This window comes from Azotobacter armeniacus (assembly GCF_054779355.1).
This window is the reverse complement of record NZ_BAAGYK010000001.1, coordinates 1-57,671: the sequence shown is the minus strand read 5'-3', so window position 1 is coordinate 57,671 and position 57,671 is coordinate 1. Positions and strand designations below refer to the sequence as shown.

The following is a 57,671-nucleotide window of genomic DNA, read 5'->3' as shown; positions in this document are numbered from 1 at the left end:
GTCGACCAGGATGTTGGTCGAGGTGCCGATCATGGTCAGGGTGCCGCCGAGGATGGTGGCGTAGGACAGCGGAATCAGCAGCTTCGACGGCATGGTGCCGGCGCGCTTGGCCAGGGCGATGGCCACTGGGGTGAGGATGGCTACCACCGGCGTGTTGTTGAGGAAGGCGGAAATTGCCAGGGCGGTGATGGTCAGCCCGGCCAGCACCCGCGTCGGGCTGGTGCCGACCAGCTCGCCCAGCCAGTTGCCGAGGGCGTCGATGCAGCCGGTGCGCTCCAGCGCGGCGGAAATCATGAACATGCAGGCGATGGTCACCGGCGCCGAGTTGGACAGCACGCCGAGCACTTCCGCAGGCTCCAGCAGACCGCTCACCAGCAGCGCGGCCACGGCCATGGCGGCGACCACGTCCGGGCTCCATTTTTCCCGGACGAAGGCATAGAGCACCCAGAGCAACAGGGCGGCGACGAACCAGAGCGAAAGCGAGTCCGGAAGCATGGGTAACCTTGGGGGCGCGAATCTCGTGAGAGGTATCGGGCGCACGCTGGGGTGGGTAGCCCGTCGGCGGGGAACTTAGAGCGCTTTGCTTAGACAGTCAAAGATTGTTTGAGAAGGTTTATATGTCATTTTTGACTAAGTGGCCCGGCAGACAGCGGAAGGCCCGTGGCAGGCCCCCAGAATGGGGGGCTTGTTGCCGGCTTCACGACGAACAGCTGATCTCCAGGTGCTTGCCCCATTCCGGCGGGCGCTCGGCGTAGCGTTGCATGCCCGGCTGTTCGTCGAAGGGGCGGGAGAGCACGGCGTGGAGTTCGCGGACCGGGCCGTAGTCGCCCCGTTCCGCCGCTTCGATGGCCTGCTGGGCCAAGTAGTTGCGCAGGATGTATTGCGGGTTGACCGCGTGCATGCGCGTGCGCCGCGCGGCCTCGTCCGGCTCGCCTTCGCGGGCCAGGCGCGCCAGGTGATCTTCGGCCCAGGCGTCGAACTCGGCCAGGTCGACGAAATCCTCGCGCAGGCGGCGCAGGGCCGTTGGTGCCGGACTGTCGCCCAACTCGCGGAAGAAGCGGCTGTAGTCCACCGCGCTGCCCTGCATCAGCTGCAGCAGGCGCTGCACCCGCTCACGGTCGTCCGCTTCCGCCGTGGTGAAGCCGAGGCGGCGGCGCATCAGTTCCAGCCAGGCGCTGCGAAACAGCGGCAGGAAACGCTTGAGGCTGTCCAGCAGGGCATCCTTGTCGACGAACGGCGTCAGTGCCTGGCCCAGCGCGGAGAGGTTCCAGTGGGCGATGGGCACCTGGTTGTCGAAGGCGTAGCGGCCGGTGTCGTCGGAGTGGTTGCAGACGAAGCCCGGGTCGAAGTCGTCGAGGAAGGCATAGGGACCGAAGTCGAAGGTGATGCCGAGGATCGACATGTTGTCGGTGTTCATCACCCCGTGGCAGAAGCCGTAGGCCTGCCAGCGGGCAAGCAGCGATGCGGTGCGCTCTAGCACCCGGTCGAAGAAGGCGCAGTAGGGTTCGGGCTGGGCGAGGCAGTCGGCGAAGTGTTCGCCGATGACGTAGTCCAGCAGCTGGCGCAGGGCCTCGTGCTGGCGGCTGTAGTAGAAGAACTCGAAATGACCGAAGCGCACGTGGCTGGGGGCCAGGCGCAGCAGTGTGGCGGCGCGCTCCTCGGTTTCCCGCCAGACCGGAGTGTCCGAGGCGGCCACGCAGAGCGCTCGCGAGCTGGGGATGCCGAGGGCGTGCAGGTGCTCGCTGGCGAGAAATTCGCGGATCGACGAGCGCAGTACGGCGCGGCCGTCGCCCATCCGCGAGTAAGGGGTCTTGCCGGCGCCCTTCAGATGCAGGTCCCAGCGCTCGCCGGCGGCGTTGATCACCTCGCCGAGCAGCAGGCCGCGACCGTCGCCGAGCTGGGGGTTGTAGAAGCCGAACTGGTGACCGGAATAGACCATGGCGCGCGGTTCGGCACCGGGCCAGGGTTGCTGTCCGGAGCAGAGCGCGACGAGCTGCGGATCGTCGGCCGCGGCCGGATCGAGATCGAGCAGCGCCAGCGCCGCGGGACTCACCACCACCAGCTGCGGCGACGCGATGGGAAGCGGCGTCACCGCGGTGGAGAAGGTATCGCCGAGGCGGGCGAAGCGGTTGTCGAAGGTGAGCTCGCTCAGGCGTTTCACGATGTTCTTCCGGATCTACCTGGAGGAGCCCACCTTAACACGCCCGTCCGCCGCCGGGCTCAGGCCTGGCCGCCGGCTATCGGCGGGGCGTTGTTCGGCTTGAGTGCCGTGGCGCCGAGGGCGGCCTTGAGTTCGTCGCTTTTGAGCAGCTGCTCCTGGCCCTTGGCGTTCTTGACGAACACGTCGACCTGGCGAAAGGCAATGTCGATGTGGTGCTCGCGGAACAACCCGTCGATGCGCCGGTTGATCTCGTCGGTGGCGCGGCCGCGGTCGGCCAGTTCGCGCACGTGGATGATCAGGTCGTGATCCAGGGTACTCTCGCCGAAGCTCTGGAACAGCACCAGTGGCGCGGGCTCGCGCAGTACCCGCGGGTTCTCGTTGGCGGCCTGGTAGAGCAGGTCGCGGACCAGATCCAGGTTCGAGCCGTAGCCGACACCGATCTTGAGCACCAAGCGGGTGACGGTGTCGGCCAGGGTCCAGTTGATCAGCTGGCTGGTGATGAAGGTCTTGTTCGGCACCACCACCACCTTGCGGTCGAAGTCGATGATGTGGGTGGCGCGGATGCGGATGCGGCTCACCGAGCCGCTGACCCCGCCGACCGTCACCATGTCGCCGATACGCACCGGACGCTCGAAGAGAATGATCAGACCGGAGATGAAGTTGGCGATGATCTCCTGCATGCCGAAGCCGATCCCCACCGAGAGTGCAGCGACCAGCCATTGCAGCTTGTCCCAGCTGACCCCGAGGATGGACAGCGCGGTGACCAGGCCGAAGCCGTAGATGGCGTAGGAGAGCAGGGTGGTGGTGGCGTAGGAGCTGCCCTGGGCCAGTTGCAGGCGCGAGAGGATCAGCATTTCCAGCAGACCCGGCAGGTTGCGCGCCAGGAGTACGGTGACGGTGCTGATCAGCAGGGCGGCGAGCACGTCGCGCAGGCTGATCGGCACCAGGTTGGCGGTGGCGCCGGTGCCGCTGGTAAATTCATAGAGGGCGATGTTGTCCAGGTAGTCGATCACCGAGAGCAGATCGGCCCAGACCCAGTACAGGGCGGTCAGCAGCACGCCGAACAGGGCCAGGCGGATCAGCCGCAGCGATTGCTGGTTGACCTGTTCGATGTCGAGTACCGGCTCTTCTGTCGTCTCGCCGCTCTCGCCGCCTTCCGCCGCAGCGCTCTGGCGCTTGGCCAGGGCGCGCTGGTAGGCCAGGCGGCGTGCCGCAACCGACAGGCCACGTACCACTGTGGCCTCGATCAGTGCCCAGAACAGCAGCACGTAGAGTGTCTGGACCAGGCGATCGCTGAGTCTCAGGGCGGTGTAGTAGTAGCCGAGCACCAGGCCGAGGATCAGGCCGATCGGCAGCAGGGTGAACAGCAGGCCGATCATCAGGTTGACGGGCGAGGCGTTCTGACTGGCGGGGCCGCGCAGCAGGAGCTTGCCCAGCAGCCAGGCCATCAGCGCATAGCCGGAGAGCAGCACGAGGATGCCGAGCACGTCGTTGTCCAGGGCGCCCGGCTGGTTGCGGGCGAAGCCGACCACCCCGACCAGGGCCAGTACCACCATGGTGAGGCTGCGCATCTGCTTGTGCAGAAATGTGACCTGCGGCCGTGCCCAGCCGAAGTGCAGTTCGGCCACGCCGCTGGGGGCGAGAATCTTGTAGGTGCTGTAGAGCACCAGCCAGGCCAGTGCCATGTCGTTCAGCGCGGCGCCCAGATAGGGGTTCTGGCCGCGTGCATCCATCTGCAGGGTGTAGCCGCCGAGGGCGAGGAACAGGGTGCCGGGCAAGGCCAGCAGCAGGTTGAAGAGCAGTGCCTGGGGCGTGTGCCGCTGACTGTCGCGGCGATAGTGGCCGATGTCCGCGTGCAGCGCATCGAGCTTCCGGGTGATGGCGCCACGCTGCCAGACCAGCACGCCGATCAGCAGCAGCAGGGGCAGGAAAATCAGCGATCGCTGCACCAGTCCGGCGCTCAGATCCTTGAGCAGGGACGTCCAGGAAGTGCTGGCGATCTGCTCCTGGAGGCGCTGCGGCGCGGTCTTCAGCCAGGCCAGGTCGAGCGGCTTGTTGCTGGGAATCCAGAACAGCTGCTCCTCCAGGGTGGCCTCCACCTTTTTCGCGGTATCGAGCAGCTGCTTCTGGTTCAGCTGCAGGGTGATCTCTTCGTTGAGCAGGGCGTTGAGCTCGCGGTCGAGGCGCTCGATCAGGTCGCTGCGGCTGTTCACCAGCTCCAGCAGGCCGCTGCGTAGTTGCGGATCGACGTCTTCCTTCTTGACCCCCTGCTTGGCCAGCAGGCGGTCGACGTAGGCCTCGGGGGAGCTGATCTCGCTGCGCTTCTGGCCCAGCTCGAACTGGTAGAGACGGATGTCGCCGATTTCGTCGGCGAGGCGGCCGTTGATCTGCACCTGCGGCAGGGCGAGCTTCTGCTGGAAGAGGATCCTGGTCAGCAGCAAGCTGCCGCGCAAGACCTCGATCTGCTCCTCCAGGGCTTGCTCACTCTGGCTGAGGCTGTTCAGGTTTTGTTTGGTTTCCAGGTTCTCCCGGGTCCGTTCGTTGAGACGGTCGGTGTAGTGCAGCAGTTCGTCGGAAAGCTTCAGGTTGATTGCGGTTTCCTTGGCCAGCAGGCTGTCGGAGCCGGCCGCGCTGGCATTGCGGGAGAGCTCGGCGAAGGTTTCCTCGGACAGCGCCATGCGCTTTTCGTTGACCAGCGCCTGCAGGGCAGCGATTTCCTTGGCCAGGCGCTGGATGCGTTCCTGCAGCAGATCGCGCTGGCTGGCGCCAAGCTCCAGGAGCTGGCTGTTGCCGGCCAGCTCCTGGCGACGCAGCGCGGTCTTGGCTTCCAGTGCGGCCAGTTCGGCTTTCAGCAGGTTGCGGCCCTCCACGGCAAGAGGCTTGCCGTCCTGCTTGCCGCTCTTGAGGATGGCGTTGATCTCAAGGGCGCGTGCCTGGTTCGCGGCGATTTCCGTCTGCGCCCGCTCTGGGCGGGTCTGCGAGCTGACCCACAGGGTGTTGGCGTCGTTCAGAGCCTGTTGCCATTCGGTCAGTTGGCTGTTGCGGGTGGTCAGTTGGTCCATCAGCCGCGGCAGCGGGGTATTGCCGTTCGGCGGGGCCGCGGGTTTCTGCGCGGCTTCCTTGAGGCTGCCCAGTTCGCGCTGGGCGGTCTTGGTCTGCTGCGGCGCGGTGGCCAACTGGCGCTTGAGCTCGTTCATCGCCTGCTCGCTCTTCTGGAGACGGTCGAGCTGGACGAGGGTCTGCTCAAGCAACTGCTTGACGGCCGCCTGTTCGGCCTCCGGCAGCTTGCGTTCGGCCAGGCCTTCCAGGCTGGCCTGCACGGCCTGGCGGGTGGGCGGCTCGGCGGCCTGGAGGCCGGGAATATGGAGGCAAAGCGCGAGAAGAAGAACGCTGAACAGGGAACGCGAAACAGTCATGGCGTCTGGGTCTTTCGGCTGAAAAAGACGGAAGTGTAGCAAACGAAACTTTTTCCGCACGCCCGTCCGACGAGTTCGCCTCAGAGGTTGTGAAAAATTCAAGCGGCTGCTGCGCCCCCCTTCAAAACAGCCGCTAAAACGTTGCGCTACGTGAAAAGTAAGACCATTTGGCTCATAAACTCTCCCGCTTTTCACATGGCACGCCTTTTTGAAGGGGATTGGAGAGGCTCTCACGGCACTGTTCGATTTTTTCACAACCTCTCAGAGGAACAGGGCAGGTCCCGGACGGTTGCCGTCCACGGGGAACTTCAGGCCGACCTTGCGTACCTGGTCGCCCTCGGTGGCGGCCACGGTCCAGGTCAGGCCGTTCCATTCCACATGGTCGCCGACCACCGGGTGGCCGCCGATCAGCCCGGCGATGAAGTGGCCGAGCGACTGGTTGCTGTCGATGCCGTCGAGCTTCAGACCGTAGAGCGCCGCCAGGGCGGACAGCTCGGCATCGCCCTCGAGCACGAAGTCGCCGAAGAAGCGCAGGTCCTGGCCGCGCTGTGGGGGCTGGCTGAACAGCCTGCCGAGACTCGGCAGGTCCTCCTCGTGGCCGATCACGCAGAGCAGGTCGCCGACTTCCAGGCGGGTGCTACCGGACGGGTGGAGCAGCTGGCGGCCGCGGAACAGCGCGGCGATGCGCGTGCCGTCGGGCATCTTCAGATCGCGCAGGGCGGCGCCGACGCACCACTTGCTGGCGCTCAGGCGATAGATGAACAGCTCCCACTGGCTGGTGGGATGGATCTGCAGGCCGGTCCGCGAGATCGGCGTGGGCGAGGGTGGTACTTCGACCTTGGCCTTGCGCGCCGCCCAGCCGAGGGTGGTGCCCTGCAGCAGCAGCGAGACCAGCACGATGAAGAAGGCCACGTTGAAGTACAGGTGCGCGTGGGGCAGCCCGGCCATCAGCGGGAAGACCGCGAGGATCACCGGCACCGCGCCGCGCAGGCCGACCCAGGAGATGAACAGCCGCTCGCGCAGGTTGAAGTTGGCAAACGGCAGCAGGCCGAGGAACACCGACAGCGGGCGCGCGACGAGGATCATCCACAGCGACAGGGCCAGCGCCGGCAAGGCGATGGGCAGCAGCTCGCTTGGAGTGAGCAACAGGCCGAGGACCAGGAACATGCCAATCTGGCTGATCCAGGCCAGGCCGTCGAACATATGCAGGATGCCGTGGCGGTTGCGGATCGGCTGGTTGCCCATCAGCAGACCGCAGACGTAGACGGCGAGGATGCCGCTGCCGCCGATCGCCCCGGCGATGGCGTAGATCATGATGCCGCCGCTGACCGCCAGCAGCGGATAGAGGCCGTCGGCCACGGTGAGACGGTTGATCAGCTGCAACAGCAGCCAGCCGCCGGTGAGGCCCAAGGCTATGCCGATGCCGAACTGCTGCAGCAGGCTGACCAGTACGCCCCAGCCGAAGTCGGTCTGGCCGGAGGCGAGCATGTCGATCAGGGTCACGGTGAGGAACACCGCCATGGGGTCGTTGCTGCCCGACTCGATTTCCAGGGTGGCACCGACCCGCTCGTTGAGGCCCTTGCCGTTGAGCAGATTGAACACCGCTGCGGCGTCGGTGGAGCCGACGATGGCGCCGATCAGAAGACCTTGCGGCAGGCTGAGGTCGAACAGCCAGGCGGCGGCCAGCCCGGTCAGGCCGGAGGTGACCGCCACGCCCAGGGTGGCCAGCGACATCGCCGGCCAGAGCGCCACGCGGAAGGTGGCCACGCGGGTGCGCATGCCGCCGTCGAGGAGGATTATCGCCAGGGCCAGGTTGCTGATCAGGAAGGCCAGGGAATAGTCGTCGAAGACGATGCCGCCGATGCCGTCGACCCCGGCGAGCATGCCCACGCCGAGGAAGATCACCAGGATCGGGATGCCGAGCCGCGTGGACAGGGAGCTGAGCAGGATGCTGGAGCCCACCAGCAGCGCGCCGATCAGGAACAGGGTATTGATGGTGGCGGCATCCAAATCGGGGAATCTCCTGCTCGGGAAGCGGATAGGGTCCGGCATGTATGCATGGGACGTGCCAACGGATTTAAACCGCTGCTTTGCCCGGCTGTCAAAGGATATGTTCGGGCACTTCCGGGGGAGGCGTAGAGGTTTTTTTTTCAGCCGCTTGCGGACACGGGGATGGGCTATGAAAGTTGTCTGCGGCGCGGGCCGGCGACCTGCCCGGGCGGGCGGCGCCGGCTTGTGCGGGATCTGGCTGCTACTCCTGCCCCCCTTCGTTGCGCCGGCGTTCGATGACCGGAATGCCGCCGATGCCCCAGTTGTCAGTGTCCACTTCGTCGATCACCACCACGGTGGTGGCCGGGTTCTTGCCCAGCACCTCGACCAGCAGTCGGGTAGCGCCTTCGATGAGCTGGCGTTTCTGTTCGGCGGTCACACCTTCGCGGGTGATCTTGATGTTCACGTAGGGCATTGCTGGATTTCCTTGTGCAGGGAGTGGACGGGAATCAGCCAGGTCCAGACGAGCGCCCAGAGCAGGGCGCCGGCGCCGAGGGCGAAGCTCTGCGTCAGGCTGCCGCCCTGGCCGACCCAGAGCCCGGCCAGCCAGGGGCCGACGAGCTGGGCGCCGCCGTACAGGGCGATCAGCGCGGCGGACAGGCGCGGCCCCTGGTGTGGCTGCAGGCTGCGTGCCAGGCGCTGGGTCAGCAGCACGCTGCCGACAAAGGTTCCGCCCACCAGCAGGGCGCAGAGCAGCACGCCGGATGCGCCCGGCCAGAGCAGCGGGGCGGCGGCGCCGATGGCCTGCAGGGCATAGCTGGCGAGCAGCGCGCGGCGGTCGCCAAGGCGTGCGCCCAGGTGGTTCCACAGCGGGATCGACAGCAGGCAGGCCAGGGCGGCCCAGCGCCAGGCGCCTTCGAGCAGCGGATCGCCGGCCGGCAGTTGCTCGCGGGCCAGGGTAGGCAGGAAGGTCATCGGCAGGATGTAGCCGAGGCCGGCGCCGGCGTAGGCGAGAAACAGCGGCGTGCTGGCCCGGTCGAACAGCGCCGTGGCGGGTGGCGGGCCGTTTTCCGAGTCGCTCGCCGGGCGGGGCGGCAGGCGCAGGCGGGCAAGCAGCCAGGCGCTGAGCATGGCCAGCGGCACGGCCAGGGCGGCCATCGGCAGCCAGCGCTGCGCGCCGGCGAGCGCGTCGGCCGGCCAGTTGGCCAGGCCGTTGGAGAGCAGCAGGCCGGCGGCGAAGCCGAGGTAGACCAGGCCACTCAGCCCGGCGCGCTGCCGGCTGGCCAGCCATTCGAGGACCAGCGCCGGGGCGAGGACGAACACCACGCCGTTGCTGATGCCGTTGGCCAGGCGCAGGACCAGGAGCAGCGCGTAGTCGCTGGCGAAGCACTGCGCCAGGGTCAGCAGGGCGTTCAGCAGCAGTGCCAGGGGCAGGCCCAGGCGCAGCCGCGGCGGGGCGTGGAGAGCCAGGGCGAGCAGGGCGCCGAGCAGATAACCGATGTAGTTCCAGGTCGCCAGCTGCGAGCCCTGCTGCAGATCGACCAGACCGTCGGCGAGAAAGTGCGGCAGCAGCGGGGTGAAGGCGAAGCGGCCAAGTGCATGCACCACCACCAGCGCGGCGCTGCCGCCCAGCAGGGCCAGGAGGATCTGACGGGGCTGTGCAGTCATGGACGGGGTTCTTCCTTGGTTTTTTTCGCTACCTTAGCGATTGTCCAAAGGTGACTGCCAGTGAAAAATACTGAAGTAGATTTTCACTTTTGATGTTGTCGAGGTGTCCATGTCGTCCTGGGAGCGGCTCAACCCCCAGCTGCTGCGCCATTTCCTCGCGGTCAGTCGCGCCGGTTCGCTGATCGGCGCGGCCCAGCAGCTGCATTGTGTGCCATCGAACGTCTCCGCGCGGCTGCGCCAGCTGGAAGCCCAGTTGGGCGTCGCACTCTTCCAGCGTCAGGCTCAACGCCTGCGCCTGACCCCGGCGGGAATCCGCCTGCTGCCCCATGCCGAGCGGATGGAGCAGCTCTGCCGGGCGGCCTGGAGCAGTGTCCAGGAGGACCTCTGGGCCGGCGAGCTGCGCCTGGGCTCCATGGAAACCACCGCCGCCGTGCGCCTGCCCGAGGTGCTGGCGGCCTTCCACCGGGAAGCGCCGCGGCTTGAGCTGAGCCTGGTGACCGGCACCAGCGGCCATCTGCTCGGCGAGGTGCTCGCCGGACGGCTGGACGCCGCGCTGATCGGCGGTCCCTACGAGGACCCGCGGTTGCACGGCGAAGTGCTGTGGCACGAGGAGCTGGTGCTGGTGCTGCCGGAAGGACAGACTCCGGAATCCCTGGAGCAGGCGCCGGTGATCCTGCTCGGCTTTCCCAACGGCTGTCACTACCGCGAGCGCCTGGAGCGCTGGAGCGAGCGCCACCGCCTGCAGATCGGCGCGCGGCAGAGCTATGGCTCAATCGATGCGATCCTTGGCGGCGCTGCCGCCGGCATGGGCGTCGGCCTGCTGCCGCGCAGCCTGCTGGAGCTGCATCCGCGCGGGCGGCTGGTGTGCTGGCAGCCGATCGAGGCGGATCTGGCGGCGGCGCCGACGCTGTTGGTACGCCGTCGCGACGCGCCGGCGCACGGGGCGCTGGAGCACCTGCTCGAACTGCTGCGGGCGCCACCTTCACAAGCGACTGCTTGAGTCTGCCGGCAAGCGGGTAAACTGTGCGGCCCGAGGAGTCCGCCTGCCATGAACTACCGCCACGCCTTCCATGCCGGCAACCATGCCGACGTCTTGAAACACTTGACCCTGGCCCGCCTGATCGCCCTGCTGGCGCGCAAGGAGGCCCCCTTCGCCTACCTCGACAGCCACGCCGGCGTCGGTCTCTACGATCTGCGGGGTGATGCGGCCAGCCGCACCGGCGAATGGCTGGAGGGCATCGGCCGCTTATGGGACGCGGCGGATCTGCCCGCGCCGGTCGCCGACTACCTGCGTGTGGTGCGCGAGCTGAATGCGGAGGGCGCACTGCGCCACTACCCCGGCTCGCCCGAGTTGGCACGGCGCCTGAGCCGCCCGCAGGATCGCCTGCTGCTCAACGAGAAGCACCCCGAGGATGGCCGCCTGCTCAAGGAGAACATGGCCGGCGACCGCCGTGTCACGGTGCACCTGGGCGAGGGCTGGCATATCCCGCGGGCCCTGCTGCCGGTGGCGGAGAAGCGCGCCCTGCTGCTGATCGACCCGCCCTTCGAGCAGGCCGACGAGCTGGAGCGCTGTGCCCTGGCGCTGCGGGAGGCGCTCGGCCGCATGCGCCAGACGGTGGTAGCGATCTGGTACCCGATCAAGGACCTGCGCCAGCTCCGGCGCTTCTATCAGGATCTGCAGAAGAGCGGCGCGCCCAAGCTGCTGCGCGCCGAGCTCTACGTACATCCGGCCGACGAGGCGCAGCGCCTGAACGGCTCGGGTCTGGCGATCGCCAACCCGCCGTGGGGGCTGGAGGAGGAACTGCGCCAGCTGCTGCCCTGGCTGGCCGGACGCCTGGCGCAGAGCCAGGACGGCTGGCGGCTCGACTGGCTGATCGAGGAGCAGCCGGCTGCCGACAAACCCGTCACCAAATCCGCTGTTCAGGCGGTCGGGCGCAAGGGACGCAAGGGCTGATCAGGCCGGCGGTAGACATACCCCGGTGCCGCTCAGCCCGCAGTAGCCACCGGGGTTCTTCGCCAGGTACTGCTGGTGATAGGCCTCGGCGTAGTAGAACGGTGGGGCGTCGGCGATTTCCGTGGTGACCGGGCCGTATCCGGCCTTCGCCAGTTCCGCCTGGAAGCGCTCCCGGCTGGCCTCGGCGGCGGCGCGCTGGGCGGCATCGAAGCAGTAGATCGCCGAGCGGTACTGGGTGCCGATGTCGCCGCCCTGGCGCATGCCCTGGGTCGGGTCGTGGATTTCCCAGAAAGACTTCAGCAGCGCCGGGTAGTCGGTCTCCTGCGGATCGAACACCACCAGCACCACCTCCGTATGCCCGGTCAGGCCGGAGCAGACCTCTTCATAAGTCGGATTCGGCGTAAAGCCACCGGCGTAGCCCACCGCTGTGCTCCACACGCCGGGCTGCTGCCAGAAGCGCCGCTCGGCGCCCCAGAAGCAGCCTAGGCCGAACAGCGCCTGCTGCAGTCCGGCGGGGAAGGGCGGTTTCAGGAAATGGCCGTTGACGTAGTGGGCCGCCGGTACTGGCATGGCCTCGGCTCGTCCGGGCAGCGCCTGGGCGGGGTCGGGGAGGGCCAGCTTGTGGGCGAGAATCTGCGAGCGCAGCACCATGGGAGTTCTCCTTGGGGTTTGACGATACGTCGCCGGCTATCCTAGCGTGCGGAAATAAAAAAGCCCCGCCACATGGGCAGGGCTGAAGATTAAAGAGCGTGGCGGGTTCGCTCTTTAAGGGAGGTTCACAGCAGCAGTGAACGGATATCCGTCAGCAGGTCGCTGAGGCGCTTGGTGAAGCGCGCCGCGGCGGCGCCGTTGATTACCCTGTGGTCGTAGGACAGCGACAGCGGCAGCATCAGGCGCGGCTGGAAGGCCTTGCCGTCCCACACTGGCTGCATCGTGGCCTTGGAGACGCCGAGGATCGCCACTTCCGGCGCGTTGACGATCGGCGTGAAGCTGGTGCCGCCGATGTGGCCGAGGCTGGAGATGGTGAAGCAGGCGCCCTGCATGGCGTCGGCACCGAGCTTCTTGGTGCGCGCCTTCTCCGCCAGTTCGGCGGCCTCGGCGGCCAGTTGCAGCAGGCTCTTCTGGTCGACGTTGCGGATCACCGGTACCAGCAGGCCGTCCGGAGTATCCACGGCGAAGCCGATGTGCACGTACTTCTTGCGGATCACTGCCTGGCCGCCGGGGGCCAGGGAGCTGTTGAAGTCCGGCAGCTCCTTGAGCAGGTAGGCGCAGGTCTTGAGCAGCAGCGGCAGCACGGTCAGCTTGACCCCGGCCTTCTCGGCGACGGCCTTCTGCGCGACGCGGAAGGCTTCCAGCTCGGTGATGTCGGCCGAGTCGAACTGGGTCACGTGCGGCACGTTCAGCCAGCTGCGGTGCAGGTTGGCGGCGCCGACCTGCATCAGGCGGGTCATCGGCACCTCTTCCACCTCGCCGTACTTGGCGAAGTCGACCGGCGGAATCGGCGGGATGCCGGCGCCACCGGTCGTGCCGGCGGCCGGCGCCTCCTTGGCCTTCAGCATCATTGCCTTGACGTAGACCTGCACGTCCTCCTTGAGGATGCGCCCGCGCGGGCCGCTGGCGTTCACCGCCGCCAGGTCGACGCCGAACTCGCGAGCCAGCTGGCGCACTGCCGGACCCGCATGCACCTTGGCGCCGTTGCGGGTCGGCGCGCCGACCGGCGCCGGTGCTGCAGCCGGGGCCGCTGCCGGAGCGGCGGCCGGCTGAGCCGGGGCTGCCGCAGGGGCGGGCGCCGCAGCGGCTGCCGGTGCCGCTGCGGCGCCGGCGGCGCGCAGGGTGAGGATCAGATCGCCAGTGCCGACTTCGTCGTTCAGCGTGATGGCGACGCTCTCCACGAGGCCGGCGGCCGGGGAGGGAATCTCCATGCTGGCCTTGTCGGACTCCAGCACGATCAGCGACTGCTCGGCCTGGACCTCGTCGCCAGCCTTGACCAGCACCTCGATGATCTTCGCCTTGCCGGACGAGCCGATGTCGGGAACTCGGACCTCCTGGCTCACGGCCGCGGCTGGTGCGGATTCGGCAGCGGCTCCGGGAGAGGGCGCCTCGGCCTCGTCGACGGCCTGTGTCGGCGCGGCGGGCACGGCCGCCGCGGTAGCCGGTTCCGCAGCTGCGCCTGCGGCAGGCTCCAGCTCGATGATCGCGTCGCCTTCCTTGAGCTTGTCGCCCAGCTTGACGCTCACGCTCTTGACCTTCCCGGCCCTGGGGCTGGGGACTTCCATACTGGCCTTGGCGGATTCCAGCACCACCAAGCCCTGCTCGACCTCGATGAGGTCGCCGGCCTTGATCAGCAGCTCGATGACTTCCCCATCACCGCCGATATCGGGTACGCGGATGATTTCGCTCACGATAGGTCTCCTCAGCAGTCCAGGGGGTTGCGCTTGTCGGGGTTAATACCGAACTTGGCGATGGCTTCGGCCACCACCTTGGCCTCGATGTCGCCGCGATCAGCCAGCGCTTCCAGCGCGGCCAGCACCACCCAGTAGCGGTCCACCTCGAAGAAGTGGCGCAGCTTCTTGCGGCTGTCGCTGCGGCCGAAGCCGTCGGTGCCGAGCACCTTGTATTCCTTGCTCGGGACCCACTGGCGGATCTGGTCGGCGAACAGTTTCATGTAGTCGGTGGAGGCCACCACCGGACCTTTGCGGCCGTTCAGGCACTGCTCGACATAGCTCTGCTCCGGCTTCTGTTCCGGGTGCAGACGGTTGCGGCGCTCTACGGCCAGACCGTCGCGGCGCAGCTCGTTGAAGCTGGTCACGCTCCACACGTCGGCAGCGATGTTGTAATCCTCACGGAGGATCTTCGCCGCCTCGCGCACTTCGCGCAGGATGGTGCCGCTGCCGAGCAACTGGACATGGTGTGCGGCGTCGCGCTTTTCTTCCTCGAGCAGGTACATGCCCTTGACGATACCTTCCTCGACGCCTTCCGGCATGGCCGGCTGGGCATAGGCCTCGTTCATCGCGGTGAGGTAGTAGAAGACGTTCTGCTGCTCTTCGGTCATCTGGCGGATGCCTTCGCGGATGATCACCGCCATCTCGTAGGCATAGGTCGGATCATAGGTGCGGCAGTTGGGGATGGTCGAGGCCATGATGTGGCTGTGACCGTCCTCGTGCTGCAGGCCTTCGCCGTTGAGGGTGGTGCGTCCGGCAGTGCCACCGATCAGGAAGCCGCGCGCCTGGCTGTCGCCGGCCGCCCAGGCCAGGTCGCCGATGCGCTGGAAGCCGAACATCGAGTAGTACACGTAGAACGGCAGCATCGGCTGGTTGTGGTTGCTGTACGAGGTCGCCGCGGCGATCCAGCTGGACATGGCGCCGGCCTCGTTGATGCCTTCCTCGAGGATCTGGCCCTTCTTGTCCTCGCGATAGAACATCACCTGGTCCTTGTCCACCGGCTCGTAGAGCTGGCCGACCGAGGAGTAGATGCCGAGCTGGCGGAACATGCCTTCCATGCCGAAGGTGCGCGCCTCGTCGGGGATGATCGGCACGATGCGGCTACCCAGTTCCTTGTCCTTGACCAACTGCGCGAGGATCCTCACGAAGGCCATGGTGGTGGAGATTTCGCGGTCGCCGGTGCCGTCGAGGATCGCCTTGAGGCTGTCCAGCGGCGGGGTCGGGATGCTGATGCTCTTGCTGCGGCGCTGCGGCACGAAACCGCCCAGGGCCTCGCGGCGGCTGCGCAGATACTTCATTTCCGGGCTGTTCTCGTCCGGCCGGTAGAACGGCAGGGTTTCCAGCTCCTCGTCCTTCAGCGGGATGTCGAACTTGTCGCGGAACAGCTTCAGGCTCTCGACATCGACCTTCTTCACGTTATGGGCGATGTTCTTCGCCTCGCCGGCACCGGTGCCGTAGCCCTTGATGGTCTTGGCGAGGATCACGCTCGGCTGGCCCTTGTGGTTGACCGCCTGGTGATAGGCGGCATAGACCTTGTAGGGGTCGTGGCCGCCACGGTTGAGCTTCCAGATGTCCTCGTCGGACATGTCCTTGACCATCTCCTGCAGCTCGGGACGCGCGCCGAAGAAATGCTTGCGCACGAAGGCGCCGTCTTTGGCCTTGTAGTTCTGGTAGTCGCCGTCGACCACCTCGTCCATGCGCTGCTGCAGCAGGCCGGCATGGTCCTTGGCGAACAGCGGGTCCCAGAAGCGGCCCCAGACCACCTTGTTGACGTTCCAGTGGGCGCCGCGGAACACGCCTTCCAGCTCCTGGATGATCTTGCCGTTGCCGCGAACCGGGCCGTCGAGGCGCTGCAGGTTGCAGTTGATAACGAAGATCAGATTGTCCAGCTTCTCGCGGCCAGCCAGGGCGATGGCGCCGAGGGATTCCGGCTCGTCGCACTCGCCGTCACCCATGAAGCACCAGACCTTCTGCTTGCCGGGGGTGATGAAGCCGCGGTCTTCCAGGTACTTCATGAAGCGCGCCTGGTAGATCGCCTGGATCGGGCCCAGGCCCATGGAGACGGTGGGGAACTGCCAGAAGTCCGGCATCAGATGGGGATGCGGGTAGGAGGGCAGGCCGTTGCCGTCGACCTCCTGCCGGTAGTTCTGCATCTGATCTTCGCTGAGGCGGCCTTCGAGGAAGGCACGGGCGTAGATGCCGGGGGAGGCATGGCCCTGGAAGTAGATCAGATCGCCGCCGTGTTCCGCTGTGGGCGCCTGGAAGAAATAGTTGAAACCGATATCGTAGAGGGTGGCGCTGGAGGCGAAGCTGGAGATGTGGCCACCCAGGTCCGGATCCTTCTTGTTCGCCCGCATGACCGTGGCCAGCGCGTTCCAACGCACCAGGGAGCGGATGCGGCGTTCCATGAACAGGTCGCCGGGCATTTGCGCTTCGTGGGTCACCGGAATGGTGTTGCGGTAGGGCGTTGTGATCGCGTAGGGCAGTTGGGTGCCCGTGCGGGTGGCCAGCTCACCCATCCGGGTCAGCAGATATTGGGCGCGGTCTTCGCCTTCGTGATCGAGGACGGATTCGAGGGCGTCCAACCACTCCTGGGTTTCGATGGGGTCAAGGTCTTGCATGTCTTGCTCCATAGCGGAAAGCTTCCCTGAGTCGGGAGCCTGGATACGCAACCGGCCTTATGGGCGGTTGCGGGATTGTTTTTAGTGGGTCGGCGGGTGATCCAACCGTCTTGTAGTTTTACTACAAAACAATGGCGCTTTCAGCCCCCCTCCCAAGGATTTTTGTAAAATCCTTCCGATGGCTGTGCTTCGAGCCGCTTGCGGACGGGCCTGGCCGAAACAGGACATAAAGCATGAGCCTACCTAGGCTGGTCGCCCTGCCCGCCTCGCTGGAAGCCTTGGCCAGCCGTGCCCTGGAGGCGTTCGAGCGGGTCGTCGGCACCCTTGGCGGCGACCCGGTGACACCTTTTTCCGGCTGGCCCGAGGCGCGCCGCGCGGCCTTCGCGCGAGTCTGCGCGAATAGCGAGTTCGTCGCCGAGCAGGCACTGCGCGATCCCGCGATGCTCCTGCAGCTGGCCGACAGCGGCGCCCTGGAAAGCTCCCTGGCGGCGGGCGAGCTATACGGACAGCTCGCCGCGCTGCTCGCCAACTGCGGGGACGAGGAGGAGCTGGGCCGATGCCTGCGGCGCTTTCGCAGCCGCCAGCAGCTGCGTATCGTCTGGCGCGACATCAGCCGCCAGGCGGACCTGGGCGAGACCTGCCGCGACCTCTCCGAACTCGCCGACGCCTGCATCGAGCTGGCCTGCTGCTGGCTGCACGAGCGGCTCTGCACACAGTTCGGCACGCCGCTCGGGCGCCGCTCCGGGCAGCCACAGCAGCTGGTGGTGCTCGGCATGGGCAAGCTGGGCGCCGGCGAGCTGAACCTGTCCTCGGACATCGACCTGATCTTCGCCTACCCGGAAGGCGGCGAGACCGATGAGGGGCGGCGCTCCCTGGACAACCAGGAGTTCTTCGTCCGTCTCGGTCAGAAGCTGATCCGCGCGTTGGATGCCATCACTGTGGACGGCCAGGTCTTCCGCGTCGACATGCGCCTGCGCCCCTATGGCGCCAGCGGGCCCTTAGTCTACAGCTTCAGCGCCATGGAGCAGTACTACCAGGACCAAGGGCGTGACTGGGAGCGCTATGCGATGATCAAGGCGCGGGTGGTCGGCGGCGACCGCGAGGCCGGGCGCCAGCTGCTGGAGATGCTGCAGCCGTTCGTCTACCGGCGCTACCTGGACTTCTCCGCCATCGAGGCGCTGCGCGATATGAAGCAGCTGATCCGCCAGGAGGTGCGCCGCAAGGGCATGGCGGACAACGTCAAGCTGGGCGCTGGCGGCATCCGTGAGGTGGAGTTCGTCGCTCAGGTGTTCCAACTGATCCATGGCGGCCGCGACCGGAGCCTGCAACAGCGGCCGCTGCTGCAGGTGCTGGCCACCCTCGAAGAGCAGGGCTACCTGCCGCCGGCAGTGGTGGCCGAGCTGCGCGAGGGCTATGAGTTCCTGCGTTACACGGAGCATGCCCTGCAGGCCATCGCCGACCGCCAGACGCAGATGCTCCCGGACGGCGAGCTCGACCGGGCGCGGGTCGCCTGCATGCTCGGCTGCGCCGACTGGGATGAGTTCCTCGGCCGGCTGGCGCACTGGCGCGAGCGGGTCGACTGGCACTTCCGCCAGGTGATCGCCGCTCCCGGCGAGGACGAGGCAGCCGACGAGCGGCCGGTCGATGCTCAGTGGCTGCCGCTGTGGGAGAGTGCTGGCGACGAGGCGTCGATCTGCCGGCAGCTTGCCGAGGCCGGCTTCGCCGATCCGCAGTTGCTCTGCCAACGCCTCGCGGCGCTGCGCGGCGGCAGCCAGGTGCGCAGCATGCAGCGTCTCGGCCGCGAACGGTTGGATGCCTTCATTCCGCAACTGCTGGCCTTGGCGGTGGGGCAGGACAACCCCGATCTGGTGCTGGAGCGGGTGCTGCCGCTGGTCGAGGCGGTGGCGCGGCGCTCCGCCTACCTGGTGCTGCTCACGGAAAACCCCGGCGCCCTACAGCGCCTGCTTGTCCTCTGCGCAGCCAGTCCGTGGGTCGCCGAGCAGATCGCCCGCTTTCCCCTGTTGCTCGATCAGCTGCTCAACGAGGAGCGCCTGTACAGCCCGCCACAGGAGGCGGAGCTGGCTGCCGAGCTGAGCGAGCTGCTGCTGCGCATCCCCGAGGACGACCTGGAGCAGCAGATGGAGGCGCTGCGCCACTTCAAGCTGGCCCACCGGCTGCGCGTCGCCGCCTCGGAAATCGCCGGCACCCTGCCGCTGATGAAGGTCAGCGACTACCTGACCTGGCTGGCCGAGGCGATCCTCGACCAGGTGCTGAAGCTCGCCTGGCGGCAGATGGTCGCCCGCCATGGCAGCCCCAGACGCAGCGACGGCAGCCCCTGCGACCCGGATTTCGTCATCGTCGGCTACGGCAAGGTCGGCGGCATCGAGCTGGGGCATGGCTCGGACCTGGATCTGGTGTTCATCCACGACGGCGATCCGCAGGCCGAGACCGACGGTGCTAAGCCGATCGACGGTGCGCAGTTCTTCACCCGCCTGGGCCAGCGCATCATCCATCTGCTCACCGCGCAGACCCCCTCCGGGCAGCTCTACGAGGTGGACATGCGCCTGCGCCCGAGCGGCAACGCGGGACTGCTGGTCAGCTCGCTCGGCGCCTTCCAGCGCTACCAGGAGCGCGAGGCCTGGACTTGGGAGCATCAGGCGCTGGTGCGTGCCCGGGTGCTGGTCGGCTGCCCGCGGCTGGCCGCCGCCTTCGAGCAGGTGCGCGTGCAGGTGCTGGCCCGTCCGCGCGAGCTGGATAGCCTACGCCGCGCGGTCGGCGAAATGCGCGCGAAGATGCGCGATAACCTCGGCACCTCGGTCACGGCCGCCGGCACGGCGGAAAACGCCTTCGAGGCGGCGTTCCCCTTCAATCTCAAGCAGGATGCCGGCGGTATCGTCGATATCGAATTTATGGTGCAATATGCGGCCCTCGCCTGGTCGCACCAGCATCCCGCGCTGTTGCGCTACACCGACAACATCCGGATTCTGGACGGCCTCGCGCAGGCCGGCCTGCTACCGTGCGACGAGGTTCGCCTGCTGCAGGAGGCGTACAAGGCCTATCGCGCCGCGGCTCACCGCCTGGCCCTGCAGAAGCAGCCGGGGGTGGTGGGCGGCGATCAGTTCCGGGACGAACGTCGTGCGGTGATGCGAATCTGGCGGGAGCTGGGGTTGAGCTGAGCGGGGCGCCTGAGGGGGCCTGCCGAAGGGGTGGCGCAGGGGCGCTGCCCGATCTGGGTGTGTATTACGTATCGAATTCTTGAGGAGCAGGCTAATTATGTCGATGGCCGACCGTGATGGTGTGATCTGGTACGACGGCGAACTGGTGCAGTGGCGCGAGGCGACCACCCATGTGCTGACCCACAGCCTGCACTACGGGATGGGCGTGTTCGAGGGCGTGCGTGCCTACAACACTCCGCAGGGCACGGCGATCTTCCGTCTGCAGGCGCACACTGATCGCCTGTTCGACTCGGCGCACATCATGGGCATGAAGATCCCCTTCACCAAGGACGAGATCAACGAGGCGACCCGCGCCGCGGTGCGCGAGAACAAGCTGGACAGCGCCTACATCCGCCCGCTGGCTTTCTACGGCTCGGAAGGCATGGGCCTGCGCGCCAGCGGCCTGAAGGTCCGCGTCATCGTCGCTGCCTGGCACTGGGGCGCTTACATGGGCGAGGACGCGCTGGAGCAGGGCATCCGCATCCGCACCAGTTCCTTCACCCGCCATCATGTGAACATCACCATGACCCGCGCCAAGTCCAGCGGCGCCTACGTCAACTCGATGCTGGCCCTGCAGGAGGCGATCTCCGGCGGCGCCGACGAGGCCCTGCTGCTCGATCCTGAAGGCTACGTGGCCGAGGGTTCGGGAGAGAACATCTTCATCGTCAAGGACGGCGTGATCTATACCCCGGAAGTCACCGCCTGTCTGAACGGCATCACCCGCAGCACCGTGCTGACCCTGGCCCGCGAGATGGGCATCGAGATCGTCGAGAAGCGCATCACCCGCGACGAGGTGTACATCGCCGACGAGGCCTTCTTCACCGGCACCGCCGCCGAGGTCACGCCGATCCGCGAAGTGGACGGCCGGCAGATCGGTATCGGCCGCCGCGGCCCGGTCAGCGAGAAGCTGCAACGTGCTTATTTCGACCTGGTCACCGGCAAGACCGACGCCCATCCCGAGTGGCGTACCCTGGTCAAGTAACAGGCGGCAGGCTGCAAGGCGTAGGGTGGGTTAGGTCGAAGACCGTAACCCACCATCCGGCCCAAGGGGCCGGCCAATGAGAATTTCTGCGGACATCGACGGTGGGTTACGCCGCTGTCGCGGCTAACCCACCCTACGGATCTTTCCGCTTCTGGCTTCCAGTTTATGAATATCCTGATCATCGGTCCCAGCTGGGTCGGCGACATGGTGATGGCGCAGACCTTGTTCGTCTGCCTGAAGCAGTGCCTGCCTGGTTGCGCGATCGACGTGCTGGCGCCCGAGTGGAGCCGGCCGATCCTTGAGCGCATGCCCGAAGTGCGCCGCGCACTGAGCTTTCCGCTCGGCCACGGCGTGCTCGAGCTGGCCACCCGCTGGCGGGTCGCCCGGGGCCTGCGCGGCCAGTACGACCAGGCGATCCTGTTGCCCAACTCGTTGAAGTCGGCGCTGGTGCCGTTCTTCGCCGGCATTCCGAAACGCACCGGCTGGCGCGGCGAGATGCGCTTTGGGCTGCTCAACGACATCCGCCGGCTGGACAAGGAGCGCTACCCGCTGATGATCGAGCGCTTCATGGCGCTCGCCTACGCGTCCGGCGCCGAGTTGCCGCAGCCCTATCCCCGTCCGCAGCTGGCGATCGATCCGGTCAGCCGCGCGGCGGCGCTGGAAAAATTCGGCCTGAAGCTCGACCGGCCGCTGCTGGCGCTCTGTCCCGGCGCCGAGTTCGGCGAGGCCAAGCGCTGGCCGGCCGAACACTATGCCGCCGTGGCCGAGGCGAAGCTGCGCGCCGGCTGGCAGGTCTGGCTGTTCGGCTCGAAGAACGACCACCCGGTCGGCGAGGCGATCCGCGCGGCACTGGCGCCCGAGCTGCGCGGGGCGACGGCCAACCTGGCCGGGGAAACCAGCCTGGCCGAGGCGCTCGACCTTTTGTCCTGCGCCGACTCGGTGGTTTCCAACGATTCCGGGCTGATGCACGTGGCCGCGGCGCTGGGCCGCCCGCTGGTGGCGGTGTACGGCTCCACCTCGCCGCAGTTCACCCCGCCGCTGGCCGAGCGGGTGGAGATCGTCCGCCTGGGCCTGGAGTGCAGCCCCTGCTTCGAGCGTACCTGCCGCTTCGGCCATTACAACTGTCTGCGCGAGCTGTCGCCGCAGGCGGTGCTGGACGCCCTGCAGCGACTCGCCGGCGATCCCTTGCCCGACCCGCAGCTGCAGGAGCCCTGAGTGCGCATACTGCTGATCAAGACCTCCTCGCTCGGCGATGTCATCCATACCCTGCCGGCGCTGACCGACGCAGCGCAGGCGCTGCCCGGCATCCGCTTCGACTGGGTGGTGGAGGAGGGCTTCGCCGAGATTCCTGCCTGGCACCCGGCGGTGGAGCGGGTGATCCCGGTAGCCATCCGCCGTTGGCGCCGGAATTTCTGGCAGGCTGCGACCCGCGACGAGTGGCGGCGTTTCCGGCAAGGCCTCGGGGACAACCGCTATGACCTGGTGATCGACGCCCAGGGCCTCTTGAAGAGCGCCTGGCTGACCCGCCTCGGCGGAGCGCCGGTGGCCGGACTGGATCGCCGCTCGGCGCGTGAGCCGCTGGCCTGTTTCTTCTATAAGCGTCGCTATCCCGTGCCCTGGGGCCAGCACGCGGTGGAGCGGGTGCGCCAGCTGTTCGCTCAGGCGCTGGGCTACCCCCTGCCGGCGACGGTTGGCGACTACGGCCTGGACCGCCGCCGCCTGGCCGGGCCGGCCAGCACGCCCTACCTGCTGTTTCTCCACGGCACCACCTGGGACAGCAAGCACTGGCCGGAAAGCTACTGGCGCGAGCTGGCCGAGCGCATGAGCGAACAGGGCTGGGCGGTGCGCCTGCCCTGGGGCAATGCTGCAGAACAGGCCCGCGCCGGGCGCATCGCCGAGGGGCTGGCGGCGGTCGAGGTGCTGCCCAGGACCAACCTCGCCGGCGTGGCCGGAATCCTCGCCAGCGCCAGCGCCTGCGTGGCGGTGGACACCGGCCTCGGTCACCTGGCTGCAGCGCTGGACGTGCCGACCGTTTCCCTCTACGGCCCGACCGATCCGCGTCTCACCGGCGCCTACGGCCGCCGCCAGCGCCATCTGACCAGCGACTACCCGGCCTGCGTGCCCTGCTTGCAGAAGACCTGCGGCTACCAGCCGACCGAGGAGGACCGCCGCCGGCTGGATCTGACCCGCGAGCAGCCGGTGTGCTTCAGCCGCCTCGACCCGCAGCGGGTCGCCGGCGAACTGCAGGCGTTGCTGAGCGAGGCGGCGGGCTGATGCGGACCGGGCTGGCCATTTCGCCCCTCGCGCCTGCGCGCCCGGCGCCGATCCATGCTTTTGCCGACAGGACTTCCTGATGCAACTGGCCTTCATCCTCTACAAGTATTTCCCCTTCGGCGGGCTGCAGCGCGACTTCTTGCGCATCGCCCTAGAGTGTCAGCGACGCGGGCATGCCATCCGTGTCTACAGCATGTTCTGGGAAGGTGAGATTCCGGCAGGTTTCGAGGTCTTGATCGTCCCGGTCAAAGCGCTGTTCAATCATACCCGCAACGAGCGCTTCACCGCCTGGGTGCAGGCTGATCTGGCGCGCCGTCCAGTCGAGCGGGTGATCGGCTTCAACAAGATGCCGGGGCTGGATGTCTATTACGCGGCCGACCCCTGCTACGAGGACAAGGCGCAGACCCTGCGTAACCCGCTCTACCGCCTGTGGGAGCGCTACCGGCATTTCGCCGACTACGAGCGCGCGGTGTTCGCGCCGGCGTCGAAGACCCGCATCCTGATGATCTCCGAGGTGCAGCAGCCACTGTTCGTCAAGCACTACGGCACCCCGGCAGAACGCTTCCATTTGCTGCCGCCGGGGATTTCCGCCGACCGCCGCGCGCCGGCCAATGCCGGCGAGATCCGCGCCGGGTTCCGTCGCGAATTCGGCCTGGCCGGCGACGACCTCTTGCTGGTGCAGATCGGCTCCGGTTTCAAGACCAAGGGGCTGGATCGCAGCCTCAAGGCGCTCGCCGCGCTGCCCGGCGCACTGAAGAGACGTACCCGGCTGATCGCCATCGGCCAGGACGACCCCCGGTCCTTCCAACTGCAAGTCAAGGCACTCGGCCTGTCCGGGCGGGTCGAGATCCTCAAGGGGCGCAGCGACATCCCGCGCTTTCTGCTCGGTGCCGATTTGCTGATCCACCCGGCCTACAACGAGAACACTGGCACCGTGCTGCTCGAGGCGCTGGTCTCCGGGCTGCCGGTGCTGGTCACCGACGTCTGTGGTTATGCTCACTACATAGCCGAGGCCGGCTGCGGACAGGTGCTGCCCAGCCCCTTCGACCAGGAGCGTTTCAACCGGATGCTCGCCGACATGCTCGCCGCCGACGACCGGCGCGCCCTCTGCCAGCGCAACGGCCTGGCCTACGCCGAAACCGCCGACCTCTATTCCATGCCGCAGCGGGCTGCCGACCTGATCCTGGCGGAGCAGGGCGCGTGAGACGTTTGCCTGGCGTAGGCGCCGGTCTGCCGACGACGTCCGGATTCGATGCCTATCAGCAGCACGCTGGCTTCTACTGGGATGTATACCGATGCGACTAATCCTCTCCGAACCCTTCAAGTCCCTCTGGGCCGGGCGCGATGCCTTCGCCGAGGTCGAGCGCCTGCAGGGCCGGGTCTATCGCGAGCTGGAGGCCCGCCGGACCCTGCGCATCGAGGTGGCCGGGCGCGGCTACTTCGTCAAGATCCACCGCGGCATTGGCTGGGGCGAGATTCTCAAGAACCTGCTGACCGCCAAGGTGCCGGTGCTTGGCGCCGCCCAGGAGTGGACGGCGCTCAAGCGCCTCGCCGAGGCGGGGGTGCCGACCATGCAGCCCGTGGCCTTCGGCGAGCGCGGCAGCAATCCGGCGCGCCAGCATTCCTTCCTGATCACCGAGGAGCTGGCGCCGACCATCAGCCTGGAGGACTTCTGCCTCGACTGGCCGAACCGGCCGCCGGCGCCGCGCCTGAAGTACGCGCTGATCGCCGAGCTGGCGCGGCTGACCGCCAGCATGCACCGCGCCGGGGTGAATCACCGCGACTGCTATATCTGTCACTTCCTGCTGCACACCGACCGGCCGATCGAGGCCGACAGCCTGAGGCTGTCGCTGATCGACCTGCACCGTGCGCAGACCCGCGCACGGACGCCGCGGCGCTGGCGCGACAAGGATCTGGCCGCGCTGTATTTCTCGGCGCTGGACATTGGCCTGACCCGCCGCGACAAGCTGCGCTTTCTGCGCGGCTATTTCCGTCAGCCGCTGCGCCAGATATTGCGCGAGGAGGCGCGGCTGATCGCCCGCCTGGAAGCCCAGGCCGGGCGCCTGCTGGCGCGCTTCCAGCGCAAGGCGGCGGAGGGCAATCCATTATGAGCAGCTGGCGACTGGCCCCCGGTCTGGAGCCTGTGGCGGCGCAGGCTTTCGCCAGCCTGGATGCGGTCTTCGCCCTGGAGGGCGAGCGGGTTTCCCGGGATCCATTGTCCGACGTGATCCGCGTCGAGCTCGCTGGCATGCGCTACTACGTCAAGCGTTACCGCTCGGCGGGCAAGGGCCTGCGCCGCTACCTGGGGCGGCCGAGGGTCAAGGCCGAATGGCAGAACCTCAAGCGTTTCGCCAAGTGGGGCATCGCCACCGCCCCCCTGGCCGCCTGGGGGCTGGAGCGCAGCGGCGGAGCCTTCCAGCGTGGCGCCCTGATCACCTGCGAGCTGCCCGATACCGGGGATCTGGCGCAGCTGGCCAAGGAGGGCGATCCGCGCCTGGCCGATCGGCGCTGGGTGGACGGCGTCAGCCGCCAGCTGGCCCGGGCGACCCGGATCATGCACGACCACCACTTCGTTCACAACGACCTGAAGTGGCGCAACCTGCTGGTCGACGGGGAGGGACGGCTGTTCTTCATCGACTGCCCGGTGGGCGGCTTCTGGTGGGGGCACTGGCTGCGCTGGCGGATCGTCAAGGATCTCGCCTGCCTGGACAAGGTGGCCAAGTACAGGCTGTCGCGCACCCAGCGCCTGCGTTTCTACCTGCAGTACCGCCGGCGCAGCCGGCTGAACTCCAGCGACAAGATGCGTATCCGGCAGATCCTGAAGTATTTCGAGGGGCGCGAATGAACGACTTCATCGCCATGGAAGACCGGCTGCTGCTGGAGCGGTATGGACTGGCCAATTTCGATGCCCTCTGGGCGCTGCAGCTGCCGGCCATCGACGAACCGAATCTCGAGCGGGGCGGCTGGAGCAGCGTCTGCCGCCTGGCGTTGGGCGAAACGTCCTATTTCCTCAAGCGGCAGACCAATCACCTCACCCACACCCTGGCACACCCCTTCGGCGAGCCGACCTTCGCCCATGAGTTTCGCAACATCCGTCGTTATCGGACGCTGGGCATCCCGGCCCTGCAGGCCGCCTTCTTCGGCATGCGCCGGCAGGCCGGCAAGCGGCGGGCGATCCTGCTGACCCGGGCGCTGGACGGCTGGCGCGACCTGCAGAGCCATCTGGACGATTGGCCGGCGCTCGATCCGTCGCGGCGCCGAGCCATGCTTCAGGCTGTCGGCGCCCTGGTGCGGCGGCTGCACGGCGCCGGGCGGATGCATCGCTGCCTCTACCCTAACCACATCTTTCTGCGCGAGGCAGACGGCGCCTGCGAAGCCTGCCTGATCGACCTGGAGAAGACCCGGCCCCTGCTGCTCGGCCGTCGCGACCGCATCCGGGATCTGGACCCCCTGCTGCGCCGGGCCTCGGTCTGGGAGGCGCAAGAGTTGCGCCAGTTGCTCGAAACCTATCTGGGCGGGACAGCCCGGCTGGATAGCTGGTTTGAATGGCTGTCGAAGCGGCAGCGCAAGAAGGAGCTCGTCGGATGAAGCTGTGTCAGCTGAAAAAGGCCGGCCGCCAGCCGGACCTGCCGCTGCTCGTCGAGCTGGCCGATGCCGCCGGGCCGGCCACCTTGCGTCTGGACAACCTGCTGCGCGTGCTGCCGGGGCAGCGCTACGTCGGCCGCGGCGAATGGCGCGGACAGCGGGTGCTGGCCAAGCTGCTGGTCGGCGACAAGGCGGCGCGGCACTTCCAGCGCGAGCTGAAGGGCGTGCACCTGCTCGCCGGCCAGCAGCAGACCACCCCGCGGCTGCTCGCCGAAGGGCTGCTCGAGGGCGAGGGCGGATGGCTGCTGTTCGACTACCTCGATGGTGCCCACGGCCTGAACGAGGCCTGGCAGGCGGTAGAGGGCGAGCCTCTGCTGTCGGACGGCCAGCAGGCGGTGCTCGGCGAGGCTCTGACAGCCATCGCCGGGCTGCACGCCAAGGGACTGTGGCAGGCCGACATGCATCTGGACAACCTGCTGCGCCATGACGGCCGGCTGTATCTGGTCGACGGCGGCGCGGTGCACGCAGAAGAGCCCGGCAGGCCGCTGTCCCGCGAGCGGGTGCTGGAGAACCTCGGGGCCTTCTTCGCCCAGTTTCCGGTCGAGTTGGAGCCCTTCATCGAGGAACTGCTGGTGCACTACCTGCTGGCCAACGGCGAGCACGCCCTGCCGCTGGAGGCGCTGCTCAAGGAGGTGGCCCGGGTACGCCGCTGGCGGCTGCGCGACTTCCTCGCCAAGGTCGGCCGCGACTGCACGCTGTTCAGCGTGCGGCACGGGCCCATGGGGCTGCGCGCGCAGCGACGCGACAGCGAGGCGTTGTTGCGCCCGCTTCTGGCCGCCCCCGATGCGCTCATCGATCAGGGGCATATCTACAAGACCGGCGGGGCCGCCACCGTGGCACGGGTCGAGCTGTGCGGCCGGACCCTGGTCGTCAAGCGCTACAACATCAAGGGTTTCGCCCACTGGCTCAAGCGCTTCTGGCGCCCCAGTCGCGGCTGGCACAGCTGGGTCGCAGGCAATCGCCTGGCCTTTCTCGGCATTCCCACGCCGCGCCCGCTGGCGGTGCTGGAGCGGCGCTTCTGCGGCCTGCGCGGGCGCGCCTACCTGATTACCGAATACTGCGACGGGCAGGATATACTCGCGCGCTTTCGGCCGTATCTGGACGGCACGCCGCCGGAAGAGGAACTGCTGGCGCTGGAGCGGCTGTTCACCGCCCTGCTGCGCGAGCGCATCAGCCATGGCGACCTGAAGGGTAACAACCTGCTCTGGCAGGACGGCCACTGGCTGCTGATCGACCTCGATGCGCTGGAGCAGCATCACGGCGCCGCCCGCTTCGCGCGCGCCTTCGCCGAGGACCGCGCGCGCTTTTTGCGCAACTGGCCGGCCGACTCGGCGCTGCACCGGCTGCTCGACCAACGCTTACCGCGGGCAGCGGATGCCCGCACCACCGAAGAGTAAAGAGGCTAGACCCTGTGGCACTGACGATTCTCGGCCTTTCCGGCGCCCTCAGTCACGATCCTTCCGCCGCCCTGTACATCGACGGCAAGCTGGTCGCGGCCGCCGAAGAAGAGCGCTTCGTGCGCGACAAGCACGCGAAGAACCGCATGCCCTACGAATCGGCCAAGTTCTGCCTGGAGCACGCCGGGATCAAGCCGGCCGACGTCGACGTGGTGGCCATCCCCTTCGCACCGATCAGCCTGTTCGACAAGGCCCGCTGGCACTACGCCAAGCGCTACTGGTATGCCCCGGACCGCGCCCTTGACGCCATCCTGATGGGCAATCGCCGTTACAAGCGCTACCGCACGCGCATCCAGTGGTGCCTGCAGCAGCTCGGCTTCGACCTGAAGAAGGTCCGGATCGAGGCGGTCGAGCACCACCTGGCCCATGCATCCAGCGCCTACCACTGCGCGGGCTTCCAGGAAAAGACGGCGATCCTCGGCATCGATGGCAAGGGCGAGTACGCCACCACCTTCTTCGGCTGGGGCGAGAACGGCCAGATCCACAAGATCAAGGAATTCTACGACCCGGATTCGCTTGGCGGCCTGTACGGCGCCATCACCGAGTACCTCGGCTTCGAGATGCTCGACGGCGAATTCAAGGTGATGGGCATGGCGCCCTACGGCGATGCCGCCCGCTACGACTTCTCGCGGCTGGCCAAATTCGAGAACGGCGAGCTGACCATCAATACCGACTACGCCAACGTCATCGGTTTCCGCCGCTACAAGGACAAGGGCAAGGGCTACTACTTCTCGCCCAAACTGATCGAGTGGCTGGGGCCCAGGCGCGAGGGCGACGTCGCCGACGAGCCCTACATCCACTACGCCGCCAGCATGCAGGCGCTGTTCGAGCAGTTGGCGCTGCAGATGATGGACTACTACCTCGGCGACATCATCCGCGAGACCGGCAAGATCGTCTTCTCCGGCGGCTGCGCGCTGAACGTCAAGCTGAACCAGAAGATCATCGCCCGCCCGGATGTGAAGGAGCTGTTCGTCCAGCCGGCCTCGGGCGACGCCGGCACCGCGGTCGGCGCCGCGGCCTATGTCTCGCACCAGCGCGGTGTGCCGGTGGAGAAGATGGAGCACGTCTACCTCGGCCCGTCCTACAGCAATGAGGACGTCATCGCCGCCTGCGCCAGGCACCCGCAGAAGCCCGTCTGGAAACAGATCGACAACGTCGAGCAACGTATCGCGAAAATCATGGTCGACGGCCATCCGGTGGCCTGGTTCCAGGGCCGCATGGAGTTCGGCCCGCGCGCCCTTGGCGGGCGCTCGATCATCGGCTGCCCGAGCATGCCGGGCGTCGCCGACCGGATCAACGAGCAGATCAAGTTCCGCGAGCGCTGGCGGCCGTTCTGCCCGTCGATGCTGGATACCGTCGCCCCGCAGATGCTCAAGGTCGACCACCCGTCGCCATACATGACCTTCACCTTCGAGGTCCACGAGGACTGGAAGAGCCGCGTGCCGGAAGTGGTCCACGAGGACGGCACCTCCCGCGCCCAGGTGCTCGAGCGGCGCTTCAACCCGCGCTGGTACGATCTGATGAAGGAGCTGGAAAACCTCACCGGCAACGGTGTGTCGCTGAACACCTCGCTGAACCGCCGCGGCGAGCCGATGATCTGCTCGCCGACCGACGCCCTGAACATGTTCTACGGCTCGGACCTGCGCTACCTGATCATGCAGGATATCCTGGTGGTCAAGGAGGGGATGGACTGGTATGACGCCGTCTGAAGGGCCGCGGGTCCTGCAGTTCTGCCACGGCTACGACGGGCCTTTCCTCGACTGCGCCCGGCAGTACGCGTCCCTGTTCGCCGGCACGCCATACAAGGTCACCACCGTCTACCTGACCGGCGAACCCTGCGCCGAGGCGGAGCAGGGCAGCGCCTCCGACGAGGTGATCTTCCTCGGCTATGCAAGCCAGGAGGTGCGCGGTCTCAAGCTCGGCGCCATGCGCAAGCTGAAGCGCATCCTGCACGGGCGCGATTTCCGCCTGTGCATCGCCCACCGCTTCAAGCCGGCCTACGTCGCCTTGCTGGCCAGCGACCTGCCGATCATTGGCGTGCACCATGCTTTCGGCGACTACCAGCGGCTGTCGCGCCGTCTGGTCGCCCATTTCTTCCGCCAGCGCCTGAGCCTGCTCGGGGTGTCCGACGCGGTACGCGACGACATTCGCGCCTGTCTTTCGTCCTGGCCGGCCGAGCGTATCGAGACCCTCTACAACCGCATCGATGTGGAAACCCTCAAGGCCACTCAGGTGGATCGCCAGGCGGCCCGCCAGGCGCTCGGGCTGCCGGCGGAGGCCTGGATCGTCGGCAATGTCGGCCGTCTGCACCCGGACAAGGATCAGGCCACCCTGCTGCGCGGCTTCGCCGAGGCGCTGCCGCAGCTGCCCGTAGGCAGCCTGCTGGCGATCCTCGGCAGCGGCCGGCTCGAGGCCGATCTGAAGGCCCTGGCCGGCAGCCTGGGCATCGCCGGGCAGGTGCGCTTTCTCGGCCAGATTCCCGAGGCCCGGCGCTACTTCCGGGCCTTCGACGTCTTCGCCCTGAGCTCCGACCACGAGCCGTTCGGCATGGTGCTGCTGGAGGCGATGGTCGCCGGCGTGCCGCTGATCGCCAGCGACTGCGGCGGCGGTCGGGAGGTGGTCGAGGGCGTCGGCGCGCTCTTTCCCCTGGGCGACGCCGCGGCGCTGGCAGCGGGACTGGTGGTGCACCTCGCCGGCCTCGACGAGGCCGCCCGCGCCGCCTGCGCGCAGGCCATGGAGCGACGCCTGCAGGAGCGCTTCTCCGACCAGACGGTGGCCCGGCGCTTCTGGGCACTGCCGATGGTCGCGCCCTTCGTGCTGGACTGACCTCATGGCCGAACCCATTCGCATCGACCCGCCGGCCGAAGGCGCCTGGGCGCGCAAGGCCCGCATGCTGGATCGCTATCGCTGGCGGGTGCTGCGCGAGCGCCACGCCTGGCCGGGTGCTGCACTGCGTTTCGGCCGCGAGGCGCTGCTCGACCTGATATTCGGCATACGGGCACACCTTGGCCTGTCGAAAGCCAGCCGTGAAAGCGAGTCCTGCGACTTCCTGCTGCTGCAGGGCGCGCCCAAGGTGATCCCGCTGCAGCGCAAGAAGCACCTGATTGCGGCCCTGCGCGGCGCCGGCCATCACCTGATCGAGATCGCCCAGGAAGATCCGCAGGCGGTCATCGCCGGACGCCTGCTGGCGCGCCCGCCGCAGCCGGTGCCGCTGCGCTATTTCGGCTACGCTGCCTACGCCGAATGGCTGGTCGAGCGCTACGACCCCCGGCTGCTGATCAACGACCGCAACGGCAGCCTGTGCAGCCCCTTCCTGCGCCTGTCGCTCAATCGTCGCGGTCGTCCGCTGGTGCATCTGGCCCACGCCACGACCCTGGAGAGCTCGCGTCGTCTGGGCATGACCGACTACGACTACTACTTCCTGTTCGGACAGAGTTCGCTGGATGCGCTGCGCGCCCGGGCCCTGCGCTTTGGCGACACTCAGGCGGTGCTGTCCGGCTCGCACATGATCGACCGCGCCTACGACCTGCTGCCGGCCGACGCGGCGCTGCGCACCCTGCTGATTCTGGGGGTCGGTCCCGACAAGGAGAAGGAGGAGGGCTACCGGCGCACCTATGCGCTGCTCGGAGACTGGGCCGCGGACAATCCGCAGTACCGGGTGCTGATCAAGGCCCATCCGCGCAGCAAGGTGCCCTTCTGGCAGGGGGCGGCCGCGCAGCACGCCCACATCGAGGTTCTGCCGGCCGGCTGCAGCCTGGCCGAGGCCCTCGGGCGGGCCAGCGTGGTGGTCAACATCATGTCCAACGCGGTGGTCGAGGCGGCTTTGGCGCAGCGGCCGGTCATCTATGTCAATGCCGGTGACGATCGGGACATCTTTGCCCAGGAACACTTTTTCGGTACGCGGATCGACTCCCTCGCAGCATTGACGGCGCGTGTGGCCTGGATTGAGCAACATTATCTTCCAAGCCTCGATAGGGCCCGGGAGTTCGCTGAATATCATCTGGCCCATGGTGTTCGTGGTACGGAACAAACCATCGAACTGCTTGGCCGCCTGTTGCGGACGGAACCGATCCCGTGCCAGGCACTTGACGGTTCCATTTCCTGAGCCGGGCCGAACCGAACTTTCAATCGAGGATTACACAGTGAGCTGGCCGTTTGACTTTGCCTGCGTCATCAATCTGGACAGCAGGCCGGACCGTTGGGCTCGCATGGAGGCGTCTTTGCGTGGCATGGAGGTGCAGGCCGAACGTTTTTCCGCAGTTTCCCTGCATCACTTGGGCGATGATCGGCCGCCCCAGGCGTTGCGGGACTTCCTGCTTCGCGTCGATGGCGAGGGGGCTGAGTTCGAGCACAAGTTGCTGGCGACCTGGGCCTGCATGCGCAGCCATCTCGGCGTGATCGCCCGGGCCAAGGAGAACGGCTGGCCGGCGGTGCTGATCATGGAGGATGACTGCGAGTTCGAACCCTACACCCGGGCCGTGCTCAAGCGTGTACAAGCCCAGCTGTTGGGACGGGAATGGGACATGCTGTACCTGGGCGGCACCTTCAAGAAGGGCGGGACGAAGCGGAAGGTCGCCGCGAATCTGCTCTCGGTTACGCGCGTGCGCCTGACGCATGCCTATATGGTCAAGGCGGAGCTCTACGAGCGGATTCTCGCCGAGGCCCCACAGTCGGGGCTGCCGCTCGACTGGTACTACTCCGAGGTGCTGCTGCCGAAGGTCAGGGGATTCATGGTGAGGCCCATCCTGGCGCGTCAGCGGCTCATGGACATGAGCGACATCGAGCAGGTGGCGCGCAAACCCAAGTTCAAAAGTCGCCAATTTCTGGAGCGTCTGCTTGCCAGGATTCGCTATGGAGCATTTTGAGAGGCTGGCTGCTCTCTCAAGTGCAAATATACAGGGCTCTTGTCGTCGTGCCCTTATGTCTGTTCTGCCTGCAGATTGGTAATATGTGCAAATTGTCGCGCTTCATGTTGGGCCGTCGCCAAGATGGATCTGACCCTGTCCGATAGGGGGGCCAGTCTCCAGCGCTTTCCGGTCGGCGCCGCCCCCTGCCGGGAGTTTTCTGCTCTGGCGGGAGAATTTGTACCGTGAACGGATGCCGGTGCTGAACACTTGCAGGATGTGGCTTACGGAATGCGAGCGTGAGGGCTGTTCATCTTGCCTGAAAAGAATCGATACCTTTCCATATTCTATCCGGGACCTCCCCCGGCAGACTCTCCCTGGGGCAGCGATGCTCCGGCTATGGAACGATCCCCCGTGACTCGGCGAATCGATGCAGGGTTTCGAGTCGGCCCTCGCGGCCATTGGAAGCATCCTTGCGACGAGCCATCCTGGCTGCTTGAGTGAATTAGAGGTTACGGGAAGTCATGTCCGATGCCGCCACGAGAAATATAAATGTCCTTCATGTCGCTTTTGGTGTGGACGAGAACTATCTGCACCCCATGGGCGTCACCATTACCTCGATCGCCGAGAACAATCCCGATCTGGATCTGGTGTTTCATGTTTTCATTTCCGAGATCTCCTCGGTCAGTCGTGGTCGTCTCGAGCAGTTGGAGAGCCTTTTCGGCAAGCCCGTACACATACACCTTGTCGATGAGCTGGTTGGTGTCAAAGACCCGGGGGCCGGCAAGGGGCAGGCCTACATTTCAAAGGCCGCCTATATCCGGCTTCTGATTCCCGAGGCGCTCAAGGGTGTCGCGGACAGAGTGCTTTATCTCGATGCGGATATTCTATGTGCTGGCGATATTTCCGAGTTGTTGCGGTTGGATATCGGCGACACGATTGCTGCAGTGGTTCGCGATGCCGGCTCCGAGTCCAAGCGAGCCGGGTTGACTCGGAAAGGGCAGGTATTGACTGATTATTTCAACTCCGGCGTTTTGTATATCGATATCCCCCGCTGGATAGCCGGCAAGGTGTCCGAAAGGGCGCTGGAGAAGATAGCCGACCCAGTCCTGAATCTTCGGTATTCCGATCAGGACGCTCTCAATATCGTACTCAACGGGAAGGTGCGATTCATCGACAGGGCTTGGAACTATCCGTACGGCCTGACCGGCAAGCTGAAAAAGGGTAGGGTTGGCATGGTCGTTTCCCCGGACACAAAGTTCGTTCATTTCATTGGACCGATGAAGCCTTGGCGCGGCTGGAATCCTCATCAATCGAAAGAGTTGTTTCTCAAGTACCAGGCTCTCTCGCCGTGGGCCGGGGAGCGCCTGGACGACGGTTTCACGCCCAGAGAGATCTATGTCTATTCGAGATTCATGTATCGGCTCATGTTCAGTCAGGGGCGCTGGCTACATGGGCTTGTCTGGTACGGGAGATTTCTGCACAGAAAGTATCTGGCGGGTTGAGCCCGATCCAGTGGAGTTATGAACCTCTTTGGGTTTCTGGTTCGAGATATGGCTTTAAAATGGCAAGCTGGCTTTGAAGATGAAAATATTGGTGACCGGCGGTGCCGGCTACATCGGTTCGCATGCGGTACTGGCCTTGCTGGAAGCCGGTTTCGAGGTTGTCGTGCTGGACAACCTATGCAACAGCTCGGCCGAGTCTCTGGCTCGGCTGGCCAGAATCTGTGGGAAGGCACCTGCATTCATCGAAGGCGATATTCGTGACGCCCGCTTGCTGGATGGACTTTTCGCCAATCATGGGATAACTGCCGTGCTGCATTTCGCCGGGCTCAAGGCCGTCGGGGAAAGCGTGCGCAATCCGCTGGAATACTACGAAAACAATGTGGCGGGCACTGTGCAGTTGTGCCAGGCCATGGCTCGTGCCGGTGTCTTTCGTCTGGTGTTCAGCTCCTCCGCGACTGTCTATGGACAGCCACATGAAAGATCGCTTTCCGAAGATTGTCCGACTGGTTCGCCGACCAGTCCTTATGGTCGTTCGAAGCTGATGGTCGAGGAGCTTCTGCGTGATCTGGCGGCTTCCGATCCGCGCTGGAGCATGGCGCTGCTGCGCTATTTCAATCCAGTGGGGGCGCATCGCAGCGGATTGATCGGGGAGGCTCCCTGCGGCACCCCCAACAACCTGTTGCCGTTCATCAGTCAAGTCGCCATCGGCAAGCTCAAAGAACTTGCCGTGTTTGGGGGGGATTATCCCACGCGGGATGGGACGGGGGTGCGCGACTATATCCATGTGGTTGACCTGGCTGAGGGGCACTTGAAGGCGCTGCAGGCGATTAGCCGCCAAGCAGGCTTGAAGGCTTGGAATCTCGGTACGGGCAAGGGTTGCAGCGTGCTGGAAATGATCCATGCTTTCGAGCAGGCCAGCGGTTGCGCCATCCCTTATCGCATAGTGGAACGCCGACCGGGAGATATCGCCGCGTGCTGGGCCGATCCCGTCAAGGCAGAGCGGGAGTTGGGCTGGAAGGCGCAAAGAAGTCTTTCCGACATGATGGTCGACACGTGGCGCTGGCAGTCGATGAACCCGCAAGGCTACGCACAGTAGTTCTTTTTTTTGCTCCTGTTACCGCCGAGAGGTTCCGAGCGGCGCTGTGCCTTGCGGTTCTCTCCGTGAAAGTTTCGAGCTTCCCATGACTCGGCTTTGATAGGGCTTGAATATGCCGTGATTGATATCACGATAGGGGCGTGGCCCCTATAGCATGTTCGCCTTCTTTCGAGGCAACAGCCTTTGGGGGCGGGGCAATCGCATGAAGAGGCAGGTGCAGCCGTTCACTCCCTCTCCCGCGCGCGGGAGAGGGCTGGGGAGAGGGAAAACAAGTCATCGCTACACATTTGCCCTCTCCCCCGGCCCCTCTCCCATGAATGCTGATGTGTGCACACAACTTTATGAAAACGCAATAAAAACAGTCAGTTAGCCTTCAATGCTGCTTTTGGTAAGCTGCTGTTTTTACGAGCAAATTTCACTTTTTGTGCATGCTTTAGCCCATGAATGGGGGAGGGGGGAAATCGTTCATGCGATTGCCCCTGCCTTTGGGTTGAATATGACGTCTATCATGTTGGTCATCGACCATTGCTTCGTGTGGGTTGCCGCTTGCGCGGGAAAGGATTTCTAGCCATCGAATGGAGTTGCAGTGATTTCTAGTCAACGCTTGGCCCTGGCGTCCAGGTTCCCGAATGTCTGGTCATATGTTCTGGTGGCTGGTCTGTTCGTACAGGTAGCGGGTCTGCTGTTCAACAACGATGGCAGTCGTTATGCCACCCAGACATATCTACTGCTGTTCGTTCCCTCACTGTTTCTATTGCTGTACAGACGCCTGTCCTTGGTTACTTGGCGACAGCCGCCGGGGGGTATTCTGCTCGGGCTGTTCGCCTGGGTGATGCTCAGCGGCTGGCTGAACCCGGGCTCCGGCAATGAGCCTTCCCATTGGTTCAAGATCGTCCTCCTGGCCCTCCTTTATGTGTTTGCCGTGGCCAGCCTGGTCAGGCATCCGCGGATCTTCACCGGATTGTTGGTCGCCGCCGTGGCCATTGCGGCGGCCTTTGCCTGGCTGACGCTCTACTACCAGTTCGGCGTACTGGACAAGCCGCTGGACTACCAGGCCATGCGTTTCCATGGCCGCTTGAGCGAGTTGGGCTGGAACGGCTTTGCGGACTTGGATCACCCTATTGTCGCCGGCCTGTACTACGGCATCTTCGCGGTGCTGGCGACCGGGCTTCTAGTCGGCCTCCCGGTTCGGCCCTGGCAGGCTGCTCTGCTGGTTCTGGGCATGCTGGGGCTGCTTGCCTACATTCTGCTCACCTTCTCCCGCGGCGCGTGGTTTGCCACGGCGGCGGGCGCTTTCGTCATGCTCCTGCTGTTTCCCAATATCAAGTCGAAGATCCTGCTGGGTGGCGGTGTCCTGCTGCTGCTGGTCGCGCTCTTCCTGTTCTGGCCAGAAATCCAGCACGAGCGTCAGGTGGGATTGAGTAATCGCGAGCCGATCTGGGCGAGTTGGGGGGAGCGCTTTCCCACGTTCTGGCTGATGGGGGCGGGCGCCGGGGCGGACTTCGACTTCAAGTTTCCTCCGCCCGCCAACTGGAGCGTCAAGCACGCCCATAGCCTCTATCTGCAGTTCTGGTACGAATACGGCCTGCCGGGCATCCTGCTACTCGTCGCGTTGCTGTCGAGTCTGCTCTGGAAAGGCTGGACATGCCGGGCAGAGCCCTTGGCGCGGCTGGGGCTGGCGCTGCTGGCGTTTGCCATCGTAGCGATGGTTTCAGACATCTATGCCATCCTCCATCGCCCCAGCCCCCACTGGGTGGTGTTCTGGTTCCCGGTCGGCATCCTGCTGGGCGTGCAACGCCCGCAGTCTGGGAGCGAGGCGGCCTGAACCCCGCCCGCGAGATCAGGCAGCGCCCGCTGCTGCGGCGACGGGGCGCTATTTCGGTTTGCCGGGCGCGTCGAGTGTGGAGGAGGTGGGCTGGCGATAAAGCTCACACAGTGCGTCAAGGGGAAAGCCCGTCAGCTGGCGCCGTTCCAGATAGTGGCGCAGATGACTGAGGTTGCGCTTCACCTGCCAGGTATTGAGCGCGCCTTGCCGGCAGCGCAGATCGAGGATGTCGATCAGGCCGAACTGGCCGTCGGGCATCCGAATGATGTTGCCCAGGTGCAGGGAGCGGAAGTAAACCCCCAGTTCGTGCAGGTGACGGATGAAGTCCGCCAGGGCCGGCAGCAGTTCGGCGATCTTCTGCGGCTCCTGGCGGTACAGCTGCTCCACGGACTTTCCCGGAAGCGGCCGATAGAGACAGGCGCTCAGGCCCGCCTTGCGGTCTAGCCAGAATGTTTCGATGACCTGTGGCGTCCGGATGCCTCGCTGTCCGAGCTGCTCGGCGTTGCGAGAGAAGCGCCGGGCGGCGGGCTGCAGGCGGGCGAGCAGGGGATGGCGGCGGGTATGGAAGATCTTGAGGAAGCGGCCGTCGTCCAGGGCCACGACCTTGGGGCCGCGCCCGTCCTTTTCCAGGACCCGGCCGTTTCCCAGCCATTTTTCCAGCTCCTGCGCTGATACAATCCGCATCCTGTTCCTCAATCGATGTTCGAGGCTCGCCGTATGGCCAACCCTGTCCAGCAATCCAGCCTGAAAGTCTATCTGCGGTTGCTGAGGTACGTCCTGCCCTATACGAGGGCTTTTGCCTTCAGCATCTTGGGGTTCCTGCTGTTCGCCTCGAGCCAGCCGATGCTGGCGGAGATGCTCAAGTACTTCCTGGATGGCCTGGAGGGTTCCGGCGAGGCCATGTTGCTGGGTATCCCGCTGCTCTATGGCGTGCCCTTGCTGATTGTACTCATTGCCCTCTACCAGGGCATAGGCTCCTTCCTCGGCAACTACTACCTGGCCAAGGTCGCACGCGGCGTGGTGCACGACCTGCGCTGCGCCCTGTTCGACAACCTGCTGACCCTGCCCAACCGCTATTTCGACACCCACAACTCCGGCCACCTGATCTCCCGGATCACCTACAACGTGACCATGGTGACGGGCGCGGCGACCGATGCGATCAAGGTGGTGATCCGCGAGGGGCTCACCGTTGTTTTCCTGTTCGGCTACCTGCTCCTCAGCAACTGGAAGCTGACCCTGCTGCTGCTGGTGCTGCTGCCGATCATCGCGCTGATGGTGACCGCGGCCAGCAAGCGCTTTCGCAAGCAGAGCCGGAAGATCCAGGACGCGATGGGCGATGTCACCCATGTCGCCTCGGAAACCATCCAGGGCTACCGGGTGGTCCGCAGCTTCGGCGGCGAGTCATACGAGCAGACGCGCTTCCACAAGGCCAGCGCCCTCAACATGAACCGCAGCCTGAGCATGACCCGCACCCAGGCGGTCTACACGCCACTGCTGCAACTGGTCATCTACAGCGGCATGGCCGTGCTGATGTACATGGTGCTTTACTTGCGCGGCGATGCCTCGGCGGGCGATCTGATCGCCTACATCACCGCGGCCGGCATGCTGCCCAAGCCGATCCGCCAGCTGTCCGAAGTCAGCGCCACCATCCAGAAGGGTCTGGCGGCGGCCGACAGCATCTTCGCCCAGCTCGACGAGGAGCCCGAAGTCGATCAGGGCGGCATCGAGCGCGAGCGGATTGGTGGCCGTCTCGAGGTGCGCAACCTGAGCTTCAGCTATCCCGGCAGCGACCGGGCGGTGCTCGATGACATCAGTTTCTCCATCGAGCCTGGGCAGATGGTCGCCCTGGTCGGGCGCTCCGGCAGCGGCAAGTCGACCTTGGTCAACCTGATTCCGCGCTTCTATCAGCACCGGGACGGGCAGATCCTGCTCGACGGCGTCGCGGTCGAGGACTACAGCCTGCGCAATCTGCGCCAGCATATTGCTCTGGTGACTCAGCAGGTGACCCTGTTCAACGACACCGTGGCCAACAACATTGCTTATGGCGACCTGGCCGGCGCACCGCGCGAGGCCATCAAGCAGGCCGCCGAAGCCGCCTACGCCCGGGAGTTCGTCGACAGGCTGCCGCAGGGCTTCGATACCGAGGTGGGTGAGAACGGCGTGACCCTCTCCGGCGGTCAGCGCCAGCGCCTGGCGATCGCCCGGGCACTGCTCAAGGATGCGCCGCTGTTGATCCTCGACGAGGCCACCTCGGCGCTGGACACCGAGTCCGAGCGGCATATCCAGGCTGCCCTGGATCATGTCATGCAAGGGCGGACTACGCTGGTCATCGCCCATCGGCTGTCGACCATCGAGAAGGCCGACCTGATCCTGGTGATGGACGATGGACACATCGTCGAGCGAGGAACCCATTCCGAGCTGCTGGCGCTCGGTGGGTACTATGCACGTCTGCATGCCAAACACTTCAAGGAAACCGATGAAATGCTTTTTGTAACAGGGGACGCCTGATGCTTCAGTTGTTGCGTGGCTGGCGTGAGCGCGGTTGGAGCGTCATCGACCAGGCGGCCTATGCCGAGGCCTGGAGCCGCCATGGGGGCAGTGTGGCGACCCATCCCCTCTTCGTCGACCGGCTGTCCGCGCTGGCCGGCATTCCCGTCCGCTACCTGGGCTGGGTTCGTGACGGCGAGCTGCTGGCGGCCGTACCCTGTTGGGGGCGCCATCTGGCCCTGGCCAAGGAGGTGTTGAAGCAATCCGGCAAGCGCCGGCTGTTCGACCTGGGCAATGCCGAGGTGATCCTGCCGATCGCCGAGAACGTCAGCGTACCGGTGCGCCAGCAGATGAGCTATATCTCCGAGCTGAACCACGGGCGCATCGCGACCCTGCACGAACAGCCCGAACAGCTGGCGATGGCCCGTCCGCCGGAGAACTACAAGGGCCGCTACCGCTACAACCTGCGCCGCGACCTGCGCCTGCTACAGGAGGCCGGTGGTCGGCTGCGGCCGATTGGCGAGCTTGCGCCCGCCGAGCGTGCCGCGATCTACTCGGAGCTGTTCGAGCGCCGCTGGCAGTTCGAAGTACCGGGCAAGGCCAGGCTAGCCGAGGTATTCGAGCTGCTCAACGACTACATGGTCGGCATGGTGGTGTTTCTCGAGGAGCGGCCCATCGCGATCCAGATTCTCTACCGGGTCGAATCGCCCAAGTGGGTCTCCTATGAGTACATCAACGGCGGCTTCGACCCCGACTGCGACAAGCTGGCCCCCGGTAGCGTGCTTACCTTCGTCAACACCCAGGACGCCTGGGCCGAGGCGCGGGCCAAGGACAAGCAGCTGCGCTATTCCTTCGGCCGTGCCGATCGCGAGTACAAGGATCTCTGGTGCCACCGGGTACCGGTCTATCAGGTCTGACGCCATGACAGCCCGCAAGCAACAGTTGCTGAAGCGACATCGTCGGCACAAGCGTCTCTTCATGCTGGTCGCCCTGGTGGCACTGGCCCTGCTCGGCCTGCTGGTCGCCTGGTGGCTGGTGCCGCTGTTGCTGGTGCTGGGCTGGATCGCTCACGAGGCCTGGTTCGCCGACCATCTATTCTATCGCCCGCAGGACGATTACCTCTATGCCTTCCCGCCGGATGCCCTGGCTCTGCCGGCGCGTCTGGAGGAGGGCAGGGTGCTGCTGGAAGGCGATATCGGCGCGGCCGAGACCCTGATCCTCGAGGTGCGTGTCAGCGCCGGCTGGCTCGGACGGCTGTTCGATCCGCAGGTGTGGATCGGCGACGACCGCCAAGACTTCGAGCGCGGCGTGGACGGGCTGCGCTACCTGAACCTGTCCGGCCAGCAGGAGGCGCTGCGCGCCGGGCGTTTGCGCATTCGCGGGCGCTTCTGCACCCTGGCCGGCAGCGCTACCCTGCATACGCTGGTCAATCCGGACTATGCGGGGCGGCGCCTGCTGGTCGTTGCCCCCCATGCCGACGATGCCGAGCTGGCGGCCTTCGGCCTGTACAGCCGGGCGCGGGACGCCGCCATCGTCACCCTGACCCAGGGTGAGATCGAGGCACAGAACTACCAGAGCCTCGGCCTCGACCTGGTCGCCGCGGCGCGCCTGAAGGGTCGCCTGCGCAGCTGGGACAGTCTGGCGGTGCCGCTGTGGGGCGGGGTGGCGCAGAGCCGTTGTGCGCAGCTCGGCTATTACTGCCTGCAGTTGTCGGCCATGGCCGCCGAGCCGCAGCAGCCATTCGGCTCGCGGGAGTCCGGCGAGACGGATATCCGCAGCGTGCGCCGGCACAATCCGTTGACTTTGCCCGGCGATGCCGACGGTGCTTCCACCTGGCGCAACCTGGTCGCTGACCTGCGCGCGCTGCTTGAGCACTTCCGCCCCGAGGTGGTGGTGACGCCGCATCCCGAACTGGATCCTCATGCCGATCATGTGGCCGCCACCCGCGCCCTGCTCGAAGCCGCCAGCGGCAGCGCCTGGCGGCCGGAAACCCTGCTGCTCTACGCCAATCACCTGCATGATAACGACCGCTGGCCGATGGGCCCGGCCGAAGGTGGCATCGCCCTGCCGCCGGCCATCGAGCCGCTGCCGGCCGATGGCTTGTGGAGCCCGCTCCTGAGTGCCGAGACCCGTCTGGATAAGGCTGCGGCGCTGGCCATGCAGCACGACCTGCAGGCGCCGCTGCCACTGAAGAAGCGCCTGCGCCGCCGGATCCAGCAGCTCCTTGCCGGGCGCCGCTGGCCGGCCACCGGGGCCGACGAGTTCTTCCGCAAGGCGGTGCGGCGGCACGAGCTGTTCTGGGTGCGTTCCTGCACGGCCGCCGTAGCGGACAGTTGCGCCCATGGCCTGGAGCAGGCAGCCAGCTAGACAGCGCATGCTATGATCGCCGCCGATTTTCATACTCCCGTGGAGACTCCATGAAGCTGTCCATGCCCCGTTTCGAGCGCTCTCCCGTGCTGGTGGTCGGCGATGTCATGCTCGACCGCTACTGGCATGGCTGCACCACGCGGATTTCCCCGGAGGCGCCGGTGCCGGTGGTCAAGGTCGAACAGATGGAGGACCGCCCCGGCGGGGCGGCCAACGTCGCGCTGAACATCGCCGCGCTGGGGGGCTCGGCCACCCTGGTCGGGGTGACCGGCGCCGACGAGGCGGCCGACAGCCTGACCCAGAGCCTGGCGTCGGCCGGCGTGAACGTGCATTTCCAGCGCATCGCCAGCCAGCCGACCATCGTCAAGCTCAGGGTGTTGAGCCGCCATCAGCAGCTGCTGCGCATGGACTTCGAGCAGCCCTTCGCCACCGACGCCGCGGCCCTGGCCGCCGAGGTCGAGGGCCTGCTCGATGGGGTCCGGGTGCTGGTGCTCTCCGACTACGGCAAGGGTGCGTTGCAGAATCATCAGGTACTGATCCAGGCGGCGCGCGCCCGTGGCATTCCGGTGCTGGCCGATCCCAAGGGCAAGGACTTCACCATCTACCGCGGCGCCGATCTGATCACCCCGAACCTGGCCGAGTTCGAGAATATCGTCGGTCGCTGCGCCGACGAGGCCGAGCTGGTGGCCCGGGGCGCCCGGCTGATGGCCGAACTCGAACTCGGCGCGCTGCTGGTGACCCGCGGCGAGCACGGCATGACCCTGCTGCGCCCCGGCCATCCGGCGCTGCACCTGCCGGCGCGGGCGCGCGAGGTGTTCGACGTCACCGGTGCCGGCGACACTGTGATCTCCACCCTGGCTGCGGCGCTGGCCGCCGGCGAGGAGCTGCCGCAGGCGGTGGCGCTGGCCAACCTGGCGGCCGGCATCGTGGTCGGCAAGCTGGGCACCGCGGCGATCAGCGCCCCCGAGCTGCGCCGCGCGGTGCAGCGCGAGCAGGGCTCGGAGCGCGGCGTGCTGGGCCTCGAGCAGCTCCTGCTAGCCATCGAGGACGCCCGCGCCCAGGGCGAGAAGATCGTCTTCACCAATGGCTGCTTCGATATCCTCCACGCCGGCCACGTCACCTACCTGGAGCAGGCCCGCGCCCAGGGCGACCGGCTGATCGTGGCGGTCAACGACGATGCCTCGGTGACCCGTCTGAAGGGGCCGGGCCGGCCGATCAACACGGTGGACCGGCGCATGGCGGTGCTCGCCGGCCTCGGTGCGGTGGACTGGGTGGTGAGCTTCGCCGAGGACACCCCCGAGCGCCTGCTCGAGCAGATCCGACCGGAGGTGCTGGTCAAGGGCGGCGACTACGGCGTCGACCAAGTGGTCGGCGCCGACATCGTCCGCTCCCATGGCGGCAAGGTGAAGGTGCTGGGGCTGGTGGAGAACAGCTCCACCACCGGCATCGTCGAGAAGATCCGTCGGCAGCGCTAAACGTAGAAAATCCATTTTCTCGAATAGCGGTTTGCGACCGAGCGATTGCTCCGCTTCGCCTGGTATTGCGATCCGCAAGTTCTTGTTGGGGGGAGGGTTGGATAGCGTTTTTGCTTCGGCTGTCGGGCTAATGAGTTTCGCTGCGGTATCAATGGATTGCGCGCTTGGGCTGTGATGGCCGTGGTGATGTATCACTTCGCTATTGCTGGTTTCGATGGCAGTTTTGTCGGAGTCGATGTGTTCTTCATTATTTCCGTTCTGATGACCGGCATCATCAGCAATGGTCTCAGCGTGGCGATTTTTCCCTCTGGTGTTTCTACCTGGCCCGTGTCCGGCGGATTCTCCCGGCCCTGAACGTGCAGGCGGCGGTGCTGCTGGCGGTCGGCTGGTTCGTCCTGATGTCCAGGGAGTATGAGACTCTCGGCGGGAATGTGCGGCGAACCCTATTTTTTGCATCCAACCTGCGTTTCCTGCAGGAGTCCGGCTATTTCGATGGCGACGCCCATGAGAAGTGGCTTCTGCATAGCTGGTCGCTATCCTTGGAGTGACAGTTCTATCTCCTGCTGCCCGCACTACTGCTAGCCGTCTGGCGGTTTTTGCCGGGTTGGCGGGCAATCACCCTGGCTCATGTCCTGTGCTGGTCGTCGGCCTGGCCTATTGCGAGCAGTTGGACAATCCGGCCTGGGCTCTGTCGAGTCTGTTCGCAACCCTGCTGCTGGGACAGCTTTCTCATGCCTTGATCAAAGTGCCGGCGCGGCTTGCACAGGTTGCCGCCTCGATGGGCGGCCGCCGCTGTAGTGCTGGCAGCCCGGTGGCGCTGGTAGCCCATGCGGTTCGACTCGATGGCTTCCCGGGACGCCGGCCCGCGGCTGTGGGTGAAGTCGAAGCGCAAACGAACAATCGCAATCCCAGGCAGGATGAATGTTTGGACAAGGGGGCCGCTTGTATCTTCGGTGGCGACTTGATCAAGGCGCTGATAATGGGCGACAGTCATGCGGATGCGCTGGTCACGGCAGCGCAGGCTGCTCTGTTCGATCCGCAGCAAGGCCTTTATTCCTGATTCGGTCCATCCCCGAGAGGGGGATAGATGTGCCTCATGCCATGGCCAAGGCAATGCTGATGGGTGCCCAAAGGGAAATCTCGATCACAATGGCGGACTACCGCAAGCGTCATGCCTTCGTCTGGAGCATCCAGGATGAAGCACGCGAGCGATGTGGCGCCCAGATTCTTGATCCCTTGCCCTATCTATGCAATGACGAGGCCTGTCACGGCAGCAAGGATGGCCGTCCGCTTTATGCGGACGACGATCATTTGAACGAATTCGGCAACCGCCTGCTGGTGCCGATGTTCGCCGAGGTTTTTGCGTTCATGCTGCGCCCAGGCAAGGCTCTGGCACACCTGTGGGAAGAGGCTGCCCCGTAAGGGCCTGGCGCGCACTCGGCGGCCAACTCCGGTCGGGGCGCTCCTGCCCTCTCAGCCCAGCGCTCCGCTGCGCTGTGGGGTCGGCCTGGCGACGTCCCGCGCTGGGGTATCCCACAGGGCCTGCCAGTCGCGCCAGCTGATCCGCTCGTCGTGCACCACCCAGCCGTCCTGCGGGGCGAAGCTTTCGGCCAGCCACAGGTCGCGGGTGGCGACCGGACGCAGGAAGCCCTGCTGCAGGGTGTAGAGTTCGTCCGCCGGGCGCCGGTCCTGGTCGAAGGGCAGCAGGTAGAGGTCCGGGCTGTCGTGGTCGATGCGGGCGATCAGGGTGCCTTCCTCCAGGCATTCGTCGGCGTGCAGCAGGCTGAGCTGGTGCAGGTTCTCTGGTATTTCCAGGCGCATGTCGTAGACCAGTTGCAGCGAGGCAGTGGGCAGGTGCACGTAGGCCCGCGGGCGCTCCAGCAGGGGCATGTTGCCGCAATACACCGGACGGGCCGCGCCGGACAGCGGGCTCAGGCGAAAGCGGGAGTTGTCGCAGTAATTCAGGGCGCTCTCATAGGGGGTCGGCAGCCAGGTGTCGCCGAAGCGTCCGGTCATCCAGCATTTCGGGGTCTGCAGCAGGCATTCCTCGGCGACCTCCTGGATCGCCGTGAGCAGTGGCAGGTTCAGTTCGTGGGCCGGCACATAGCCGGAGATCGGCTTGAGCACCACGTCACCGCGATCCTGGCGCTGCTGGCGCACCAGAATCCAGTAGTCGCGGCCCTGCCAAGTCAGGGTCAGGCGCACGGAAACCCCCAGATTGGCCAGCTCCAGGGCGAAGCGCTGGCTGTTGGTGACCTCGACCGGGCGGCGCCGTTCGAGCATCTGGCTGAAGTTCAGCGGCTGGCCGAGAGCCTGGTAGCTGAGTCCTTCGGGGGCAGCTTCCACGAACAAGGGAAGAGTCTTGAAGGCGCGAGGATTGCGCTTGGCAATGATGGTGGACATGGCGGCTCCTTAGTCCCGGGCCGGCCGCGGTGGCGGCCCGTTATTGTCTTTGTTGGCGGATAACGGCTGCAGCTGTCGAGACATTATGCAACAGATGCAGCGGGTTGATGGTTCCGACGATCGCGCTGCCGACGCCGGGGTGGTGGAACAGCAGCTCGAAGCTGGCGCGAACCGGGTCGATGCCGCTTTCCAGGCAGGCATGGCCGCTGGCCAGGGCCTTTTTGACGAGGATGCCCTTGCCGTGGGCGGCGGCGTAGTCGGCCACCGGCCGTTCGCGCTGGTCGTTGAGGTTCAAGGTGATCATGGCGCAGTCGCCTTCCGCGAGGGCCAGCAGGCCGCCCTCGACGGTTTTGCCGGAAAGGCCGAAAGCGCGGATCTTGCCCTCGCGCTTGAGCTCGGCGAGGGTCTGGTAGACGCCGCTGTCGCGCAGGATGGCGACGTCGTTGCCGTCCGAGTGCACCAGGACCAGGTCGATGTGCCCGGTTTCCAGGCGCTTCAGGCTGCGCTCGACGGAGAAGCGGGTGTGCGCCGCGGAGAAGTCGAAGCGCGACTGGCCGTTCTCGAACTCCTCGCCGACCTTGCTGACGATCACCCAGGCGTCGCGCTGGCCGCGCAGCAGCGGGCCGAGGCGCTCCTCGCTGACCCCGTAGGCCGGCGCGGTGTCGATCAGGTTGATGCCCAGCTCGCGGGCCAGGGCGAGCAGCTGGCGGGCCTCGGCGTCGCCCGGAATGCGAAAGCCCGTCGGGTACTTCACGCCCTGGTCGCGGCCCAGCTTGACGGTGCCCAGGCCCAGCGGCGAGACCGTCAGGCCGGTGCTGCCCAGCGGGCGGTGCAGGTCGTGGAGGATATCGAGGCTCACGGCAGCAACTCCTCCCAAACCGGTTGCGCCAGCGGCGGGCAGGGCAGGGCCGGCAGCGGCGGATGCGCCGCCGGACGCACGGCGTCCCGCTTGAGGCTGGCGAAGACCCGGTCGGTCAGGTCAGGGGCCAGGGCCAGCTTGGTCGGCCAGCCGATCAGCAGGCGGCCCTGTTCGGCGAGAAAGGCATTGTCCGGTCGCGCCAGGGCCGATTGCGCCGGCTCGGCGCGGTCCACCCGCAGGGTCGCCCAGCGCGCCTGGCCGAGGTCGACCCAGGGCAGCAGTTCGTTCAGTTCGTGGCGGGCCATGGCAATCTGCTGCGCCTCGTCGCGGGCCACGCCCTCGGCCTCGGCCAGGTCGCCGCCCAGGTACCAGACCCACTGGCCGTCGGCGGCGGGGTGGCTGGTGACGGTCAGCCGCGGCTTCGGTCCGCTACCCAGGCAGTGGGCGTAGAGCGGCTTGAGGGTCGGCGCCTTGAGCATGACCATGTGCAGCGGGCGCCGCTGCATGGCCGGCTGATTCAGCTCGAGGGTAGCCAGCAGCGCGGCATTGCCGGCGCCGGCGCAGAAGACGATGCGCTGGGCGTGGATCTCCCGGCCGTCGACGATCAGGCCGCTCAGCTCGCCCGCCTCGCGCAGCGGGACGATCTCCCGGGCGGCCAGCAGGCCCGCGCCGGCCAGTTCGGCGAGGCGGCCGATCAGGCTGGGCACGTCCAGCACCAGTTCGTTCAGGCGATAGACATTGCCGCGGAAGGCCGGGTGTTGCAGCGCTGCGGGCAGAGCGTCGCCCTTCACCGGGTCGACCCGCGCTCGCACTGCCTTGCTGGCAAAGAAGCTGGTCAGCTTGCCGGCCAGGGTGCCGGGCGACCACAGGTAATGGGCGTCGGACAGCAGGCGCACGCCGGAGAGGTCCAGCTCGCCGTCGCCGGCCAGCGCCTCGCGCCAGCGCCTCGGCATGTCGGCGATGGCCTCGGAGGCGCCGGTCAGCGCGCCGTGCAGGGCGTATTTGGTGCCGCCGTGGATGATCCCCTGCGACTTGACGCTTTGTTCGCCGCCGAGGCTGGCGCTTTCCACCAGCAGGGTGGCGTAGCCGGCCTGGCGCAGGCGGGCGCTCAGCCAGAGGCCGGCGATACCGCCGCCGACGATCAGAACGTCAGTGCTCAGGGCTGGGAACATGGCAGGCCTCGTTGAGTAAAAGAGTCGGATTATAACCGCTGACTCTAGATCGTGGGCCTTGGCAACCCGATGTGCAGGGCAATCGCATGAAGGGGCAGGTGCAGCCGTTCACGCCCTCTCCCGTGTGCGGGAGAGGGCTGAGGAGAGGGAGAGCAGGCCATTGCTGCTCATTTGCCCTCTCCCCCGCCCATGAATGGGAGAGGGGAGAAAGTCGTTCATGCGATTGCCCTGCTCAATGTGCTTACGGCTAGACCATAGGAGATAAATCGGCACCGGTTTATTGATCTTGGTCAGCATAAAGCATGCCATTCGTCGGTTTCTTTCTTGACGAGTCGGTCACGGAATTTGTCACGCAGCCCCGCCGATGCCGCGAATCTTGCAACTGGCAGGCGCTTTGTTAAGTTAAGCTGCGCCGCCATGAATCGAGCCCTCTATACTTTGCTGCTGCATCTTGCCCTTCCGCTGATCCTTTTGCGCCTGGCGTGGCGGGCTTGGCGCGCGCCGGCTTATGCGCGGCGCGTCGGCGAGCGCTTTGCCCTAGGCCTGCCGGCCCTTCGGCCGGGGGGCATCTGGGTGCATGCGGTATCGGTGGGCGAGAGCATCGCCGCTGAGCCGCTGATCCGCGCCCTGCAGGCACGCCATCCGGAGCTGCCGCTCACCGTCACTTGCATGACGCCGACCGGCTCCGAACGCATCCGTGCGCTGTTCGGCGACAGCGTGCAGCACTGCTATCTGCCCTACGACCTGCCTTGGGCGGCGGCACGCTTTCTCGACCGGCTGCAGCCGTGCCTCGCAGTGATCATGGAAACCGAGCTGTGGCCCAACCATGTGCACCAGTGCGCGCGGCGCGGCATTCCGGTGGCGTTGGCCAACGGCCGGCTGTCCGAACGCTCGGCGCGTGGCTACGGGCGCTTCGCCCGGCTGACTGGCCCAATGCTTGCCGAGATGAGTTGGCTGGCGGTGCAGAGCGACACCGAGGCGGATCGTTTCCGGGCGCTGGGCGCCGGCAGCGCAGCGGTGACGGTGACCGGCTCGATCAAGTTCGACCTGGCCGTCGACCCGCAGCTGCCTGCGCGGGCGGCGGCGCTGCGCGGGCAATGGGAGGCGGCGCAGCGGCCGGTGTGGATTGCCGCCAGCACCCACGCAGGGGAGGACGAGGTCGTCCTGGCCGCCCACCGCCAGCTGCTGGCGCGCTTTCCCGGGGCGCTCCTGATCCTGGTGCCGCGCCATCCGGAGCGTTTCGCACCGGTCTTCGAGCTGTGTCGCCGCGAGGGCTTCGCTACAGTACGGCGCTCCGCTGACCAGGCGGTCGAGGCGCAGAGCGCGGTGCTGCTCGGCGACACCATGGGTGAGCTGCTGTTTCTCTACGCCCTGGCCGACTGCGCCTTCGTTGGCGGCAGTTTGGTGCCCAGCGGCGGGCATAACCTGCTGGAGCCGGCGGCGCTGGGCAAGCCGTTGCTGAGCGGGCCGCACCTATTCAATTTCCTCGACATCGCCGCGCGGCTCGGCGAGGCCGGTGCCCTGCGCGAAGTGACCGACGCCGGGTCGCTGGCCACGGCGGTCGGCGAGTTCTGGATCGAGCCGGCGAGCGCCGGGCTGGCCGGCGCGGCGGGGCGGGCGGTGCTCGAGGCCAACCAGGGCGCGCTGGCGCGGCTGCTGGAGGGGCTGGAGCGCCTGCTGGCTAGGCGCTAGCCGCGCTTTCCGACGAGGAGGCATTTGCCGGTTGGTGTTCTTCGCGCGTCTTGTTTAGACTCAGCCGGTACTTGTCGGGGTGCCCCAGCGGGGGCTGAGATCGGCGCGAGCCGGATCCCGTTGAACCTGATCAGGGTGAAACCTGCGTAGGGAACAAGATGTCCTCGCCGTTCGGCGGGGGCCTCTCCATTCCTCGGCATGCCCGCGCCCGCCCTGATCGACTCCGACAATCCATGCCCCGGACGAAGTGGAGTGCCTTGATGAGCGTGACAGAACAACAGAAGAACCTGAGTGAATCAGCCCAGGTCGACCAGCAGTCCGTACAGCCCTTCCCGCGCTCGCGGAAGATCTACGTGTCCGGCTCGCGCCCGGATATCCATGTGCCGATGCGCGAAATCAGCCTGGACGTGACCCCCACCGCCTTCGGCGGCGAGATCAATGCCCCGGTGCTGGTCTACGATACCTCCGGCCCCTACACCGATCCCAGTGTGCGGATCGACGTGCGCCAAGGCCTGGCGGATGTGCGCTCGGCCTGGATCGCCGACCGCGGCGATACTGAACTGCTCACTGGCCTCAGCTCGCGCTTCGGCCAGGAGCGTCTGGCCGATCCCGAGCTGGCCGCCATGCGCTTCGCCCACGTGCGCAACCCCCGTCGCGCCAAGACGGGGCACAATGTCACCCAGATGCACTACGCGAAGAAGGGCATCATTACTCCCGAGATGGAATACGTCGCTATCCGCGAGAACATGAGGCTGGCCGAGGCGCGTGCCGCCGGCCTGCTCGCTGAGCAGCATCCGGGGCAGAGCTTCGGCGCGGCTATCCCGAAGGAAATCACCCCCGAGTTCGTCCGCCAGGAAATCGCTCGCGGCCGCGCCATCATCCCGGCCAACATCAATCACGTGGAGCTGGAGCCGATGATCATCGGCCGCAATTTCCTGGTGAAGATCAACGGCAACATCGGCAACTCGGCACTGGGCTCCTCGATCGAAGAGGAAGTGGCCAAGCTGACCTGGGGTATCCGCTGGGGCTCGGACACCGTCATGGACCTGTCCACCGGCAAGCACATCCACGAGACCCGCGAGTGGATCATCCGCAACTCGCCGGTGCCGATCGGCACGGTGCCGATCTACCAGGCGCTGGAGAAGGTCGGCGGCATCGCCGAGGACCTGACCTGGGAGCTGTTCCGCGACACACTGATCGAGCAGGCCGAGCAGGGCGTGGACTACTTCACCATCCACGCCGGCGTGCTGCTGCGCTATGTGCCACTGACCGCCAAGCGCGTCACCGGCATCGTCAGCCGTGGCGGCTCGATTATGGCCAAGTGGTGCCTGGCCCATCACCAGGAGAATTTCCTCTACACCCATTTCGAGGAAATCTGCGAGATCATGAAGGCCTACGACGTCGCCTTCTCGCTGGGCGACGGCCTGCGTCCGGGCTCGATCGCCGACGCCAACGACGCCGCACAGTTCGGCGAGCTGGAAACCCTCGGTGAGCTGACCAAGGTCGCCTGGAAGCACGACGTGCAGACCATGATCGAAGGCCCCGGCCATGTGCCGATGCACATGATCAAGGAGAACATGGACAAGCAGCTGGAATGCTGCGACGAGGCGCCGTTCTACACCCTAGGCCCGCTGACCACAGACATAGCCCCCGGCTACGACCACATCACCTCGGGCATCGGCGCGGCGATGATCGGCTGGTTCGGCTGCGCCATGCTCTGCTACGTGACGCCCAAGGAGCACCTCGGCCTGCCGAACAAGGACGACGTGAAGACCGGCATCATCACCTACAAGATCGCTGCCCATGCCGCCGACCTCGCCAAGGGGCATCCGGGTGCGCAAGTCCGCGACAATGCCCTGTCCAAGGCGCGCTTCGAGTTCCGCTGGGAGGACCAGTTCAACCTCGGCCTGGATCCGGACACTGCGCGCAGCTATCACGATGAGACCCTGCCCAAAGACTCGGCCAAGGTGGCGCACTTCTGCTCCATGTGCGGGCCGAAGTTCTGCTCGATGAAGATTACCCAGGAAGTGCGCGACTATGCCGCCGAGCACGGGCTATCCGAGGAAAGCCAGGCCATCGAGGCCGGCTTCAAGGAGCAGGCCGAGCGCTTTAAGGGGCAGGGTTCGGTGATCTACAAGCAAGTGTGAAGCTGGCGTCCGCGGCGGCGCTTCTCACTCCATCCCTCCCTCCGCTGGGGCTAAAGCATGCACAAAAAGTGAAATTTGCTCGTAAAAACAGCAGCTTACCAAAAGTGGCATTGAAGGCTAACTGACTGTTTTTATTGCGTTTTCATAAAATTGTGTGCACACATTAGCCCCGCTGGGGAGAGGGTGCCGGAAGCCTACTTCCCGCCCCGCGGGAAGTATTCCGGCCTGAGGATGCCGTTGAGCTGCGGGTAGGGTACCACCAGCAGCGGGTGGCCGATGGCGTAGGGAGCGATGCGGTAGGTGTCATACATCAGCAGCACGCCGACCCGGGCCAAGCCGATGTGGCGGGTCTGCTGAAACGGCCAGGTGCTGGCGAATTCCGCATCGTCGCCAACGTCCTGGACCGCCAGCCAGCGCTGGTGGGCCTGTCTGGCCTTCTCCCAGAAAGCCTCCTCCTGACCCGGTAGCAGCAGGTCGCGCAGCTCCAGGGCCTTCTGCTGGTGGCGGTCGAACTCAATGAAGGTTCGCCCCGGCATGCCGTGGGCGCCGCCGGTGAAGCGGTAGCTCGACAGTTCCACGAGGATGCGCCGATCGCCCTGTTCGCGCACCTTGGCCTGCAGATAGCTGCTCCAGCCGGGCTTGGCACCGGCCAGGAAGTCCCGTTCGTAGCTCTCCAGCGAGGCCGGCAGCGGCATGCCCTCGGCCTCGCGGGTCAGCTCCAGCAGACCGTGATTGATCAGCCGGTTCAGCATGGGCTCGTCGGCGAAGTGCAGGGTGTCGATGTTCACCAGCGGGCACTCGCGGCCCTGGCATCCGGATTGCGGATGCTCCCAGGCCGTGCGCTGGTAGACCGCCGGCTGGCTCGAGGGGGAGAGGCTCTGGCAGGCTCCCAGGAGGAGGGCGAGAGCGGTGAGGACGAGTGATTTCATGGGGAATACAGCATTCGTCGGGGCTTCGGAATCGTTGAGAGAGGCTTCGCCAGGACTCCGGATCAGCCGCTGGCGGACTGACTAGGGTCGCAGTTCTTCGGCCTTCTGCAAAGGGGCTGCGCCGCTTGAAAGAGCGGGTTAGGATGGCAGCCAATTTCAGTTCAACAGATGAGCGTGCAGGATGAGCGAATTCTTCAAGCCGGATGCGAATGCTGTGGAAATCGTGCAGCGTGAGGACTGTTTCAGCGGTTTCTACCGACTCGAACGCGTGCACCTGCGCCATCGCCAGTTCTCCGGCGAGATGGGGCCGGTGCTCAGCCGCGAGCTGTTCGTGCGCCATGATGCGGTCTGCGTGCTGCCCTACGATCCGCTGCGCGACTGCGTGGTGTTGAACGAGCAGTTCCGCGTCGGGGCGATGGACAAGTCGGACAATCCCTGGATGCTCGAGATGGTCGCCGGTCTGATCGACAAAGACGAGCAGCCCGAGGAGGTCGCCCACCGCGAGGCCCTCGAGGAGGCGGGGCTGAAGCTCGAGGCGCTGTGGCCGGTGACCGTCTATTACCCGTCGCCCGGCGGCAGCAACGAGAAGGTCTACCTTTATGTCGGTCGCTGCGACAGCCAGGGGGCCGGTGGCATTTATGGCCTGCCCGAGGAAGGCGAAGATATCCGGGTGCACGTGCTGCCTTTCGAGACGGCGCTGCAGGCGGTCAGGAACGGCAAGATCAACAATGCTGCCAGCATCATTGCCCTGCAGTGGCTGGCGCTGAACCGTATCGAGGTACGTGGACTGTGGGCGTAAGTCTGATGCGCGAGCGTTACCGGGTCGACCTGGTCGACCTGCAGACGACCTGCGAAGCCAACTATGCGCGGCTGATGCGCCTGCTACCGGAGATGCGCAGCATACCCGCAGCGACGCGGCGGGTCGGGGTGAGCCAGGGCGAGCGGCTGCTTGGCGTGCTGGCGCTGGAGGTGCTCGAGGACTGTCCCTACACCACCACTGTACAGGTCTGCCAGGAGCACAGCCTGCCTTGGCTGCCGGCACCGCGGATGGAGGTGCGGGTCTATCACGATGCGCGCATGGCCGAGGTGGTCGGCGCGGAACAGGCCCGGCGCCTGCGCAGCCGCTATGTCTATCCCAATCCGGCGATGCACCAGCCGGACGAGAAGAGCCAGCTCAACCTGTTCCTCGGCGAATGGCTGAGCCACTGCCTGTCCTGCGGCCACGAGGTGGAGCCGGTCATCTGACTCGGCGCTCGCAGTCCGCCGGCACCGCCGGCCGCTGCTGCGTTGAACAGCTGTCGCCGGCCGATTCCTCCGCTCTTCCTGTTGTCGCCCTGACGTGGCACCCATCGGTCGGCACTCTCACTTCAGGAGGGATGCTGTCCTGCCCAAACGCTCCCTCGTTCCTTTCTCCCGCACCCTCCCGCCATCGTTCGCTCGAAGGCCAGGGCCCTCATGCAATTGGCCAAGGATTGAAATGCGCTCCCGCCTCTATAATTCGTAACCTCCACGACAGCAATTCCATATGAAGGCATGAATGGTGGGAGTGGATTGGCATGCGAGGCGCGGGTACTGGGTCCGACTGCTGGCGATGGGGGCTTGTTCAGTGGCCATCTGTTTGGACGCAATGTGTTGCGCCAGCTCCAGCAGGCGCTGGGCCAGTCCGCCGGCCGAATCCTCATCCCGGCTGGGCCAATGCTCCACCGGCAGGGCGATGAGCAGACCCTCGTAACCGCTCCCGGCCTGGTAGGTGGACGCCTCCCAGCCAGCGGGGAGCCGTTCGCGATGGGCCTGCTCGACGCTGCGCTTGAGCAGCGCCAGGGCGGTGTCCCGCATCATCTTGTTCCCCCTGATCGACTGTCGAGGGAGTTTACGCTAAGTTATTGAAAAGGATGATCATTAGGCCACTTCCTATTCACCCCTCGCTGAATGTACGACGCTGCTCGGCTATCGAGTAGCGCTCACTAAGCGCGTTAACCAGGGCTGTCCTGACTGATGGTGATGAGGGGGGGCAGACTGTTGGGTTTTTAGAGGTGCCCCGCTATGATGCTGACCTCATATTGAGGTGGAGTCTCTAATGCTAACTTTATTAAAGCTCCTTCAAGATGGCCATTTCCATTCAGGGCAGGCAATCGGAGATGCACTGTGTATCAGTCGAAGTGCTGTATGGAAACAAATGCAGCGCTTGGAGGCCGAGTGGGGGGTGGAGCTGAACCGGGTGCGAGGTCGCGGTTATCAACTGGCTAATCCGATGGTCTTATTAACTGAGATGGCCTTGGCTGAAAAAGGCTTGTCTGATATTTGGCCTTTCTATGTTTATGATTCCTTGGACTCAACAAATGCTGAAGCGGCCAGGCTCTTGGAGAGAGGAGTAGAGCCTCCCTTTCTGGTTTTGGCTGAAAGACAGACTGCGGGAAGAGGGCGGCGCGGGCGTATTTGGCAAAGCCCATTTGGGAAAAATATCTATTTGAGTCTGGCGATAAGAATTCAGAGAGGGGCCCGCCAGTTAGAGGGGTTAAGCCTTGTGATAGGGCTGGCCGTGATGCAAGCATTGCGGGCGTCAGGAGCTGGTGAGGCTGGCCTAAAATGGCCGAATGATATTTTTGTGCGAGGAAGAAAGGTCGCAGGAGTTCTCTTGGAGTTGGCTGGTGATCCTGCAGATGTGTGCCATGTCGTTGTAGGGGTCGGTATTAACGTTAATATGGAGGATGGGGGTTGTATTGATCAGCCTTGGTCCTCAATGAAATTGGAGCTTCAAAGTTCGATTGATCGTAATGAGTTGGTCTGTGAGTTGAGTCGACAATTGCGTGAATATTTAATGCGACATGCGGAGTCAGGATTCGTTGCGCTTCAAGAAGAGTGGGAGATGAATCACTTATGGCGCGGGTGTAAGGTAACATTGATTGCGGGTGCGCAGCGAGTCGAGGGTGTGGTCTTGGGAGTTGATCATGTGGGTGCGCTGCGCTTGAGCGTAAATGGATTAGAACAGCGATACAGTGGTGGTGAGATCAGCTTGAGGTTGTGTGATGATCATCGAGCTTGATTGTGGCAATAGTTTTATAAAATGGCGGATCATTGGTGCGCTCTCCCAAGTGGTTTCGAGCGGGGTGGCGGAATCAGCTGAGGAGCTATTCTCTGCTCTGGAGGGGCTACGGGCACGCTATGGGTTTCACCACTGTCGCATGGTCAGTGTACGCAGTGATGAAGAGACTGCTTGCCTTGAGATGCATCTTACCCAGAGGTTGGGGCTCCATGTGCTGATTGCTCGATCAGCGCCCTGCACGGCGGGTGTTCATAATGGATACGTGGATTATAGAAGTTTAGGGCTTGATAGATGGATGGCTATTGTCGCAGCGCACCATCTTTCAGCCAAGGCCTGTTTGGTTCTGGACTTGGGGACTGCGGTCACAGCAGATTTTGTTGCTGCCGATGGTGAGCATAAGGGGGGATTTATCTGTCCGGGGTTGCCTTTGTTGCATAGTCAATTGCACAGTCATACTAGGCGTATCCGCTATGATGCTACCGCTGCTACCGGCTTTATGAGGGAGCAGGCTATCCCGGGCCGTTCTACGGCTGAGGCAGTTGAGCGGGGGTGTGTGTTGATGCTGAAGGGGTTCGTTCATTCTCAGGTGGAGTTGGCAAAGGCTTATTGGGGGAATGATTACGATGTCTTTCTGACCGGCGGAGATGCCTCTGTGGTCATGGATGTTTTGCCTCGGGTGAGGGTCATGCCGGACCTGGTTTTTATCGGGCTTGCCATCGTTTGTCCAGTTCCCTCCTGAGGTCGTGCATGCGTTGGCTTTTTTTCTTGCTGCTGGTGTTGAATCTATTTTATCGGGGCTGGAATGAGCAGTTAGCCTCTCGGCAATTGAATGGGATCACTGCTCCGGCGCCGCCTCACGAGGTGAGTCAAAGGGTTCGACTTGTTAGTGAGTCGAAGGTTGGGGCGCGCAACCAGGTGGGGAGGAGATGATTGCCTGTTTCAGGGGGGGCGTTCGGTCTGCAGAAAAGGGGCGCCAAGTTGCGCAGCGACTGCTAGGTCTCGATATTCATTCTAGGGTAGAGCTAATCAAGCGTGTCATGGCAATAGAGTGCTGGTTGTACTTGTCGCCATTGCTCTCTTGTCAAGCCTCCTCGTGCCAGTTAAAAGAGCTGCAAGCGAAAAAGATAGACAGCTATGCCATTGCTCAGGGAGATCTGGTCAATGGCATTTCGCTGGGGGCTCGCAGTGAGTCTGCAGAAGCTGCAATGCGGCGCTCTAGAGGGGTTGGTTGTGAGCCCGCAATGTGCGAGTAGCCCTGGACGTAACGCGATTATTGGGTGGAAGTGACGCCTGAAAGCGCCCAGCTGCTTGATGGAGCATTGATGGAGATCCTCTCTCGATCCTTTCCGGATCTGCAATATCAGTGGAAGGCATGTAGGGGGCTTGCAAGCTCTGGGCGGTTTGAATAGAATTGCGCCCGCTTTCAGGTGGTAGTCGAGTCGGCTATCCCTATGGGCGGTAGTCAAGTGAGCTAAGCTCAGGTTTTTTAAAGAAAAACTCTTGACTGTCGCTTGGTGGCGAAACATAATGCTGCCATGTTTCGGAGGGGTTCCCGAGTGGCCAAAGGGATCAGACTGTAAATCTGACGTCATAGACTTCGAAGGTTCGAATCCTTCCCCCTCCACCAGATTTTGAGCGTAGGCCTACCGGGCTAAGCGGGTATAGTTCAGTGGTAGAACCTCAGCCTTCCAAGCTGATGATGCGGGTTCGATTCCCGCTACCCGCTCCAGGTTTTGTCTGTGTCTAAGTAGTTTGGCTCATGTAGCTCAGCTGGTAGAGCACACCCTTGGTAAGGGTGAGGTCAGCGGTTCAAATCCGCTCATGAGCTCCAATTTCGAAGGCGGATATGAAGATATCTGCCTTTGTTTTGGTGGTGTGTTTTTGCGCGGGGTGGTCTCGATGGCTAAGGAAAAATTCGAACGTAACAAACCGCACGTCAACGTTGGCACCATTGGTCACGTGGACCATGGCAAGACCACTCTGACTGCCGCGCTGACCAAGGTC

Annotated in this window: 47 protein-coding genes, 3 tRNA genes and 1 riboswitch (1 of these 51 running past the window's edge); of the genes, 35 read left to right on the top strand and 15 right to left on the bottom strand. The window is 65.3% G+C overall.

The window, feature by feature from the left end:
• From ACYVD0_RS00250 to ACYVD0_RS00225, 6 genes are all read right to left on the bottom strand, one after another.
• A protein-coding gene (locus tag ACYVD0_RS00250; protein WP_460424904.1) for an SLC13 family permease crosses the window boundary here: on the bottom strand, positions 1-495 show its 5' end (the start). It extends 1,296 nt beyond the left edge of the window; 495 of the gene's 1,791 nt are visible here — the first part of the coding sequence; its start codon is at positions 493-495; its stop codon lies off the left edge, out of view.
• A gap of 202 nt (positions 496-697) precedes the next feature.
• Positions 698-2,161 (bottom strand): protein adenylyltransferase SelO, encoded by a 1,464-nt coding sequence (gene selO, locus ACYVD0_RS00245; RefSeq protein WP_460424903.1) that lies wholly within the window; start codon positions 2,159-2,161, stop codon positions 698-700.
• 59 nt (positions 2,162-2,220) lie between these two features.
• Complete coding sequence (gene mscK, locus ACYVD0_RS00240; protein ID WP_460424902.1) at positions 2,221-5,577, bottom strand: MscS family mechanosensitive channel; 3,357 nt, start codon at positions 5,575-5,577, stop codon at positions 2,221-2,223.
• A gap of 261 nt (positions 5,578-5,838) precedes the next feature.
• The gene (locus ACYVD0_RS00235) at positions 5,839-7,587 is read right to left on the bottom strand and encodes a potassium/proton antiporter (RefSeq protein ID WP_460424901.1); all 1,749 of its coding nucleotides are present in this window, start codon (positions 7,585-7,587) and stop codon (positions 5,839-5,841) included.
• Positions 7,588-7,828: 241 nt separating this feature from the next.
• Positions 7,829-8,041, bottom strand: coding sequence for a tautomerase family protein (locus ACYVD0_RS00230; protein WP_460424900.1), 213 nt, complete (start codon positions 8,039-8,041; stop codon positions 7,829-7,831).
• A complete protein-coding gene (locus tag ACYVD0_RS00225; RefSeq protein ID WP_460424899.1) occupies positions 8,029-9,234 on the bottom strand; it encodes an MFS transporter in 1,206 nt (401 codons plus the stop codon). The genes ACYVD0_RS00230 and ACYVD0_RS00225 overlap by 13 nt, the downstream gene beginning before the upstream one ends.
• Before the next feature lie 109 nt (positions 9,235-9,343).
• Between ACYVD0_RS00225 and ACYVD0_RS00220 the strand changes: the two genes are divergently transcribed.
• Positions 9,344-10,234 carry a LysR family transcriptional regulator gene (locus tag ACYVD0_RS00220; RefSeq protein WP_460424898.1) on the top strand — a complete coding sequence of 297 codons (891 nt, stop codon included), beginning with the start codon at positions 9,344-9,346 and terminating at the stop codon, positions 10,232-10,234.
• A gap of 48 nt (positions 10,235-10,282) precedes the next feature.
• Positions 10,283-11,188 (top strand): 23S rRNA (adenine(2030)-N(6))-methyltransferase RlmJ, encoded by a 906-nt coding sequence (locus tag ACYVD0_RS00215; protein ID WP_460424897.1) that lies wholly within the window; start codon positions 10,283-10,285, stop codon positions 11,186-11,188.
• Here the strand turns inward: ACYVD0_RS00215 and msrA are convergent, their stop codons facing one another.
• The 3 genes from msrA to aceE all read right to left on the bottom strand — a co-directional run bounded on the left by msrA (position 11,189) and on the right by aceE (position 16,250).
• Positions 11,189-11,839, bottom strand: coding sequence for a peptide-methionine (S)-S-oxide reductase (msrA, locus tag ACYVD0_RS00210; protein ID WP_460424896.1), 651 nt, complete (start codon positions 11,837-11,839; stop codon positions 11,189-11,191).
• A 125-nt stretch (positions 11,840-11,964) separates the two neighbouring features.
• Positions 11,965-13,590: a dihydrolipoyllysine-residue acetyltransferase gene (gene aceF / locus ACYVD0_RS00205; protein ID WP_460424895.1), complete on the bottom strand. Its 1,626-nt coding sequence runs from the start codon at positions 13,588-13,590 to the stop codon at positions 11,965-11,967.
• An 11-nt stretch (positions 13,591-13,601) separates the two neighbouring features.
• Positions 13,602-16,250 (bottom strand): pyruvate dehydrogenase (acetyl-transferring), homodimeric type, encoded by a 2,649-nt coding sequence (gene aceE / locus ACYVD0_RS00200; protein WP_460424894.1) that lies wholly within the window; start codon positions 16,248-16,250, stop codon positions 13,602-13,604.
• Positions 16,251-16,483: 233 nt separating this feature from the next.
• Between aceE and glnE the strand changes: the two genes are divergently transcribed.
• From glnE to ACYVD0_RS00120, 16 genes are all read left to right on the top strand, one after another.
• Complete coding sequence (glnE, locus tag ACYVD0_RS00195) at positions 16,484-19,426, top strand: bifunctional [glutamate--ammonia ligase]-adenylyl-L-tyrosine phosphorylase/[glutamate--ammonia-ligase] adenylyltransferase (RefSeq protein ID WP_460424893.1); 2,943 nt, start codon at positions 16,484-16,486, stop codon at positions 19,424-19,426.
• Between the two features lie 97 nt (positions 19,427-19,523).
• On the top strand, positions 19,524-20,447 hold the full coding sequence (locus ACYVD0_RS00190) for a branched-chain amino acid aminotransferase (protein WP_460424892.1): 924 nt from the start codon (positions 19,524-19,526) through the stop codon (positions 20,445-20,447).
• A 165-nt stretch (positions 20,448-20,612) separates the two neighbouring features.
• Positions 20,613-21,662 (top strand): lipopolysaccharide heptosyltransferase II, encoded by a 1,050-nt coding sequence (gene waaF / locus ACYVD0_RS00185; RefSeq protein WP_460424891.1) that lies wholly within the window; start codon positions 20,613-20,615, stop codon positions 21,660-21,662.
• Positions 21,663-22,721: a glycosyltransferase family protein gene (gene waaC / locus ACYVD0_RS00180; protein WP_460424890.1), complete on the top strand. Its 1,059-nt coding sequence runs from the start codon at positions 21,663-21,665 to the stop codon at positions 22,719-22,721. It begins immediately after the preceding gene.
• Between the two features lie 79 nt (positions 22,722-22,800).
• A complete protein-coding gene (locus tag ACYVD0_RS00175) occupies positions 22,801-23,925 on the top strand; it encodes a glycosyltransferase family 4 protein (RefSeq protein ID WP_460424889.1) in 1,125 nt (374 codons plus the stop codon).
• 91 nt (positions 23,926-24,016) lie between these two features.
• Positions 24,017-24,832, top strand: a complete 816-nt coding sequence (gene rfaP, locus ACYVD0_RS00170) for a lipopolysaccharide core heptose(I) kinase RfaP (RefSeq protein WP_460424888.1) — start codon at positions 24,017-24,019, stop codon at positions 24,830-24,832.
• Positions 24,829-25,566 carry a protein kinase family protein gene (locus tag ACYVD0_RS00165; RefSeq protein ID WP_460424887.1) on the top strand — a complete coding sequence of 246 codons (738 nt, stop codon included), beginning with the start codon at positions 24,829-24,831 and terminating at the stop codon, positions 25,564-25,566. Before rfaP ends, ACYVD0_RS00165 begins: the two co-directional genes overlap by 4 nt.
• Positions 25,563-26,309: a protein kinase family protein gene (locus ACYVD0_RS00160; RefSeq protein ID WP_460424886.1), complete on the top strand. Its 747-nt coding sequence runs from the start codon at positions 25,563-25,565 to the stop codon at positions 26,307-26,309. The genes ACYVD0_RS00165 and ACYVD0_RS00160 overlap by 4 nt, the downstream gene beginning before the upstream one ends.
• On the top strand, positions 26,306-27,763 hold the full coding sequence (locus tag ACYVD0_RS00155) for a BUD32 family EKC/KEOPS complex subunit (protein ID WP_460424885.1): 1,458 nt from the start codon (positions 26,306-26,308) through the stop codon (positions 27,761-27,763). Before ACYVD0_RS00160 ends, ACYVD0_RS00155 begins: the two co-directional genes overlap by 4 nt.
• 14 nt (positions 27,764-27,777) lie before the next feature.
• A complete protein-coding gene (locus ACYVD0_RS00150) occupies positions 27,778-29,532 on the top strand; it encodes a carbamoyltransferase family protein (RefSeq protein ID WP_460424884.1) in 1,755 nt (584 codons plus the stop codon).
• Positions 29,519-30,649 carry a glycosyltransferase gene (locus tag ACYVD0_RS00145; RefSeq protein WP_460424883.1) on the top strand — a complete coding sequence of 377 codons (1,131 nt, stop codon included), beginning with the start codon at positions 29,519-29,521 and terminating at the stop codon, positions 30,647-30,649. Before ACYVD0_RS00150 ends, ACYVD0_RS00145 begins: the two co-directional genes overlap by 14 nt.
• Before the next feature lie 4 nt (positions 30,650-30,653).
• Positions 30,654-31,928, top strand: a complete 1,275-nt coding sequence (locus tag ACYVD0_RS00140; RefSeq protein WP_460424882.1) for a capsule biosynthesis protein — start codon at positions 30,654-30,656, stop codon at positions 31,926-31,928.
• Positions 31,929-32,031: 103 nt separating this feature from the next.
• Positions 32,032-32,688, top strand: coding sequence for a glycosyltransferase family 25 protein (locus ACYVD0_RS00135; protein WP_460424940.1), 657 nt, complete (start codon positions 32,032-32,034; stop codon positions 32,686-32,688).
• Between the two features lie 503 nt (positions 32,689-33,191).
• On the top strand, positions 33,192-34,172 hold the full coding sequence (locus ACYVD0_RS00130) for a glycosyltransferase family 8 protein (RefSeq protein ID WP_460424881.1): 981 nt from the start codon (positions 33,192-33,194) through the stop codon (positions 34,170-34,172).
• A 79-nt stretch (positions 34,173-34,251) separates the two neighbouring features.
• Complete coding sequence (gene galE, locus ACYVD0_RS00125) at positions 34,252-35,268, top strand: UDP-glucose 4-epimerase GalE (RefSeq protein WP_460424880.1); 1,017 nt, start codon at positions 34,252-34,254, stop codon at positions 35,266-35,268.
• A 649-nt stretch (positions 35,269-35,917) separates the two neighbouring features.
• Complete coding sequence (locus tag ACYVD0_RS00120; RefSeq protein ID WP_460424879.1) at positions 35,918-37,093, top strand: O-antigen ligase family protein; 1,176 nt, start codon at positions 35,918-35,920, stop codon at positions 37,091-37,093.
• A gap of 48 nt (positions 37,094-37,141) precedes the next feature.
• Here the strand turns inward: ACYVD0_RS00120 and ACYVD0_RS00115 are convergent, their stop codons facing one another.
• Positions 37,142-37,777 (bottom strand): BUD32 family EKC/KEOPS complex subunit, encoded by a 636-nt coding sequence (locus ACYVD0_RS00115; protein WP_460424878.1) that lies wholly within the window; start codon positions 37,775-37,777, stop codon positions 37,142-37,144.
• Between the two features lie 33 nt (positions 37,778-37,810).
• Between ACYVD0_RS00115 and msbA the strand changes: the two genes are divergently transcribed.
• From msbA to ACYVD0_RS00080, 7 genes are all read left to right on the top strand, one after another.
• Complete coding sequence (gene msbA / locus ACYVD0_RS00110) at positions 37,811-39,601, top strand: lipid A export permease/ATP-binding protein MsbA (protein WP_460424877.1); 1,791 nt, start codon at positions 37,811-37,813, stop codon at positions 39,599-39,601.
• A complete protein-coding gene (locus tag ACYVD0_RS00105) occupies positions 39,601-40,497 on the top strand; it encodes a GNAT family protein (protein WP_460424876.1) in 897 nt (298 codons plus the stop codon). Before msbA ends, ACYVD0_RS00105 begins: the two co-directional genes overlap by 1 nt.
• Before the next feature lie 4 nt (positions 40,498-40,501).
• The gene (locus ACYVD0_RS00100; RefSeq protein ID WP_460424875.1) at positions 40,502-41,947 is read left to right on the top strand and encodes a PIG-L deacetylase family protein; all 1,446 of its coding nucleotides are present in this window, start codon (positions 40,502-40,504) and stop codon (positions 41,945-41,947) included.
• 50 nt (positions 41,948-41,997) lie between these two features.
• Entirely contained in the window at positions 41,998-43,422 is a 1,425-nt protein-coding gene (hldE, locus tag ACYVD0_RS00095; protein ID WP_460424874.1) for a bifunctional heptose 7-phosphate kinase/heptose 1-phosphate adenyltransferase, read from the top strand.
• Positions 43,423-43,596: 174 nt separating this feature from the next.
• Complete coding sequence (locus ACYVD0_RS00090) at positions 43,597-43,776, top strand: hypothetical protein (protein ID WP_460424873.1); 180 nt, start codon at positions 43,597-43,599, stop codon at positions 43,774-43,776.
• A gap of 280 nt (positions 43,777-44,056) precedes the next feature.
• A complete protein-coding gene (locus tag ACYVD0_RS00085; RefSeq protein ID WP_460424872.1) occupies positions 44,057-44,482 on the top strand; it encodes a hypothetical protein in 426 nt (141 codons plus the stop codon).
• Between the two features lie 29 nt (positions 44,483-44,511).
• A complete protein-coding gene (locus ACYVD0_RS00080; protein ID WP_460424871.1) occupies positions 44,512-44,844 on the top strand; it encodes an SGNH hydrolase domain-containing protein in 333 nt (110 codons plus the stop codon).
• A gap of 51 nt (positions 44,845-44,895) precedes the next feature.
• Here ACYVD0_RS00080 and ACYVD0_RS00075 read toward each other — a convergent pair whose 3' ends face one another.
• Genes ACYVD0_RS00075 through ACYVD0_RS00065 form a run of 3 tightly spaced genes read right to left on the bottom strand, consistent with a single transcriptional unit; the run spans position 44,896 to position 47,856 of the window.
• Positions 44,896-45,825 carry a metal ABC transporter ATPase gene (locus ACYVD0_RS00075; protein WP_460424870.1) on the bottom strand — a complete coding sequence of 310 codons (930 nt, stop codon included), beginning with the start codon at positions 45,823-45,825 and terminating at the stop codon, positions 44,896-44,898.
• Positions 45,826-45,865: 40 nt separating this feature from the next.
• Positions 45,866-46,684 (bottom strand): aldo/keto reductase, encoded by an 819-nt coding sequence (locus tag ACYVD0_RS00070; protein WP_460424869.1) that lies wholly within the window; start codon positions 46,682-46,684, stop codon positions 45,866-45,868.
• The gene (locus ACYVD0_RS00065) at positions 46,681-47,856 is read right to left on the bottom strand and encodes an NAD(P)/FAD-dependent oxidoreductase (protein ID WP_460424868.1); all 1,176 of its coding nucleotides are present in this window, start codon (positions 47,854-47,856) and stop codon (positions 46,681-46,683) included. Before ACYVD0_RS00065 ends, ACYVD0_RS00070 begins: the two co-directional genes overlap by 4 nt.
• A gap of 417 nt (positions 47,857-48,273) precedes the next feature.
• On the opposite strand from ACYVD0_RS00065, the gene waaA reads away from it, so the two are divergent.
• Together waaA and thiC are read left to right on the top strand one after the other, a co-directional pair.
• Entirely contained in the window at positions 48,274-49,548 is a 1,275-nt protein-coding gene (gene waaA, locus ACYVD0_RS00060; protein ID WP_460424867.1) for a lipid IV(A) 3-deoxy-D-manno-octulosonic acid transferase, read from the top strand.
• Between the two features lie 65 nt (positions 49,549-49,613).
• Positions 49,614-49,718, top strand: a riboswitch (TPP riboswitch).
• A gap of 90 nt (positions 49,719-49,808) precedes the next feature.
• Entirely contained in the window at positions 49,809-51,695 is a 1,887-nt protein-coding gene (gene thiC / locus ACYVD0_RS00055; RefSeq protein WP_460424866.1) for a phosphomethylpyrimidine synthase ThiC, read from the top strand.
• 194 nt (positions 51,696-51,889) lie between these two features.
• Here thiC and ACYVD0_RS00050 read toward each other — a convergent pair whose 3' ends face one another.
• Positions 51,890-52,624 carry a DUF3298 and DUF4163 domain-containing protein gene (locus ACYVD0_RS00050; RefSeq protein ID WP_460424865.1) on the bottom strand — a complete coding sequence of 245 codons (735 nt, stop codon included), beginning with the start codon at positions 52,622-52,624 and terminating at the stop codon, positions 51,890-51,892.
• A 181-nt stretch (positions 52,625-52,805) separates the two neighbouring features.
• Between ACYVD0_RS00050 and ACYVD0_RS00045 the strand changes: the two genes are divergently transcribed.
• A complete protein-coding gene (locus tag ACYVD0_RS00045) occupies positions 52,806-53,423 on the top strand; it encodes an NUDIX hydrolase (RefSeq protein ID WP_460424864.1) in 618 nt (205 codons plus the stop codon).
• A complete protein-coding gene (locus ACYVD0_RS00040; RefSeq protein ID WP_460424863.1) occupies positions 53,414-53,869 on the top strand; it encodes a DUF1249 domain-containing protein in 456 nt (151 codons plus the stop codon). Before ACYVD0_RS00045 ends, ACYVD0_RS00040 begins: the two co-directional genes overlap by 10 nt.
• A gap of 246 nt (positions 53,870-54,115) precedes the next feature.
• Here the strand turns inward: ACYVD0_RS00040 and ACYVD0_RS00035 are convergent, their stop codons facing one another.
• The gene (locus ACYVD0_RS00035; protein WP_460424862.1) at positions 54,116-54,463 is read right to left on the bottom strand and encodes a hypothetical protein; all 348 of its coding nucleotides are present in this window, start codon (positions 54,461-54,463) and stop codon (positions 54,116-54,118) included.
• A gap of 238 nt (positions 54,464-54,701) precedes the next feature.
• On the opposite strand from ACYVD0_RS00035, the gene birA reads away from it, so the two are divergent.
• The 6 genes from birA to ACYVD0_RS00005 form a co-directional block, all read left to right on the top strand.
• Entirely contained in the window at positions 54,702-55,667 is a 966-nt protein-coding gene (gene birA, locus ACYVD0_RS00030; RefSeq protein ID WP_460424861.1) for a bifunctional biotin--[acetyl-CoA-carboxylase] ligase/biotin operon repressor BirA, read from the top strand.
• Positions 55,651-56,406: a type III pantothenate kinase gene (locus ACYVD0_RS00025; RefSeq protein ID WP_460424860.1), complete on the top strand. Its 756-nt coding sequence runs from the start codon at positions 55,651-55,653 to the stop codon at positions 56,404-56,406. Before birA ends, ACYVD0_RS00025 begins: the two co-directional genes overlap by 17 nt.
• An 803-nt stretch (positions 56,407-57,209) precedes the next feature.
• Positions 57,210-57,294, top strand: a tRNA-Tyr gene (locus tag ACYVD0_RS00020).
• Between the two features lie 28 nt (positions 57,295-57,322).
• A tRNA-Gly gene (locus ACYVD0_RS00015) sits at positions 57,323-57,396 on the top strand.
• Positions 57,397-57,422: 26 nt separating this feature from the next.
• A tRNA-Thr gene (locus ACYVD0_RS00010) sits at positions 57,423-57,498 on the top strand.
• Positions 57,489-57,671, top strand: a 183-nt coding sequence (locus ACYVD0_RS00005; RefSeq protein WP_460424859.1) for a GTP-binding protein, incomplete at its 3' end; no start/stop codon positions are given. The genes ACYVD0_RS00010 and ACYVD0_RS00005, both read left to right, overlap by 10 nt.

Excerpts from the sequence above, each read along its gene's own strand:
- mscK (WP_460424902.1), bottom strand. The coding sequence starts at position 5,577 with ATGACTGTTTCGCGTTCCCTGTTCAGCGTTCTTCTTCTCGCGCTTTGC.
- ACYVD0_RS00230 (WP_460424900.1), bottom strand. The coding sequence starts at position 8,041 with ATGCCCTACGTGAACATCAAGATCACCCGCGAAGGTGTGACCGCCGAA.
- ACYVD0_RS00225 (WP_460424899.1), bottom strand. The coding sequence starts at position 9,234 with ATGACTGCACAGCCCCGTCAGATCCTCCTGGCCCTGCTGGGCGGCAGC.
- ACYVD0_RS00220 (WP_460424898.1), top strand. The coding sequence starts at position 9,344 with ATGTCGTCCTGGGAGCGGCTCAACCCCCAGCTGCTGCGCCATTTCCTC.
- ACYVD0_RS00215 (WP_460424897.1), top strand. The coding sequence starts at position 10,283 with ATGAACTACCGCCACGCCTTCCATGCCGGCAACCATGCCGACGTCTTG.
- msrA (WP_460424896.1), bottom strand. The coding sequence starts at position 11,839 with ATGGTGCTGCGCTCGCAGATTCTCGCCCACAAGCTGGCCCTCCCCGAC.
- aceE (WP_460424894.1), bottom strand. The coding sequence starts at position 16,250 with ATGCAAGACCTTGACCCCATCGAAACCCAGGAGTGGTTGGACGCCCTC.
- glnE (WP_460424893.1), top strand. The coding sequence starts at position 16,484 with ATGAGCCTACCTAGGCTGGTCGCCCTGCCCGCCTCGCTGGAAGCCTTG.
- ACYVD0_RS00190 (WP_460424892.1), top strand. The coding sequence starts at position 19,524 with ATGTCGATGGCCGACCGTGATGGTGTGATCTGGTACGACGGCGAACTG.
- waaF (WP_460424891.1), top strand. The coding sequence starts at position 20,613 with ATGAATATCCTGATCATCGGTCCCAGCTGGGTCGGCGACATGGTGATG.
- ACYVD0_RS00175 (WP_460424889.1), top strand. The coding sequence starts at position 22,801 with ATGCAACTGGCCTTCATCCTCTACAAGTATTTCCCCTTCGGCGGGCTG.
- rfaP (WP_460424888.1), top strand. The coding sequence starts at position 24,017 with ATGCGACTAATCCTCTCCGAACCCTTCAAGTCCCTCTGGGCCGGGCGC.
- ACYVD0_RS00165 (WP_460424887.1), top strand. The coding sequence starts at position 24,829 with ATGAGCAGCTGGCGACTGGCCCCCGGTCTGGAGCCTGTGGCGGCGCAG.
- ACYVD0_RS00160 (WP_460424886.1), top strand. The coding sequence starts at position 25,563 with ATGAACGACTTCATCGCCATGGAAGACCGGCTGCTGCTGGAGCGGTAT.
- ACYVD0_RS00155 (WP_460424885.1), top strand. The coding sequence starts at position 26,306 with ATGAAGCTGTGTCAGCTGAAAAAGGCCGGCCGCCAGCCGGACCTGCCG.
- ACYVD0_RS00145 (WP_460424883.1), top strand. The coding sequence starts at position 29,519 with ATGACGCCGTCTGAAGGGCCGCGGGTCCTGCAGTTCTGCCACGGCTAC.
- ACYVD0_RS00140 (WP_460424882.1), top strand. The coding sequence starts at position 30,654 with ATGGCCGAACCCATTCGCATCGACCCGCCGGCCGAAGGCGCCTGGGCG.
- ACYVD0_RS00135 (WP_460424940.1), top strand. The coding sequence starts at position 32,032 with ATGGAGGCGTCTTTGCGTGGCATGGAGGTGCAGGCCGAACGTTTTTCC.
- ACYVD0_RS00130 (WP_460424881.1), top strand. The coding sequence starts at position 33,192 with ATGTCCGATGCCGCCACGAGAAATATAAATGTCCTTCATGTCGCTTTT.
- galE (WP_460424880.1), top strand. The coding sequence starts at position 34,252 with ATGAAAATATTGGTGACCGGCGGTGCCGGCTACATCGGTTCGCATGCG.
- ACYVD0_RS00115 (WP_460424878.1), bottom strand. The coding sequence starts at position 37,777 with ATGCGGATTGTATCAGCGCAGGAGCTGGAAAAATGGCTGGGAAACGGC.
- msbA (WP_460424877.1), top strand. The coding sequence starts at position 37,811 with ATGGCCAACCCTGTCCAGCAATCCAGCCTGAAAGTCTATCTGCGGTTG.
- ACYVD0_RS00105 (WP_460424876.1), top strand. The coding sequence starts at position 39,601 with ATGCTTCAGTTGTTGCGTGGCTGGCGTGAGCGCGGTTGGAGCGTCATC.
- ACYVD0_RS00100 (WP_460424875.1), top strand. The coding sequence starts at position 40,502 with ATGACAGCCCGCAAGCAACAGTTGCTGAAGCGACATCGTCGGCACAAG.
- hldE (WP_460424874.1), top strand. The coding sequence starts at position 41,998 with ATGAAGCTGTCCATGCCCCGTTTCGAGCGCTCTCCCGTGCTGGTGGTC.
- ACYVD0_RS00090 (WP_460424873.1), top strand. The coding sequence starts at position 43,597 with ATGGCCGTGGTGATGTATCACTTCGCTATTGCTGGTTTCGATGGCAGT.
- ACYVD0_RS00075 (WP_460424870.1), bottom strand. The coding sequence starts at position 45,825 with ATGTCCACCATCATTGCCAAGCGCAATCCTCGCGCCTTCAAGACTCTT.
- ACYVD0_RS00065 (WP_460424868.1), bottom strand. The coding sequence starts at position 47,856 with ATGTTCCCAGCCCTGAGCACTGACGTTCTGATCGTCGGCGGCGGTATC.
- waaA (WP_460424867.1), top strand. The coding sequence starts at position 48,274 with ATGAATCGAGCCCTCTATACTTTGCTGCTGCATCTTGCCCTTCCGCTG.
- thiC (WP_460424866.1), top strand. The coding sequence starts at position 49,809 with ATGAGCGTGACAGAACAACAGAAGAACCTGAGTGAATCAGCCCAGGTC.
- ACYVD0_RS00050 (WP_460424865.1), bottom strand. The coding sequence starts at position 52,624 with ATGAAATCACTCGTCCTCACCGCTCTCGCCCTCCTCCTGGGAGCCTGC.
- ACYVD0_RS00045 (WP_460424864.1), top strand. The coding sequence starts at position 52,806 with ATGAGCGAATTCTTCAAGCCGGATGCGAATGCTGTGGAAATCGTGCAG.
- ACYVD0_RS00035 (WP_460424862.1), bottom strand. The coding sequence starts at position 54,463 with ATGATGCGGGACACCGCCCTGGCGCTGCTCAAGCGCAGCGTCGAGCAG.
- birA (WP_460424861.1), top strand. The coding sequence starts at position 54,702 with ATGCTAACTTTATTAAAGCTCCTTCAAGATGGCCATTTCCATTCAGGG.
- ACYVD0_RS00025 (WP_460424860.1), top strand. The coding sequence starts at position 55,651 with ATGATCATCGAGCTTGATTGTGGCAATAGTTTTATAAAATGGCGGATC.